Annotated in this window: 51 protein-coding genes (1 of these 51 cut by a window edge); 26 read left to right on the plus strand and 25 right to left on the minus strand. The window is 69.3% G+C overall.

Annotated elements, in window-relative coordinates; all coding sequences use genetic code 11:
- Positions 1–385 precede the first annotated feature (385 nt).
- Together AC4D2C_RS15440 and AC4D2C_RS15445 are read left to right on the plus strand one after the other, a co-directional pair.
- Entirely contained in the window at positions 386–940 is a 555-nt protein-coding gene (locus AC4D2C_RS15440) for a GNAT family N-acetyltransferase (RefSeq protein WP_490915720.1), read from the plus strand.
- Positions 941–1063: 123 nt separating this feature from the next.
- Positions 1064–1417, plus strand: coding sequence for a hypothetical protein (locus AC4D2C_RS15445; RefSeq protein WP_490907795.1), 354 nt, complete (start codon positions 1064–1066; stop codon positions 1415–1417).
- Positions 1418–1493: 76 nt separating this feature from the next.
- Here AC4D2C_RS15445 and AC4D2C_RS15450 read toward each other — a convergent pair whose 3' ends face one another.
- The 3 genes from AC4D2C_RS15450 to AC4D2C_RS15460 form a co-directional block, all read right to left on the minus strand.
- Positions 1494–3323, minus strand: a complete 1830-nt coding sequence (locus tag AC4D2C_RS15450; protein ID WP_490915721.1) for an ABC transporter ATP-binding protein — start codon at positions 3321–3323, stop codon at positions 1494–1496.
- A gap of 57 nt (positions 3324–3380) precedes the next feature.
- Entirely contained in the window at positions 3381–4907 is a 1527-nt protein-coding gene (gene guaB / locus AC4D2C_RS15455; RefSeq protein ID WP_490915722.1) for an IMP dehydrogenase, read from the minus strand.
- 119 nt (positions 4908–5026) lie between these two features.
- Positions 5027–7078: an acyltransferase family protein gene (locus AC4D2C_RS15460; protein WP_490915723.1), complete on the minus strand. Its 2052-nt coding sequence runs from the start codon at positions 7076–7078 to the stop codon at positions 5027–5029.
- Between the two features lie 314 nt (positions 7079–7392).
- On the opposite strand from AC4D2C_RS15460, the gene AC4D2C_RS15465 reads away from it, so the two are divergent.
- Positions 7393–9027: a ribonuclease J gene (locus AC4D2C_RS15465; RefSeq protein WP_490915786.1), complete on the plus strand. Its 1635-nt coding sequence runs from the start codon at positions 7393–7395 to the stop codon at positions 9025–9027.
- A 205-nt stretch (positions 9028–9232) separates the two neighbouring features.
- On the opposite strand, the gene AC4D2C_RS15470 is transcribed toward AC4D2C_RS15465, so the two are convergent.
- The 3 genes from AC4D2C_RS15470 to groES all read right to left on the minus strand — a co-directional run bounded on the left by AC4D2C_RS15470 (position 9233) and on the right by groES (position 12233).
- Positions 9233–10087, minus strand: a complete 855-nt coding sequence (locus AC4D2C_RS15470; protein ID WP_490915724.1) for a VanW family protein — start codon at positions 10085–10087, stop codon at positions 9233–9235.
- A gap of 164 nt (positions 10088–10251) precedes the next feature.
- The gene (gene groL, locus AC4D2C_RS15475; protein ID WP_490915725.1) at positions 10252–11865 is read right to left on the minus strand and encodes a chaperonin GroEL; all 1614 of its coding nucleotides are present in this window, start codon (positions 11863–11865) and stop codon (positions 10252–10254) included.
- A gap of 71 nt (positions 11866–11936) precedes the next feature.
- Entirely contained in the window at positions 11937–12233 is a 297-nt protein-coding gene (gene groES / locus AC4D2C_RS15480; RefSeq protein ID WP_334210604.1) for a co-chaperone GroES, read from the minus strand.
- A 339-nt stretch (positions 12234–12572) separates the two neighbouring features.
- On the opposite strand from groES, the gene AC4D2C_RS15485 reads away from it, so the two are divergent.
- The 6 genes from AC4D2C_RS15485 to AC4D2C_RS15510 all read left to right on the plus strand — a co-directional run bounded on the left by AC4D2C_RS15485 (position 12573) and on the right by AC4D2C_RS15510 (position 18409).
- Positions 12573–13517 (plus strand): siderophore ABC transporter substrate-binding protein, encoded by a 945-nt coding sequence (locus AC4D2C_RS15485; protein ID WP_490915726.1) that lies wholly within the window; start codon positions 12573–12575, stop codon positions 13515–13517.
- Between the two features lie 31 nt (positions 13518–13548).
- Positions 13549–14562: an ABC transporter permease gene (locus tag AC4D2C_RS15490; protein WP_490915727.1), complete on the plus strand. Its 1014-nt coding sequence runs from the start codon at positions 13549–13551 to the stop codon at positions 14560–14562.
- The gene (locus AC4D2C_RS15495; protein ID WP_490915728.1) at positions 14552–15565 is read left to right on the plus strand and encodes an iron chelate uptake ABC transporter family permease subunit; all 1014 of its coding nucleotides are present in this window, start codon (positions 14552–14554) and stop codon (positions 15563–15565) included. Before AC4D2C_RS15490 ends, AC4D2C_RS15495 begins: the two co-directional genes overlap by 11 nt.
- The gene (locus AC4D2C_RS15500) at positions 15562–16317 is read left to right on the plus strand and encodes an iron ABC transporter ATP-binding protein (protein WP_490907804.1); all 756 of its coding nucleotides are present in this window, start codon (positions 15562–15564) and stop codon (positions 16315–16317) included. The genes AC4D2C_RS15495 and AC4D2C_RS15500 overlap by 4 nt, the downstream gene beginning before the upstream one ends.
- A gap of 9 nt (positions 16318–16326) precedes the next feature.
- Complete coding sequence (locus tag AC4D2C_RS15505; protein WP_490915729.1) at positions 16327–17541, plus strand: class I SAM-dependent methyltransferase; 1215 nt, start codon at positions 16327–16329, stop codon at positions 17539–17541.
- A gap of 145 nt (positions 17542–17686) precedes the next feature.
- Entirely contained in the window at positions 17687–18409 is a 723-nt protein-coding gene (locus tag AC4D2C_RS15510) for an HAD family hydrolase (protein WP_490915730.1), read from the plus strand.
- Between the two features lie 11 nt (positions 18410–18420).
- On the opposite strand, the gene AC4D2C_RS15515 is transcribed toward AC4D2C_RS15510, so the two are convergent.
- Together AC4D2C_RS15515 and AC4D2C_RS15520 are read right to left on the minus strand one after the other, a co-directional pair.
- On the minus strand, positions 18421–18720 hold the full coding sequence (locus AC4D2C_RS15515; protein ID WP_490915731.1) for a DUF503 domain-containing protein: 300 nt from the start codon (positions 18718–18720) through the stop codon (positions 18421–18423).
- Positions 18721–18831: 111 nt separating this feature from the next.
- The gene (locus AC4D2C_RS15520) at positions 18832–19848 is read right to left on the minus strand and encodes a LacI family DNA-binding transcriptional regulator (RefSeq protein WP_490915732.1); all 1017 of its coding nucleotides are present in this window, start codon (positions 19846–19848) and stop codon (positions 18832–18834) included.
- 424 nt (positions 19849–20272) lie between these two features.
- Between AC4D2C_RS15520 and AC4D2C_RS15525 the strand changes: the two genes are divergently transcribed.
- The 3 genes from AC4D2C_RS15525 to AC4D2C_RS15535 are packed head-to-tail and all read left to right on the plus strand — an operon-like array spanning position 20273 to position 21626.
- The gene (locus AC4D2C_RS15525) at positions 20273–20647 is read left to right on the plus strand and encodes a hypothetical protein (protein WP_490915733.1); all 375 of its coding nucleotides are present in this window, start codon (positions 20273–20275) and stop codon (positions 20645–20647) included.
- Positions 20648–20682: 35 nt separating this feature from the next.
- On the plus strand, positions 20683–21177 hold the full coding sequence (gene ybaK, locus AC4D2C_RS15530; protein WP_490915734.1) for a Cys-tRNA(Pro) deacylase: 495 nt from the start codon (positions 20683–20685) through the stop codon (positions 21175–21177).
- Positions 21178–21197: 20 nt separating this feature from the next.
- Positions 21198–21626, plus strand: coding sequence for a GNAT family N-acetyltransferase (locus tag AC4D2C_RS15535; protein ID WP_490915735.1), 429 nt, complete (start codon positions 21198–21200; stop codon positions 21624–21626).
- Positions 21627–21680: 54 nt separating this feature from the next.
- Here AC4D2C_RS15535 and AC4D2C_RS15540 read toward each other — a convergent pair whose 3' ends face one another.
- On the minus strand, positions 21681–22517 hold the full coding sequence (locus tag AC4D2C_RS15540) for a PhzF family phenazine biosynthesis protein (RefSeq protein WP_490915736.1): 837 nt from the start codon (positions 22515–22517) through the stop codon (positions 21681–21683).
- 33 nt (positions 22518–22550) lie between these two features.
- Positions 22551–24005, minus strand: a complete 1455-nt coding sequence (locus AC4D2C_RS15545) for an APC family permease (RefSeq protein ID WP_490915737.1) — start codon at positions 24003–24005, stop codon at positions 22551–22553.
- A 171-nt stretch (positions 24006–24176) separates the two neighbouring features.
- Between AC4D2C_RS15545 and AC4D2C_RS15550 the strand changes: the two genes are divergently transcribed.
- Together AC4D2C_RS15550 and AC4D2C_RS15555 are read left to right on the plus strand one after the other, a co-directional pair.
- The gene (locus AC4D2C_RS15550) at positions 24177–24623 is read left to right on the plus strand and encodes a VOC family protein (RefSeq protein ID WP_490915738.1); all 447 of its coding nucleotides are present in this window, start codon (positions 24177–24179) and stop codon (positions 24621–24623) included.
- 51 nt (positions 24624–24674) lie between these two features.
- Positions 24675–25319 (plus strand): maleylpyruvate isomerase family mycothiol-dependent enzyme, encoded by a 645-nt coding sequence (locus AC4D2C_RS15555; protein WP_490915739.1) that lies wholly within the window; start codon positions 24675–24677, stop codon positions 25317–25319.
- A gap of 138 nt (positions 25320–25457) precedes the next feature.
- Here AC4D2C_RS15555 and AC4D2C_RS15560 read toward each other — a convergent pair whose 3' ends face one another.
- Positions 25458–26192, minus strand: a complete 735-nt coding sequence (locus AC4D2C_RS15560) for an alpha/beta fold hydrolase (RefSeq protein WP_490915740.1) — start codon at positions 26190–26192, stop codon at positions 25458–25460.
- Between the two features lie 73 nt (positions 26193–26265).
- Between AC4D2C_RS15560 and AC4D2C_RS15565 the strand changes: the two genes are divergently transcribed.
- From AC4D2C_RS15565 to AC4D2C_RS15590, 6 genes are all read left to right on the plus strand, one after another.
- The gene (locus tag AC4D2C_RS15565) at positions 26266–26964 is read left to right on the plus strand and encodes a helix-turn-helix transcriptional regulator (RefSeq protein ID WP_490915741.1); all 699 of its coding nucleotides are present in this window, start codon (positions 26266–26268) and stop codon (positions 26962–26964) included.
- Between the two features lie 224 nt (positions 26965–27188).
- On the plus strand, positions 27189–29255 hold the full coding sequence (locus AC4D2C_RS15570) for a beta-galactosidase (protein WP_490915742.1): 2067 nt from the start codon (positions 27189–27191) through the stop codon (positions 29253–29255).
- Positions 29242–30171, plus strand: coding sequence for a carbohydrate ABC transporter permease (locus tag AC4D2C_RS15575; protein WP_490915743.1), 930 nt, complete (start codon positions 29242–29244; stop codon positions 30169–30171). Before AC4D2C_RS15570 ends, AC4D2C_RS15575 begins: the two co-directional genes overlap by 14 nt.
- 95 nt (positions 30172–30266) lie before the next feature.
- On the plus strand, positions 30267–31100 hold the full coding sequence (locus tag AC4D2C_RS15580) for a carbohydrate ABC transporter permease (RefSeq protein WP_490915787.1): 834 nt from the start codon (positions 30267–30269) through the stop codon (positions 31098–31100).
- 76 nt (positions 31101–31176) lie between these two features.
- Complete coding sequence (locus tag AC4D2C_RS15585) at positions 31177–32511, plus strand: ABC transporter substrate-binding protein (protein WP_490915744.1); 1335 nt, start codon at positions 31177–31179, stop codon at positions 32509–32511.
- A gap of 106 nt (positions 32512–32617) precedes the next feature.
- The gene (locus AC4D2C_RS15590) at positions 32618–34516 is read left to right on the plus strand and encodes an alpha-amylase family protein (RefSeq protein ID WP_490915745.1); all 1899 of its coding nucleotides are present in this window, start codon (positions 32618–32620) and stop codon (positions 34514–34516) included.
- Between the two features lie 87 nt (positions 34517–34603).
- Here AC4D2C_RS15590 and AC4D2C_RS15595 read toward each other — a convergent pair whose 3' ends face one another.
- Positions 34604–35422, minus strand: a complete 819-nt coding sequence (locus AC4D2C_RS15595; RefSeq protein ID WP_490915746.1) for a shikimate 5-dehydrogenase — start codon at positions 35420–35422, stop codon at positions 34604–34606.
- Between the two features lie 142 nt (positions 35423–35564).
- On the opposite strand from AC4D2C_RS15595, the gene AC4D2C_RS15600 reads away from it, so the two are divergent.
- Positions 35565–36704 (plus strand): glutamate--cysteine ligase, encoded by a 1140-nt coding sequence (locus AC4D2C_RS15600; protein WP_490915747.1) that lies wholly within the window; start codon positions 35565–35567, stop codon positions 36702–36704.
- Between the two features lie 82 nt (positions 36705–36786).
- Here AC4D2C_RS15600 and AC4D2C_RS15605 read toward each other — a convergent pair whose 3' ends face one another.
- The 6 genes from AC4D2C_RS15605 to AC4D2C_RS15630 all read right to left on the minus strand — a co-directional run bounded on the left by AC4D2C_RS15605 (position 36787) and on the right by AC4D2C_RS15630 (position 43007).
- A complete protein-coding gene (locus tag AC4D2C_RS15605) occupies positions 36787–37029 on the minus strand; it encodes a hypothetical protein (RefSeq protein ID WP_490915748.1) in 243 nt (80 codons plus the stop codon).
- 116 nt (positions 37030–37145) lie between these two features.
- Entirely contained in the window at positions 37146–39122 is a 1977-nt protein-coding gene (locus AC4D2C_RS15610; protein ID WP_490915749.1) for a beta-galactosidase, read from the minus strand.
- A 39-nt stretch (positions 39123–39161) separates the two neighbouring features.
- Positions 39162–39800 (minus strand): hypothetical protein, encoded by a 639-nt coding sequence (locus tag AC4D2C_RS15615; RefSeq protein WP_490915750.1) that lies wholly within the window; start codon positions 39798–39800, stop codon positions 39162–39164.
- Complete coding sequence (locus AC4D2C_RS15620; protein ID WP_490915788.1) at positions 39797–40705, minus strand: carbohydrate ABC transporter permease; 909 nt, start codon at positions 40703–40705, stop codon at positions 39797–39799. Before AC4D2C_RS15620 ends, AC4D2C_RS15615 begins: the two co-directional genes overlap by 4 nt.
- A 5-nt stretch (positions 40706–40710) precedes the next feature.
- The gene (locus tag AC4D2C_RS15625; RefSeq protein WP_422108738.1) at positions 40711–41694 is read right to left on the minus strand and encodes a carbohydrate ABC transporter permease; all 984 of its coding nucleotides are present in this window, start codon (positions 41692–41694) and stop codon (positions 40711–40713) included.
- A gap of 20 nt (positions 41695–41714) precedes the next feature.
- Entirely contained in the window at positions 41715–43007 is a 1293-nt protein-coding gene (locus AC4D2C_RS15630) for an ABC transporter substrate-binding protein (RefSeq protein ID WP_490915751.1), read from the minus strand.
- A gap of 162 nt (positions 43008–43169) precedes the next feature.
- On the opposite strand from AC4D2C_RS15630, the gene AC4D2C_RS15635 reads away from it, so the two are divergent.
- Positions 43170–44153: an acetylxylan esterase gene (locus AC4D2C_RS15635; protein ID WP_490915752.1), complete on the plus strand. Its 984-nt coding sequence runs from the start codon at positions 43170–43172 to the stop codon at positions 44151–44153.
- Between the two features lie 319 nt (positions 44154–44472).
- Here the strand turns inward: AC4D2C_RS15635 and AC4D2C_RS15640 are convergent, their stop codons facing one another.
- The 4 genes from AC4D2C_RS15640 to AC4D2C_RS15655 form a co-directional block, all read right to left on the minus strand.
- Positions 44473–47073 (minus strand): rhamnogalacturonan lyase, encoded by a 2601-nt coding sequence (locus AC4D2C_RS15640; RefSeq protein ID WP_490915753.1) that lies wholly within the window; start codon positions 47071–47073, stop codon positions 44473–44475.
- A gap of 124 nt (positions 47074–47197) precedes the next feature.
- Positions 47198–48352 carry a mannitol-1-phosphate 5-dehydrogenase gene (locus AC4D2C_RS15645; protein ID WP_490915754.1) on the minus strand — a complete coding sequence of 385 codons (1155 nt, stop codon included), beginning with the start codon at positions 48350–48352 and terminating at the stop codon, positions 47198–47200.
- Positions 48352–50295: a PTS mannitol transporter subunit IICBA gene (locus AC4D2C_RS15650; RefSeq protein ID WP_490915755.1), complete on the minus strand. Its 1944-nt coding sequence runs from the start codon at positions 50293–50295 to the stop codon at positions 48352–48354. Before AC4D2C_RS15650 ends, AC4D2C_RS15645 begins: the two co-directional genes overlap by 1 nt.
- A gap of 59 nt (positions 50296–50354) precedes the next feature.
- Complete coding sequence (locus tag AC4D2C_RS15655; RefSeq protein ID WP_490907832.1) at positions 50355–51083, minus strand: TetR/AcrR family transcriptional regulator; 729 nt, start codon at positions 51081–51083, stop codon at positions 50355–50357.
- Positions 51084–51202: 119 nt separating this feature from the next.
- Here AC4D2C_RS15655 and ptsP point away from each other — a divergent pair, with 119 nt between their 5' ends.
- Positions 51203–52888 carry a phosphoenolpyruvate--protein phosphotransferase gene (gene ptsP, locus AC4D2C_RS15660; RefSeq protein ID WP_490915756.1) on the plus strand — a complete coding sequence of 562 codons (1686 nt, stop codon included), beginning with the start codon at positions 51203–51205 and terminating at the stop codon, positions 52886–52888.
- Between the two features lie 112 nt (positions 52889–53000).
- On the opposite strand, the gene AC4D2C_RS15665 is transcribed toward ptsP, so the two are convergent.
- Together AC4D2C_RS15665 and AC4D2C_RS15670 are read right to left on the minus strand one after the other, a co-directional pair.
- On the minus strand, positions 53001–53903 hold the full coding sequence (locus AC4D2C_RS15665; RefSeq protein ID WP_490915757.1) for a DUF6807 family protein: 903 nt from the start codon (positions 53901–53903) through the stop codon (positions 53001–53003).
- The gene (locus AC4D2C_RS15670; RefSeq protein ID WP_490915758.1) at positions 53900–55048 is read right to left on the minus strand and encodes a Gfo/Idh/MocA family protein; all 1149 of its coding nucleotides are present in this window, start codon (positions 55046–55048) and stop codon (positions 53900–53902) included. Before AC4D2C_RS15670 ends, AC4D2C_RS15665 begins: the two co-directional genes overlap by 4 nt.
- A gap of 178 nt (positions 55049–55226) precedes the next feature.
- Here AC4D2C_RS15670 and AC4D2C_RS15675 point away from each other — a divergent pair, with 178 nt between their 5' ends.
- Positions 55227–56267 (plus strand): LacI family DNA-binding transcriptional regulator, encoded by a 1041-nt coding sequence (locus AC4D2C_RS15675; RefSeq protein WP_490915759.1) that lies wholly within the window; start codon positions 55227–55229, stop codon positions 56265–56267.
- A 7-nt stretch (positions 56268–56274) separates the two neighbouring features.
- Here the strand turns inward: AC4D2C_RS15675 and AC4D2C_RS15680 are convergent, their stop codons facing one another.
- The gene (locus AC4D2C_RS15680; protein WP_490915760.1) at positions 56275–56499 is read right to left on the minus strand and encodes a hypothetical protein; all 225 of its coding nucleotides are present in this window, start codon (positions 56497–56499) and stop codon (positions 56275–56277) included.
- Positions 56500–56817: 318 nt separating this feature from the next.
- On the opposite strand from AC4D2C_RS15680, the gene AC4D2C_RS15685 reads away from it, so the two are divergent.
- Both AC4D2C_RS15685 and AC4D2C_RS15690 read left to right on the plus strand, forming a co-directional pair.
- On the plus strand, positions 56818–57546 hold the full coding sequence (locus AC4D2C_RS15685) for a GAF domain-containing protein (RefSeq protein WP_490915761.1): 729 nt from the start codon (positions 56818–56820) through the stop codon (positions 57544–57546).
- On the plus strand, positions 57543–57671 hold the beginning of the coding sequence (locus AC4D2C_RS15690) for a hypothetical protein (RefSeq protein ID WP_490915762.1). Its footprint extends 168 nt past the window's final position; the window shows 129 of its 297 coding nt (coding positions 1–129); the start codon lies at positions 57543–57545; the stop codon falls past the right edge of the window. Before AC4D2C_RS15685 ends, AC4D2C_RS15690 begins: the two co-directional genes overlap by 4 nt.

Raw genomic sequence — 57671 nt, forward strand, 5'->3', positions numbered from 1 at the left:
GAAGCGCCTTAGCAGCTGGAGGGTCGAGGGGAATCGGGCTCTGCCGGCCGGGCCATGGGGACGCGGCGCCTCGCGGGTACGACGGACTGGCACGCCGAACGGGGTTCGGCGGTGCGTCAGGCCGGGAGGCTGCCTGCCATGGTCGGGGGTGCCGGCGAGGGCGCGGGCGCGCAGCAGGCCATGACGGCCACCCCGCTCTCCGCGGCAGACCGGGCCCTGAGGCTCCTCTGCATGCTCATCCGTCCCTGATTCCTGATCCTCGTGCTTCGTGCGGGGCTATCCTCGCAGGAAGAGCCGCCCCCTGCAAAGCGTCGTGCTCTGTGCCGCACTGTCCGCCACGCCACGGGATCCCGTTCGTGCGGACCGACCCCGGAAGGAGCGCATCGTGTCCGAACGCCCTCGTCCCGCGTCGGGCTCCGTCGCCGTCCGGCCGATGATCGCCTCGGACGTGCCCTTCCTCCCGGCCGTGGAGCGTGCCGCGGGTCTCGCCTTCCGCGAACTGGGGATGGCGGCGATCGCGGAGGATGAGCCGCCGCCGCAGTCCGTGCTGGCAGCTTCCTGCGCAGCGGGTCAGGGCTGGGTCGCCTCCGACGGCGTCGGACCCGTCGCCTACCTGCTGCTCGCCGTCGTCGACGGCGCCGCGCACATCGAGCAGGTGTCCGTGCACCCCGGGCACGCGCGGCAGGGTCTCGGGCGCAGGCTGATCGACGAGGCAGAGGCCTGGGCCCGCCTCCGTTCGATGCCGTCCCTGACCCTGACGACGTTCAGGGACGTGCCCTGGAACGCGCCGTACTACCGGCGCCTCGGCTTCGTGGACCTCGCGGAGGCCGATCTGGGGCCCGGGCTGGCCGCGGTGCGGCGCCACGAGGCGGAGGCAGGACTCGAGGCATGGCCGAGGGTGGTGATGCGGCGGGCCGTCCGCACGTGCCCCGTGCGATGACGGGGTGCGATGACCCGTGCCTCCCGTGCCTCCCGTGCCTCCCGTGCCCCGGCGGTCGGGCGGCGTCGGTGGGACACCTTAGGGTGAACTCCGGATAGAGGGACATCGAGGAAGGACGACGGAATGCCGTTCCGTAGCAAGAAGACGTTGGAGGCCTGGGTCGACGAGTTCCGGACCACCAGGGAAGGGGGCGCGCTCATCACCGTCCTCGTCCAGGACGGCGAGGGCGGAGCGGATACCGGTCTGGTGACCGTCCCGCTCAGGATCGGCAGCACCGGGATCTACATGCAACCGGTCTCCATCGGCGATGCGCGGTGGTCCGTCTCGTTCGGTGCCCGCGCGGACGAGTTCGAACTGACACCGGCAGAGCTGCACGGCCTCGCCGCGGAGCTCCTGGCCGCCGCATCCCTCTGCCAGTTCCTCCAGGAGAAGTCGGTGGGCTACGAGGAGGACCCGGACGGGGACTGGGACGACTGAACCCCCGCCGGACACCCGCCGGAACACGCGGACCCCCGGCGTCGGCACCCGCCGCGGCGGCCCGCCTCTGCAGGGGTCAGGCGTCCGGCAGCTGGCTCTCGAACATCCTGAAGTAGCGGCCCCGGAGCGCCACCAGCTCCCGGTGCGTCCCCGATTCGACCACGCGCCCGTCCTCGAGCATGTACACGACGTCGGCCTTCTCGATGGTGGCGAGCCGGTGGCTGATCGCGACGATGGTCCGCGAGCGGTCGGCGAAGAGACGCGTGAAGATGCGGTGCTCGGCGAGCGCGTCGATGGCCGACGTCGGCTCGTCCATCACGATGAAGGGCGCATCCCGATAGAAGTTGCGGGCCATCGCGAGCCGTTGCCACTGCCCGCCCGACAGTCCGCTGCCCTTCCGGCCGCGCGGGTCCTCCATCCAGTTGCTCACGTAGTTCTCGTAGCCGTTCGGCATCCTGGCGATGAAGTCCGCCGCGTCGGCGTCCTCGGCGGCCCGCCGCACCCGCTCGTCGTCGCGTGCGCGGTGGACATCGCCGAAGTAGATGTTGTTGGCGGCCGTCGCGAACTCGTAGCGCAGGAAGTCCTGGCTCATCACGGCGAGGTGCTGGTGCCAGTCGTCGATCCCGATCCCGCGCAGGTCGCGGCCGTCGAGCAGCACCGCTCCCCTGCTCGGCTGGTACAGACCGGCGAGGACCCGCACCAGCGTCGACTTCCCGGCACCGTTCTCGCCGACCACGGCCACGTGCGTGCCGCGTTCGAAGGACATCGAGATGCCCTTCAGCACCTCCTCCTCGCTGCCGGCGTACGTGAAGTGGATGTCGCGGAGCTCGACGACGGCGGGGGCCTCAGCCAGGCGCCCGGGGGCACCGGTGGACAGCGGGAAGTCCATGAACTGCTCGTAGTCCTTGAGGTTCGCCAGGTCTTCGTCGATGGAGCTCAGCGAGGACACGAGGCTGTTGGCGGTACTGAGCGCCCGGCTGACGATCTGCTGCACGTAGAGGAACTGGCCCACGGGCTGGGCCCGGGCGATGATCTGCCCCACGATCCACACCAGTGCCAGCAGCTCGGCGCCGTACTGCAGGGCGTCCGCGAGGAGCTGCTTGGGGATGTAGCGCTTCTGGAAGTCGAGGCGCCGCTTCTCGTCGGCGTCGCGCAGGGTGGAGCGCAGGTCCATGAGGTACCGGACGATCCCGTACAGGCGCATCTCGGCGATGTTCTGCGGCTTCATCAGGTTCGTCTCGATCATGCGCCGCTGCCGCCGCGAGTCCACCTGCGTGTTCCAGTGCGCCATCTGCTCCCGGGACAACCGGAACTGCAGGTAGACGCTGGGGATGATCGCGAGGAGGACGATCAGGGCGATCCACCAGCTGACCAGCAGCAGCGCGCCGATGGCGAGGACCACGGAGACCAGCTGCGTGAAGATCGCCGCGATCCGGTCGAGGACCCGCGCGTAGGAGTCGGAGAAACGGCGGGCCCTGTCGTAGAGGTCCACCGTCTCCTTGTCGTCGTACCGCCAGAACTCCAGCGCCAGGAACCGCTCGTACATGCGGTCCCCCACGATCGCGCCCACGCGGAAGCTCAGGACCTGCTGGATGTAGCGGTCCACGCTGGTGAAGGCGCCCCACAGCAACCCGAGGACGGCCGTGACGAGCACGTAGACGATCGCGGACCGCCCCGCGTCCGGGTCGCCCGCGTAGGCCGCGGCGAGCGCCGTCGTCGTCAGCGACGCGAAGTAGGTGGTGACGAGCGGCAGGGTCGCGGAGATCAGCGAGCCGGTGATCTTCATGGCGACGGCGCCGGGCGACGCCTTCGCGCTCACCACGAGCACCTGGCCGACGGCGCGGGCGTAGGGGCGGAGGCGGAGCGTGCGGCGTGCTGCAGCTTCGGGCTGCGGGAGTCCGCTCATACGGCAGCAGCCCCCGCCCACTGGGTCAGGGGCGGGGGCCGATACGCCGCGCGGGTGCTACTTGGAGCCGTAGTTGGGTGCCTCGACCGTCATCTGGATGTCGTGCGGGTGGGATTCCTTCAGGCCGGCGGCCGTGATGCGGACGAACTTGCCCTTGGCCTTGAGCTCGGGGATGGTGCGTGCCCCGGTGTAGAACATGGTCTGCCGCAGCCCGCCGACGAGCTGGTACGCCACGGAGGCGAGGGGGCCGCGGTAGGCCACACGGCCCTCGATGCCCTCGGGGATCAGCTTGTCGTCACCCGAGACGTCCGCCTGGAAGTAGCGGTCCTTGGAGTAGGAGGTGTTCTTGCCGCGGGTCTGCATGGCGCCCAGGGACCCCATGCCCCGGTAGGTCTTGAACTGCTTGCCGTTGACGAAGATGAGCTCTCCCGGCGCCTCCGCGGAACCGGCGAGGAGCGAACCGAGCATGACGGTGTCGGCGCCGGCGACGAGGGCCTTGCCGATGTCGCCGGAGTACTGCAGGCCGCCGTCGGCGATCACGGGGACGCCCGCGGGGATCGCGGCCTTCGCGGATTCGTAGATGGCTGTGACCTGGGGGACGCCCACGCCGGCGACGACGCGCGTGGTGCAGATGGAGCCGGGGCCCACCCCCACCTTGATGCCGTCCGCGCCGGCGTCGATCAGGGCCTGTGCGCCCTCGCGCGTGGCCGCCTGGCCGCCGATGATGTCGACGTGCGCCGCGGACTTCTCCGCCTTCAGGCGCGCGATCATCTCGAGGACGCCGGCGCTGTGCCCGTTGGCGGTGTCCACGAAGAGGGCGTCGACGCCGGCCTCGACGAGGGTCATGGCGCGCTCCCAGCCGTCCCCGAAGAAGCCGATGGCCGCGCCGACCCGCAGGCGGCCGTCGTCGTCCTTGGTGGAGAGCGGGTACTGCTCGGCCTTGATGAAGTCCTTGACGGTGATGAGGCCGCGGAGCACGTCCTCGTCGTCGACGAGCGGGAGCTTCTCGATCTTGTTGGCCGCGAGGAGGTTGATGGCGTCGTCGCCGCTGATGCCCACCTGCCCGGTGACGAGCGGCATCTTCGTCATGACGTCGCGGACCAGGGTGCGCGGGAACTCGCGCTCGAGCACGAAGCGCGTGTCGCGGTTCGTGACGATGCCGAGGAGACGTCCTGCCCCGTCGACGACGGGCAGGCCGGAGACGCGGTAGTGGCCGCAGAGCTCGTCGAGTTCCTGCAGCGTGGCATCGGGACCGATGGTCAGGGGGTTCGTGATCATGCCGGACTCGCTGCGCTTCACGCGGTCCACCTGGTCCGCCTGGTCCTGGATGGACAGGTTGCGGTGGATGACGCCGAGTCCGCCCTGGCGGGCCATGGCCACGGCCATGCGGGCCTCCGTCACGGTGTCCATGGCGGAGGAGAGCAGCGGGGTCCTGACGGTGATGCGCTTCGAGATGCGCGACGACGTGTCCGCCTCGGAGGGGATGACGTCGGTGTGGCCGGGGAGCAGGAGGACGTCGTCGTACGTCAGGCCGATGAATCCGAAGGGGTCGTGGGTCTCGTTCTGGCCGGACTGCTGGCTCACTGCTGCGCCTCTTTCGGGATGACCGGGTGGGGGTAGGGGCCTCGGCGCGGGCGGTACCCGCGGGCCCTGTCAGTCTAGAACGATTCGTGGGGGACCCCTATTCCGTGACCGTCCTCACCTCACCAGCCGAGCGCGGCCCTCAGTCGCTCGGAGAAGACAGGGACGGTGGTCTCGACGTAGGACTTGGTCAGGTGGTCCCGGTCCATGAAGACGCGGACGTTCCCCACGATCCCGTGGCAGGTGGCCTCCGCGCACACGAGATCGGTGAGGTCCAGGTACTCCAGCCCGGGTACGCGCGCGGCGACGGCGGCGAGGGGCGACGATGGCGGCAGCACCTGCGCCACGGGGACGTCGCATGCCGATGGTTCCGCAGCGTTGCGGGCCGTGCACTCGGCCATGTCCTCCTCGAACCGCGGGGTGTCTCGGAGGGCCACGACGGGGATGCCCGCGTCGAGCAGGGGCGCGATCGCGGCCTCGAAGCCCGCGGGCACCTCCTCCTCGGGCGAGCTCCAGGCCGTCCGCGAGCCGACCGTGAGTACGGCGTCGGGAGAGAGCCGCAGGGCGTAGTCCGCGACGGCCTCGTTGAAGGCCTGGCACTCCGGGGCAACCGTGCCGGGCGCGTCGACGAACCGGCAGTCGGGCCTGTGTACCGACACCGCGAGCCAGTCGTTCTCGGTCGCCATGGCTCCGAGGGCGGTCATCCACATCTGGGAGTGGGAGTCACCGAGCACCAGGACGGTCCGCTCCGCGGTCGCCTCGTCCCCCGTGCGGACGCACGAGGCCAGCTGCGGGTCGGCCGGCATCAGCGTCGCCGGGCAGGGGCCGTCGACCGCCGCCCATTCGTCACCGAGGCTGCTGGCGAGCGGCTTGACCAGGGCGTCGTCGGCGCCGTGGAACCGGAAGCCGGGGTCCATGGCGGCGGCGCCGGGATTGTCCTCGCGCGTCTGCCGCTCCACCGCCGCCTCCTGCGCCTGCACCCGGTACTCCCAGCCCGAGAGGGGCACCACGACGAGGGAGAGGGCTGCCGCCGCCACCAGCCCCGTGCGGCGCCGCCTCACCGACGGCCACCTCCACGAGCGCAGCGGGTCCTCGACGAGGCGCGTGGTGAGCACGGCGAGCAGGAGGGACACGGCGATGACGACGGCGCCGTCGGGCAGGCCGGCCGAGGGCTTGTCCGCGACGATGAGCCAGAGGACGAGGACGGGCCAGTGCCACAGGTACAGCGCGTAGGACGCCTCGCCGAGGCGCAGCAGGGGTGCGGCCGACAGCCACCGGTCGACGCCGGCCCGGCTGTCGGTGCGACCGGCGACGATCACGGCGGCCGCGGCGAGCGTCGGCCACAGGGCGACGTAGCCGGGGAACTGCTGCTGCACCTGCAGGAGGACGCCGCACGCGAGCATCATCGCCACGCCGACCCAGCCGAGGACTATGCGCACACGGGACGGCAGCACGAGGTACGGCAGCGCGAGCGCCACGAGCGAGCCGAGCGCGAACTCCCACAGCCGGGCGCGCGTGTCGAAGTAGGCGGCCGCCTGGTCCGTGCCGGTCTGCCAGATCGAGAACGCGAGCGAGACGGCGAGGACGGCGCCGAACAGGACGAGGAGCACGGGCCGCACCCGCAGGCGGGTGACGGCGACGACCACGCCGGCCAGCGCGAACAGCAGCGGCCAGAGCAGGAACACCTGCCCCTGGATGGACAGCGACCAGAAGTGCTGGAGAGGACTCGCGGCGCTGGAGTCCAGGGCGTAGTAGTCCACGGCGTTGCCGGCCAGCACCCAGTTCTGCCGGTACGTCAGCGACGCCCACGTCTGGTCCAGGACGGACCGCCAGCGTGAGCTCGGCACCAGGACGGCGGTCGCCGCGAGGACCGCCAGCAGCACGACGACGGCGGCCGGCAGCAGCCGCCGGAGCAGTCCCAGCCAGTAGGCGGTGAGCGCGAGCGGCTGCCCGGTCTCGAGGCGCCGGGTGAAGGTGACGGTGAGCAGGAACGCGGACACCAGCAGGAACACGTCCACGCCGCCCGAGACCCGCCCGAGCCACACGTGGTAGAGCACCACCATGCCCACGGCCAGTGCACGCAGGCCCTGCACCTCGGGCCGGAACCGGCGCTCGCCGGGGCCCGGCGCCGCTGCTGCGCCGGTGACCGGTGGGGCAGGGTGCAGGACGGGCATCAGGCTGATCCTCCTCGGGAGGCGGGTCGTCGCGGGCCAAAACCTCCAGTCTAGTGTCCTGTCGGCTCCGCCCGGGCATCGGGACGGGAACCGGGGAGAGCCACCGATCCGCCGGGGAACCCGCGGACCACGTACTCTTGGAGAAGCATGTTCCCGGGGATACCGGGGACCACGGACCGGAATCGCCGGATCCACCGGCCTCGACGACGACTGTCGGACGGGCACGACCCGCCCCCGCATGAACGAGAGATAACTGATCTGTGAATAAGAGACCTGCCGCACTGAAAGCACCCCGCGAACTGGCGAACGGAGCCATGCGCATCGTCGCGCTCGGAGGCATCGGTGAGATCGGCAGAAACATGACCGTCTTCGAGTTCGACGGCAAACTGCTGATCGTGGACTGCGGTGTCCTGTTCCCCGAGGAACACCAGCCCGGCGTCAACGTCATCCTCCCCGACTTCTCCTACATCCGCGACCGCCTCGACGACGTCGTCGCCGTCGTCCTCACGCACGGCCACGAGGACCACATCGGCGGCGTCCCGTACCTCCTCAAGGAGCGCGCGGACATCCCCCTGGTCGGCTCGCGGCTCACGCTCGCCTTCATCGAGGCCAAGCTCAAGGAACACCGCATCACCCCGAAGACCATTCAGGTCAAGGAGGGCGACCGCCGGACCATGGGTGGCTTCGACCTCGAGTTCGTCGCCGTGAACCACTCCATCCCCGACAGCCTCGCCGTCGCCATCCGCACCGCGGCCGGCATGGTGCTGCACACGGGCGACTTCAAGATGGACCAGTTCCCCCTGGACCGCCGCATCACGGACCTCGCCGCCTTCGCCCGCCTCGGCGCGGAGGGCGTGGACCTGTTCCTCACCGACTCCACGAACGCTGACGTCCCAGGCTTCACCACCTCGGAGAAGGACCTCGCGCCGGCCATCGACGCCGTGTTCCGCACCGCGCCGCGCCGCATCATCGTGTCCAGCTTCGCGAGCCACATCCACCGCATCCAGCAGATCATCGACACCGCGCACCAGCACCGCCGCAAGGTGGCGTTCGTGGGCCGCTCGATGGTGCGCAACATGACCATCGCCGCGGATCTCGGCTACCTCAACATCCCGCAGGGCCTGCTCGTGGACTTCAAGAAGCTCGAGCGCAGCGACGACCACAAGGTGGTCCTCATCTGCACGGGTTCACAGGGCGAGCCCATGGCGGCGCTCTCGCGCATGGCCAACAAGGATCACGCCATCCGCATCAGCGAGGGCGACACGGTCCTGCTGGCCAGCTCGCTCATCCCGGGCAACGAGAACGCCATCTACGGCATCATCAACGCCCTGACCGAGATCGGTGCCAACGTGGTCCACAAGGGCAACGCCAAGGTGCACGTCTCCGGCCACGCGAGCGCCGGTGAGCTCGCCTACTGCTACAACATCGTCAAGCCCCGCAACGTCATGCCGGTGCACGGTGAATGGCGCCACCTGCGCGCCAACTCGGAGATCGCCGTCGCCACCGGTGTCGATCCCCGCAACGTCGTCATCGCGCAGGACGGCGTGACCGTGGACCTCGCCCGAGGACGGGCCACCCTCTCCGGCAAGGTCGAGGCCGGCCTGGTGTTCGTCGACGGCGACAGCGTCGGCGGGATCACCGAGGAGGACCTCGTGGAGCGCCGCCGCCTCGCGGAAGAGGGCGTGGTCACGGTCCTCGCCATCATCGACCCGGACAACGGGGACATCGTCGAGGCGCCGGAGTTCTTCACCAAGGGCTTCTCCTGCTCCGACGAGGACCTCGACAAGGCGGGTGCCGCCGTCGAGAAGGCACTCCGCGATGCCGCGTCCAACCGCCAGGGCGGTCGCCGCCAGGACCCGGAGGACATCATCGAGCGGGCCACGGCGAACTGGATGCGCCGGTTCTACAACCGCCAGCCGGTCGTCACGGCGATCGTCGTCGACGCCTGATCCCATCCTGACGGGCTCCACGCCCGGCAGCACGACGAAGCCCCGGCACTCGAAGGAGTGGTCGGGGCTTCGTCGTCGCGCCTGGGAGACAGTCGCTCCCACACGCGTGCTCGCCAGGTGGGCGGGTACGGCGCTCCTGTCGAGGGCCTGCTCCCGGGATCGGCGCCGGGCCGCGCCGGGCCGCGCCGCGCCGGCGTGTTCGGGTTCAGTCCGAGGCGTCCCTCCGGACGGGACGTGCGGGAAGGATCTCCGCCCGCACGAGCGAACGGTCGTAGGCGATCCTGCCCTCGTTCTCGAGGATCAGATCCTCCGAGAGCTCGAGGCCCGTGCGCTTGTCGCGCTCGGCCCGGTACACCCTGTTGTGCCGGTACACCTCGCCGTCCTGCTCGTAGAAGTAGGCGTCCCGCTCCCGGATGTGGAACTTGGTGGGGAGTTCGCGGTCCGCACGCAGTTCGCCCCGCAGATGGTCCTCCGTGGTCCAGGTGCGGAACTGGAACGTGTACGGCGTGCGGTTCTCGACGCGGTAGTCGAGGTAGTTGAAGGCGATCGATGTACCCGTGCCCCACGGGATCTGCCGGTTGAAGTCCGGGAACAGATCCAGCCCGTTGTGGTGGTGGTGCTCGACGACGGTCAGGGGACTGTGCAGCACCATCCAGTGAAGCAGGTTGGTGAACTGGCACATCCCGCCCCCCATGCCCCGCGTCGGCTTCCCGTTGCTGATGGTGAGCCCTTCACGGTAGCCCTCGTTCGCTGAGCAGCGGCCCGCGAGGCTCCAGAAGGAGAAGCATTCGCCGGGCGCGATCACGATGCCGTCGATCTTCGGCGCCGTCAGTCCGAGGCTGACCGCCTTGTTGTCCTGCAGTTCCGTCTCGACGTTCCCGAGCCGACGCCGGATCAGGGAGTTGTGCCGGTACACGGTCACCGGCAGGTTCTCCTGCGTCCTGGTCCTGGCGATCCGGTCCCTCCGCCGCAAGTTCCGAAGATGGCGCAGGAGGATCATCCGCTCCATCGCGATGCGGTAGGTGAGCGGCGAGATCTCGCCGAAGAGTCGTCGCGCCATGTCCTTCCCCAGGTCCTAGCCGTACCAGGAAATGGTACGCGGTCGGGGGCGGCCTCGGGGGCTCCGGGGAGGAACGCAGAAGCACCCCGGCTCCTCGAGGAACCGGGGTGCTGCTGTGTCAGTGCTCAGTAGCCCTGGGCCGAGGGACCCTCGGCCGGGGGGTCCTAGTGCGAGTGTCCGTGGCCCTCGTCCTCGGACTCCTCGGGCTTCTCGACCACGAGGGTCTCGGTGGTCAGCACCAGCGCCGCGATCGAGGCAGCGTTCCGCAGGGCTGAGCGCGTCACCTTCACGGGGTCGATGATGCCGGCGTCCACGAGGTTCTCGTACTCGCCGGTCGCGGCGTTGAAGCCGTGGCCGTCCTCGAGGTCGGAGACCTTCGCGACGACGACATAACCCTCGTGCCCGGCGTTCTCGGCGATCCAGCGCAGCGGCTGGGCGAGCGCGCGGCGTACGAGACCGACGGCGGTGGCCGCGTCGCCCTCGAGTGCCAGGACGTCGGGGTCGGTGTCGAGCGCCTTGCCGGCGTGGACCAGCGCGGAACCGCCGCCGGCCACGATGCCCTCTTCGAGAGCGGCACGCGTGGAGGAGACTGCATCCTCGATGCGGTGCTTCTTCTCCTTGAGCTCCACCTCGGTGGCGGCGCCGACCTTGATGACGCCGATACCGCCGGCGAGCTTCGCGAGCCGCTCCTGGAGCTTCTCACGATCCCAGTCGGAGTCGGTGCGCTCCACCTCGGCGCGGATCTGCGCCACGCGGTCGGCGACGTCGGACTCGCTGCCGGTGCCGTCGACGATCGTGGTGGCGTCCTTGGTGACGGTGATGCGGCGCGCGGAACCGAGCACCTCGAGGCCCACCTGGTCCAGCTTGAGGCCGAGGTCCGGCGAGACGACCTGCGCACCCGTGAGGGTGGCGATGTCCTGCATCATGGCCTTGCGGCGGTCACCGAAGCCCGGGGCCTTGACGGCAACGACGTTCAGGGTGCCGCGGATCTTGTTGACCACCAGGGTGGAGAGCGCTTCGCCCTCGATGTCCTCGGCGATGATGAACAGCGGCTTGCCGGCCTGGAGGGCCTTCTCGAGCAGCGGCAGGAATTCCTGCAGCGAGGAGATCTTGCCGGAGTTGATGAGGATGAGCGCGTCCTCGAGGACGGCTTCCTGGCGCTCGGCGTCGGTCACGAAGTACGGCGAGAGGTAGCCCTTGTCGAACTGCATGCCCTCGGTGAGGACGAGCTCGGTCTGCGTGGTGGAGGACTCCTCGATGGTGATCACACCATCCTTGCCGACCTTGTCGAACGCCTCGGCGAGGAGGTCCCCGACCTCGGTGCTCTGCGCGGAGATCGAGGCCACGTTGGCGGTCTGCTGGCCGACGACCTCGCGGGCGTTCTCGAGCAGGCGCTTGGCGACGGCCTCGACCGCCACCTCGATGCCGTGCTTGAGCTGTCCCGGGGCTGCACCGGCGGCCACGTTGCGGAGGCCTTCCTTGACGAGTGCCTGGGCCAGGACCGTGGCGGTGGTGGTTCCGTCACCGGCGACGTCGTTGGTCTTGGTGGCGACCTCCTTGGCCAGCTGGGCGCCGAGGTTCTCGTACGGGTCGTCGAGCTCGATCTCGCGGGCGATCGTGACGCCGTCGTTCGTGATGGTGGGGGCGCCCCACTTCTTGTCGAGCACCACATTGCGTCCGCGGGGGCCGAGCGTCACCTTGACGGTGTTCGCGAGCTTGTCCACGCCGGCTTCGAGGGCACGGCGGGCGGCGTCGTTGAATTCCAACTGCTTTGCCACTGGTGGTTCCTTTCAGGCTTGGCGAGGAAAAGCCCCGGCCGCTACGGGCCGGGGCTTCTCCTCAAGGGGTACTACTTGACGACGACAGCGAGGACGTCGCGGGCGGAGAGCACCAGGTACTCGGTGCCGCCGTGCTTCACTTCGGTTCCGCCGTACTTCGAGTAGATGACGATGTCGCCCTCGGCGACATCGACGGGCACGCGGTTGCCGTTGTCGTCGACGCGACCCGGTCCGACTGCCACGACTTCGCCCTCCTGGGGCTTCTCCTTGGCCGTGTCCGGGATGACGAGGCCGGAAGCAGTGGTCTGCTCGGCTTCGAGGGGGCGGACAACGATGCGATCCTCAAGGGGCTTAATAGAGACCGACACTCGGGCTCTCCTTTGCGTTCGATACCAATGGATTGGGGGCCGTCGGGTTGGGCGTGAACCGTCGTCGCGGTGCCGGCGAACGCTTCCCTCGGGATTAGCACCCGCGGTGAGCGAGTGCCAAGTCCGACTGTATGCAAGGGCTGGCACTCGGTCAAGGTGAGTGCCAGCGTTGACGAGAACGGGACGGTCGGGCGGGCGCACCACGACGCATTAGGACATACTCCGGTTGCGTAATTCCCCTGCGGACCTCTACATTCAGAAGGAGTAAGGCACCCCTTACTTCGACGACATCTTCACGACGTCCGGTTCGTCCGGCCCTTCCCCCTACGGAGTCCACCCATGGCACACGCGCGCCTCGCCGTCCTTTCCGCAGCCGCTGCGGCCACCCTCGCCCTCACGGCGTGCGGTGGTTCCTCCGAGGCTGCCGGCGAGCCCTCGGCCGCCTCGACCGTCTCCGTCGAGCACGCGCAGGGCACCACCGAGGTGCCGGTGGACCCTGAGACGGTGTTCACCTTCGACCTGGGCGCCCTCGACACCCTGGACGCCCTCGGGGTCGACGTCGCCGGCGTTCCGCAGGGGACCCTGCCCGCCCAGCTCTCGGCCTACGAGGGGGGCGACACCAAGAACATCGGGTCCATGAAGGAGCCGGACTTCGAAGCGATCGCCGCCGCCGCCCCGGACCTCATCATCATCTCGGGCCGCGTCGCCGACTCCTACGACGAGCTCGCGGAGATCGCGCCGACCATCGACCTCAGCGTCGACGCGTCGGACCCGATCGCGAGCTTCACCGAGCACACCGAATCGCTCGGCCGCATCTTCGGCGCGGAGGACGAGGTCGCCGACCGGCTGGCGGCACTCGACGCCAGGATCTCCGAGACGAGGGACGCCGCGGCGTCCGCGGGGAACGGCCTGGTCCTGATGACCAGCGCGGGCGAGGTCACCGCCTACGGCGCCGGATCGCGGTTCGGCCTGATCCACGACGTGCTGGGCGTGAAGCCTGCCGCCGAGGTGAAGAGCGAGGGCACGCACGGCGAGGCCGTCTCCTTCGAGTACATCGCCGAGGTCGACCCGGCCCACCTCTTCGTGATCGACCGTGACGCCGCCGTCGGCGAGGCCGGGGCCGCGGGCTCCGCGGTCCTCGACAACGAGCTCGTGAACGGCACGGAGGCGGCGAAGAACGACGACGTCACCTACCTCGACTCCGCGAGCTGGTACCTCATCGGGTACGGGCTGAACAACCTCGACGCCATGGTCTCCGCCGTCAACGAGGCCGTCGCGGCCTGACCCGCTCCGCCGCTCCCGCGGCGGGCGCCCCATGGCAGCACTCTCCCTCCGGCCGCAGCGGCCGGCACAGCAGCGCGGTTCCGCCCGCCCCCTGTCCCTCGTGGCAGCCGGCGGAGCCGTGCTGCTGCTTGCCGTCGTCAGCCTGTTCGTGGGCGTCTCGGCCGTCTCCCCCGGCGATCTGCTCGCGGGTGACGCCGGCGTGTGGCAGACGTTCCTCGTGAGCCGGGTGCCGCGCACCCTGGCGGTCCTCCTGGCGGGCGTGGCGCTCGGCGTCGCCGGCTTCATCCTGCAGCTCATGGCCCGCAACAGGTTCGTGGAGCCCTCCACGGTCGGCACCGTGGAGTCGGCCACCGCCGGCATCCTCGTGGCGACGCTGCTGCTGCCCGCCGCGCCGGTCGTGGCGAAGATGGGGATCGCCGCGCTCTTCGCCGTGGCCGGGACGGCGCTCTTCCTCTCGGTCCTGCGCCGGATCCCCCTGCGCAACACGCTGATCGTCCCGCTCGTGGGCATCATGCTCGGCGGCGTCATCGCGGCCGTGACGACATTCTTCGCCTACCGCTTCGACCTGCTGCAGACGCTCAACACGTGGATGATCGGCGACTTCTCCGGGCTCGTCCGCGGGCGCTACGAACTGCTGTGGCTCGTGGCCGTCCTCGCCGTCGTGGGCTATGTGTGCGCCGACCGGTTCACCGTGGCCGGCATGGGCGAGGAGTTCACCACCAACCTCGGCCTGGGCTACCGGCGCACCATGAACCTCGGCCTCGTCCTGGTGAGCCTCATCAGCGCCGTCGTCGTCGTGGTCGTGGGCGCCGTCCCCTTCCTCGGGCTGATCGTGCCCAACCTCGTGTCCCTGTTCATCGGCGACAACGTGCGCCGCGCCGTGCCGTGGATCGCCCTGTTCGGCGCCGGGTTCCTCCTGGCGTGCGACATCCTGGGCAGGGTCATCCGCTTCCCCTACGAGGTGCCCGTCGGTGTGATCGTCTCCGTGGTCGGCAGCGCCCTGTTCATCACCCTGCTCGTACGGAGGACCGCCGGTGCGCGCTAGGACCAGCCCCCTGCCCACCGCCGTCGTGCAGTCCGGCCGGAAGCCGCTCACCGCACTGCCGGCCGGCGTATGGCTCGCGGTGCTCGGCGCCGCCGCCGTCGTGCTCGTCGCGGCGTTCCTGCTCGTCGACGTCCAGGGCAACCTCGACTACGTGCTGCCGCGGCGGCTGAACCGCGTCGGGGCGATGGTGCTGGTCGCCGTCGCCGTCGGGGTGTCCACCGTGCTGTTCCAGACCGTCACCGGCAACCGGATCCTGACGCCGTCCATCATGGGGCTGGACGCGCTCTACGTGCTCATCCAGACCGTCCTGGCGTTCGCCCTCGGCGCCTCGACCCTCCTCACCCTCGGGGCGCCGATCCGCTTCGGGGTCGAGGTCACCCTCATGGTCGGCTTCTCCTGGCTGCTGTACCGGTGGCTCTTCACCGGCGGCGGTCGGAGCCTGCACCTGCTGCTGCTGGTCGGCATCGTGTTCGGCGTCTTCTTCCGCGGCGTCTCCTCGCTGCTCCAGCGCCTCATGGACCCGAGCGAGTACATCATCCTGCAGGACCTGTTCTTCGCGAGCTTCAACCGGGTGGATCCGACGCTGCTGCTGATCTCCGCCGTCACCGTCGCCGGACTGTGCCTGCCGGCCTGGCGGCTGCGCCACCGCCTCGACGTCCTGGCCCTCGGACGCGACACAGCGATCGGGCTCGGCGTGGACCACCGGCGCACCGTGACGCTGGTCCTCGTGATCTGCTCGGTGCTCGTCGCCGTCTCCACGGCCCTCGTGGGACCCGCGACCTTCTTCGGCCTGCTCGTCTCGGCTCTCGCCTACCAGCTGTGCGCCTCCTTCCGGCATGCCGTCGTGCTGCCCGTCGCCGTCCTGCTCGGCGTGATCGCCCTCGTGGGCGGTCAACTCGTCCTCGAGCAGGTCTTCGCGTTCGACACCGCCCTCAGCATCGTCATCGAGTTCACCGGCGGCCTCGTCTTCCTCGCCCTCCTCCTGAAAGGCCGTATCCGGTGATCACCGTCAGCCACGCCACCAAGCGCTACGGGACCGCCACCGTGGTGGACGACGTCAGCTGCACCATCCCGGGTGGCGTCACCTCGATCATCGGCCCCAACGGCGCAGGTAAGTCGACCCTGCTGTCCATGATGAGCAGGCTCCTCCCGCTCGATGCCGGCCGCGTGGAGGTGGACGGGCTGGACGTCGGCACGACCCCGGGACGGGACCTCGCCCGCACCCTGTCGATCCTCCGGCAGGAGAACCAGCTGACGGTCCGGCTCTCCGTGCGCGACCTCGTCGGGTTCGGCCGGTTCCCCCACTCCAACGGCCGTCCCACGGCAGCGGACCGGGAGCACATCGAGCGCGCCCTCGACTACCTCGACCTGACCGACCTGGCGGACCGGTTCGTCGACGAGCTCTCCGGCGGGCAACGCCAGCGCGCGTTCATCGCCATGGTCCTCGCGCAGGACACCGACCACATCCTGCTCGACGAGCCGCTCAACAACCTGGACATGAAGCACTCCGTGGACATGATGCGCCTGCTCCGCCGCCTCGCCGACGACCTCGGGAAGACAGTGGTGCTCGTGATCCACGACATCAACTTCGCGTCCTGCTACTCGGACACGATCCTCGCGATGCGCGACGGCGCCCTGATCCACCAGGGCACCCCGGAGCAGATCATGACCCCGGAGGTGCTCCACCGCGTGTACGACGTCGAGATCCAGGTGGAGCAGATCCGCGGCAACAGGATCGGCGTGTACTTCGCCTAGGCTGGCAGCATGGCTTCGGAGAACATCGCGGATATCCTGACCCCCGAGGGCTGGGAGCTGCTGAACTCGCTCGGACCCTACACCGAAGCCGACAGCCTGCGGCTCACCGGGCAGTTGCGGAAGGCCGGGCACTCCCCCGAAGCGGTCGCGGCAGCCCTCACGCAGTCACGGCTCCGGGCGAAGGCGTCCGCGAAGTTCGGGCCGTTCGCCGAGCACATGGTCTTCACGACGGCCGGCCTCGAGCAGGCCACGCGCCTGACCGTCGCGGCGCGCCACGCGCAGCGCTTCGTCGACGCCGGGCTCGTGAGGATCGCCGACCTCGGCTGCGGGCTCGGTGCGGACAGCATGGCCCTGGCCACCCTCGACCGCGACGTCACCGCCTTCGAGCTCGACGAGACCACCGCCGCGGCCGCCACCATGAACCTGCTGCCCTTCCCGAACGCGCGCGTCGTCAACGCCGACGCCTCCACCGTGGACACCGCGGCGTACGACGGCGTGTGGCTCGATCCGGCGCGCAGGACCACGACGACGTCGGGCACGTCCCGCCTGTTCGACCCCGAGGCGTTCTCGCCGCCGCTGTCCTTCGTCCAGGACCTCGCCGACGGCGGGAAGCCCGTGGGCGTGAAGATGGGCCCGGGCATGCCCCACGCGTCCATCCCGGCCACGTGCGAGGCGCAGTGGGTCTCCGTGGACGGCGACGTCACGGAGGTGGCGCTCTGGTTCAACGCCCTGCGGCGCGAGGGCGTCCGCCGCGCCGCGCTCGTCATCGGCCCGCAGGGCGCCGCGGAGATGGTGTCGGCGGCGGAGTTCGGAGAGGGACCCACGGCGGCCGTCGGCGCCCCGGGCGGCTACCTCTACGAACCCGACGGCGCCGTCATCCGGGCCGAGCTGGTGGCGGATCTCGCCGCGCAGCTCGGCGGGCATCTGCTGGACCCGATGATCGCCTACATCTGCGCGCCGTCGCTCACGGACACCCCGTTCGCCCGCGCCTACAAGGTGCTCGAGGTGCGCCCCTACAACGTGAAGGCGCTGAAGACCTGGGTGCGCAGGGAGGGCATCGGCGTCTTCGACATCAAGAAGCGCGGCCTGTCGGTGACCCCCGAGGAGGTGCGCCGGCAGCTGCTGACCGGATCGGGCAAGGGCCGGAAGAAGGCCACGCTCGTGCTGACGCGCATCGGCGACGAGCGGGTGGCGGTCGTCGTCGAGCCCGTGCCCGCCTCCTAGCCCTCCTGCCTCCGGCGGGCCATATTTCGCCGGCGGCTGCAACCGCACGAACACCGCCCCGTGCGGCCCCGTCCGTTCCTAGACTCGACGGAGGAATCAGGACCCAGCAGGCCACGGCGATCAGCACCCACGGAAGGCGGACAGGATGACGGACGACACCACGGAGGCGGCAGGCGGACGGCGCGGAGTGCTGTTCGACGTCGACGGCACGCTCGTCGACTCGAACTACCAGCACACCCTCGCCTGGTGGCAGGCGTTCCGGCGGTTCGGCCACGACGTCCCGGCGGCGGAGATCCACCGGGCCATCGGCATGGGCGGGGACAAGCTCGTGGCGCACCTCCTCGGCGACGATCGCGACCCCGACCAGGACACCGAGCTCGACGCGACGCACGGCGCGGTCTTCTCGACCTTCTGGCCGGGCCTGCGCGCCTTCGAGGGCGCCGGCGACCTCGTACGCCGCTGCGCCGACAGCGGCCTGACCGTGGTGCTCGCCTCCTCCGCCTCGCAGCAGGAACTCGGCGTCATGCGCGGCATCATCGACGCCGACGCGTCCATCAGCGCGGCCACGAGCTCGTCCGACGCCGAGAACAGCAAGCCCTCGCCGGACATCCTCCAGGCCGCGCTGGACGCCGGCGGACTGGACGCGGCAGATGTCGTGTTCGTCGGAGACTCGGTGTGGGACGTCATCGCGGCCAAGGAGCTGAGGATCCCGACGGTCGGCCTCGCCTCGGGCGGCACGAGCGAGGCCGAGCTGTGGGACGCCGGCGCCGTGCAGGTGTACAAGGACATCCGGGCACTGCTGGACGCGTTCGACGACGGCCCCCTGCACGCTCTCGCGCAGCCGTCCTCCTCGGCCGCCAACCCCTGAGGGTCCCCCGCCTAGTCCTGGTCCTCGCTGTTGAGGAGCCGCCGTCGGGCGCTGATGAGTTCCATCTCCGGCCGCGCGGCGACGTAGCGCTCCACGCGGTCCAGTACGTCCACGACGTGCTGGATGTCACCGCCCACCACACCGGCCCCGACGACCGCCCGGCGGTGCAGATCCTGGTGCCCCACCTCGGCCACCGACAGCTCGAACTTCCGCCGGAGATCCGACACGAGGGGGCGCACCACCGACCGCTTGCCCTTCAGCGAGTGCACGTCGCCGAGCAGGACGTCGAACTCGATGAACCCGATCCACATGGCCGTCCTGCCTGTCCTGTCGTGCCTGTCGTGCTGGTGGTGCCGGTCGAGCCCGCACGAAGAGCCTACGTCGAGCGGCACCCGTCAGGGGGGTGCGTCAAGGGAGGCAGATCAGGCCGAGTCGCGCCAGACGACCGTGGTTTCGAGTACCTGGACCGGGCTCGGCAGGCCCCGGATCTGCGCCAGGACCAGCTCGGCCGCGGTGCTGCCCAGCAGATCCGCGGGCTGCCTGACGGTGGAGAGTTGCGGCCGGGTCCTCAGGGCCCAACTGCTGTCGTCGAACCCAACGATCCCGACGTCGTCGGGCACCTTCCGCCCCGACTCCTGGAGGGCGGTCATCGCACCTGCGGCGACCGCGTCGGACGCGGCGAAGACCCCGTCGATCTCCGGGCAGCGCCGCAGCAGCTCCTGCATGCCCTCCAGCCCGGCGGCGTAGGTGTAGAGCGGGTACTCGACCACCAGCGAGGCGTCGAACCGCCCGCCCATGGCGTCCCGGAACCCCGTGAACCGGTCGTGGCCGGAGTCGCGGTCCAGGGCGCTCGCGATCATGCCGATCCGCCGTCGGCCGGTGGCGACGAGCCGCTGAGTGATGGCGAACGCCGCCGCCGCGTTGTCAATGGCCACGTAGGGGAGGTCGGGGGTGCCGGGCGGATGGCCGACGAAGGCCGCTGGTACGCCGATGTCGCGGACCGCGGAGGCGATGGGGTCGGACGCGCGGGCGGAGACGATCACCGCGCCGTCGACCAGCCCGCCGCGGAGGTAGTCCGCCACCCGGCGGCTGTCCCGGTCCGAGTCGATGATGAGGGAGACCAGCTGGTAGTCGGCCTTGGACAGGACGGCGTTGGCTCCCAGAAGGATCGAGCCGATGTTCGGGTCCTCGAACAGGAGCGAATGGGGTTCGTGGATGATCAGGGCGATCGCGCGTGATTCCTGCGTGACCAGGTTCCTCGCCGCCGAGTTGCGCACGTACCCGACGCGGGCGATGGCGTCCTCCACGGCGATGCGCGCCTCGTCCGAGACGTAGCGCTCACCGTTGACGACCCGCGACACCGTTCCCCGCGAGAGCCCGGCCGCGGTCGCGACGTCGTTGATGGTCGCCCGGCGGTTCCGGGTGCGCGTCGGGGGCATATCTGTACTGTAGCCGAGCCCCCGCGGGGCCTCCGCGCGGGGAATGCCGGGAGGGCGTACTGTGGGGGGTAGTTGTCTAGAAGAAGGCGGCTGTCTTCGGTTCTTCTCTTCGCCGCCTCGCCTCTCGCCGGGTGCGCAACAGCAGAGCACCATCCCCGAAAGGGGCGTGCATCATGAACAACCAGGAAGCTTCTTCCCCCCAGCCGCCCGCAGGCGGTCCTCCGACCCCTGCTCCCGTCACGTGTCCGCGCACCGGCCCGCATCCGCCGTCCTGACCATCCCCGCAGTCCCTGTGGCGCCTCCGCGCCCCGACGCAGCAATGCCCACCAGCGCATCCGCTCCGCACCGACCGCCTCGAGCGAATCGTCCCCGGCCGGCCCCACCCCTCCCCGGCCCCGCGTCCCAGACACCGCAAAGGACCACCATGCCGCAGCACATCGAAGATTTCATCCGGCAATGCATCACCGTCACCGCCGACGGCTCACTCGTATCCGCTGACGAGGTCGAGGGCCTGTACCTGCACTGGCTCTCCCTGCACACCACTCCCCCTTCCATCACCTCCGAGGATCTTCAGGAGCCCGGTGATCCCGAGGCCGACGACGGCAGCCCGCTCCTCGACGCCCTCCGCAGCGACGGGGTCGGGATGGTGCAGAACGACGGCGTCGAGTACCTCGAGGGCCTCGTCCTGACGGGACCGGTCGTGGCAGACTTCATCCTGTCCTGCGACTTCGCGGGGGCCTGGGGCCAGCCGGATCCCCGGGAACTCGCCCTGATCCGGGACGTCGCGACCGTCTCGTAGGGCCCGGCCGGTCGGCGGAACGGAAGGGAGGTGCCGTGGGCAGGAAGCCTGCGGGCCCCCGCAGCACCCCCGCGCTCCTCGCGCTCTCGGCGGCCGGCATCGCCTTCACCGCCCGCCCCTACGAGCACGAGCAGGGTACGTCCTCGTACGGGCTGGATGCCGCCACCGCCCTCGGTGTACCCCCCGCGCAGGTGTTCAAGACCCTGATGGCCAGCGTCGACGGCTCCCTCGTGGCCGCCGTCGTGCCCGTCACCGGGTCACTGGACCTGAAGGCGCTGGCCTCCGCCCTCGGCGGGCGGAAGGCCGCGATGGCGGACCCCGCGGTCGCGCAGCGGCGCACCGGGTACGTCCTCGGCGGGATCTCCCCGCTGGGGCAGCGCCACCCCTCCCCCGTGATCGTCGACCGGTCCGCCCTGCAGCACCCAACGGTCTTCGTGTCGGGCGGCCACCGCGGCCTGGACATCGAACTGGCGCCGGAGGACCTGGTCCGCGCGACGCAGGCACTCACCGCTCCCATCGCGGGCGCGTGACGGGCCGCTAGGCTGCCGGGGTGCACACCGTGAGAATCACCACCGCAGACGTCCCCCTCGCCGAGGCACTCGCCCTCTACGAAGCCGTCGGATGGACTGCGTACACGCGTGAACCCGACCGGCTCGGGCGCAGCCTCGCCGGCTCGCACCTGGTCCTCGCGGCCCGTGACGACGACGGCGGGCTGCTCGGACTGGCGCGCACGGTCTCGGACGGCGAGTCGATCTGCTACATCCAGGACATCCTGGTGCGCCCGGACGCCCAGCGCCGCGGCGTGGGCCGTTCACTCATGCGGGAGCTCCAGCAGCGCTACAGCCACTGCATGTTCGTGGCGCTGAGCACCGACGCCGAGGACACCCCTGACGCGGAGCAGTCGCACCCGTTCTACCGCTCCCTGGGCTTCCGCCCGCACGGCGCCCTCGGGCTCGCCGCCTTCGGCTACCGGCCCTGAGCCGGGCGCCTCGGGCACACCGGCACCGGCCGCCGACCCGCTGCTACCCCGCTGCTACCCGTCGATCCGCACGGCTCCGCCGGAGACCGTCAGACCGCCGGACGGCGGGACGTCCACGGTGATGACCGACGGTCGGCCCACCTGGGCGCCCTGGTGCACCGTGACCGTGGCCGGCGGCACGAGCTCGCCCCGCGCACGGAGGTACGCCCCGAGCGACGCCGCGGCGGATCCGGTGGCGGGATCCTCACGGACACCGCCGGGCGGGAAGGGGTTGCGGGCCTCGAAGACACGCCGGGACAGCCGGTGCACCACGGCGACCGTCGCACCCCAGCCCTGCGCCGCCATGAGTGCCCGGAGGCCGTCGTAGTCGTAGTCGAGGCCCGTGAGGGCCACGGCGTCGCGGACGGGCACGATCGGGTGGATGTTGCCGGCGAAGGACAGCATCACGGGCAGATCCTCGTCGAGGTCCTCCTCGGGGACACGGAGGTGCTGCAGGAGCTGTGCCCGGACCGCGGGGTCGATCGCATCGACCCATGGCTCGACGGTCACGAGGGACGCGACGAGACGGTCGGCCGCCCTGCGCGTACTGAGCTCGAGCGGGCCCACCGGTGTGGCCAGCACCAGCGTCGCCGGCCCCTCCCGCTCCGCGAGCGCGACGCCGGTGGCGATCGTCGCGTGTCCGCAGAACGGGATCTCCGCCTCGGGCGCGAAGTACCGGATCGTCGCGCCGCCCGGGCTCCTGGCCGACACGAAGGCGCTCTCCGCGTAGCCGAGGTCGGCGGCGATGGCCTGCATCTGCGCGGCCGTCAGGTCGTCGGCGTCGAGCACCACGCCGGCGGGGTTGCCGCCGTCCGGCCGGTCCGTGAACGCCGCGTAGCGGAGGATCTCCATGACGCGATGCTAGCGTCCCGGTGCGGGGACGGATCAGCCGTCGATCGCCGTCAGGTCCCCTGCCCGGGTGTTGGTCCTGCGGTTGATGAGCCACGTGATGAGCCACAGGACCACGCCGATCGCCATGAGGCCGCCGGCGATCTGGTACTGGACGACGTCGCGCCCCACCCAGGGACCGGCCAGGAACGCACACAGCAGGGCGGCCACGATGGGCAGCGGACCGGGGGATGTGAAGAACACCTTCCGGTTGACGTCCCGCTTGCGGCGCAGCACCACGCAGGCGACATTCACCACGGTGAAGACGCACAGGAGCAGGAAGGCCGTGGTCCCCGAGAGGTTGGCCACGATGTTGCTGTCCGGATCGCTGGTCACATAGAGGATCAGGCCGAGGGCGAGGATCGTGGAGAAGGCGATGCCGGCCCAGGGGGTGCAGCGGACCGGGAGGACCTTACCGAGCGGACGGGGCAGGACGCCCTGCCGCGCCATGCCGTAGATCAGGCGGCTCGCCATGAGCATGTTAATCAGCGCGGTGTTCGCGACGGCGAAGACGGCGAGGAACGGGAAGACCCTGTCGATCGGGAAGTCCGGTGATCCCTTGTGCACCACTTCGAGCAGGGCTGCACCCTCGGCCTCCCGGATACCCTCCAGTTCCGTGGGGCTCAGCACCGTGACCACCGAGATCGCGACCAGCATGTAGAAGATGACGGCGATCCCGAGGCCGGTGAGCATGGTGCGGGGGAAGATGCGCTCGGGGTTCTGGGTCTCCTCGACCATGTTCACGGAGTCCTCGAAGCCCACCATGGCGAAGAACGCGATCGAGGTCGCGGCCGTCACGGCGAGGAACATGCCCTTGTCCTGGTAGTCCGTGAACACGAAGACCTGGCCGATGTTGCCGCTGCCCTGCGCCATCACGAGGAAGCCGACGCCGATCACGATGCACAGCGCCGCGACCTCGACGAGCGTCAGCACCACGTTGAACTTCACGCTCTCACCGACACCGCGCAGATTGATGACGGCCAGCAGCAGCATGAACCCGAGCGCGACAGCGGTGATCACACCCTGGCCGGGCATGTCCAGCCAGCCGTTGACCTCGAGTCCGCCGAAGAAGTTCTGAGCGAGCACGTTGGCCGATGTGGCCGCGCTCGTGATGCCTGAGCAGACGACCGCGAACGCCACCAGGAAGGTGACGAAGTGGATGCCGAAGGCCTTGTGGGCGTAGAGGGCGGCCCCCGCAGCCTGGGGATATTGTGTGACGAGTTCGAGGTAGGAGAACGCGGTCATCGTCGCGACGATGAACGCCAGCAGGAACGGCAGCCACACCAGCCCGCCGACCGTCCCGGCCATGGTCCCCGTGACGGCGTACACGCCGGCCCCCAGGATGTCGCCGACGATGAACAGGAGGAGCAGTTTCGGCCCGAGGACCCGTTTGAGCTCCGGTTCTCCGGTCGAGGTCGATGCATCGGACGCATGCTCTGCAGAAGTACTCATGGTCGGCCTCCCCTGGGGTTTTCCACCTTACTGTTGACCTGTTCAGCCGGCTTCGCAAGGGGTGGACAGGAATACGTCGGCCGCCGATGATTTACCGGGCGACCCTGCGTCCAACGGGTACAAGGCTCGCAAGGGCCGGATCACACACCGCTCAGGAACAGGAGAACGGCCATGGCCACGAACGTCTTCATCAACCTCCCCGTCAGCGACCTCGCGAGGTCCAAGGAGTTCTACACCAGCTTCGGCTGGACGCTCGATCCCAACTTCTCCAACGACGACGCCGGCGCGGTGTCCATCAGCGACACCATCTTCCTCATGATCCTCACTCATCAGCACTGGGCGCAGTTCACGGACAAGCCGGTGGCGGACACCCACACCACCTCTGCCGTCATCAACGCGATCAGCGTCGACGCGCCGGAGGACATCGACTCCCTCATGGACCGGGCCGTCACGGCCGGCGCGGTGGAGGGCAGGTCCCAGGACCTCGGCTTCATGCGCTCGCGCTCCTTCTCCGACCCCGACGGGCACGCCTGGGAAGTGATGTGGATGGACCCCATCGCCCAGACCGGTGACTGGGAGGCCGTCCAGGCCAAGTACGGCGACCAGCAGCCGGTCTGACCCCGGACCCCTCGTGATCATCACGCTCCGGGCTCCGTGGGAAGGACACGCATGACCACTCCGACCGATGCCCTGTGGCAGGTGGTGCACGCCGAACGCGCGGCCCTCGCACGGGATCTCGCGACCCTGACCCCCGAGCAGTGGCGCAGCGCCACCCTGTGCGGCGAGTGGGACGTCGAGCAGGTGACGGCGCACCTCTCGGCCGCCGCGTCGGTGGGCCGGTGGCGGTGGATCAGGAGCATGCTGTCCGCCGGGTTCCGGCCCCACGTGCACAACCGGCGCCGGCTGGCGGAGCACCTCGGTGCGTCGACCGCCGGGACCCTCGCCCGCTTCCGCGACGTCGTCGGCCTGTCCGTCGCGCCGTCGTCCGACCTCCCCGCCTATCTCGGGGAGGTCGTGGTGCATGCGCAGGACATCCGGCGACCCCTCGGCATCACCACCAGCCCGGGCCCCGACGCGCTGCTGCCCGTCGCCGCGTTCTTCGTCGCCCGGGACTTCACCGTCCCCAGCCGCCGCAACGGCGCGGGTCTCCGGCTCGTCGCGACCGACGCCCCCTTCGAGGCGGGCGACGGGCCGGAGGTGCGTGGACCGCTGCTCGCCCTCGTCATGTGCCTCGCCGGTCGGGCAGCGTACCTCGTCGACCTCGACGGACCGGGCGTACCGGTGCTGTCGGGACGGATCCTGCCCGCCGGCTGAGGGGTCCGGCGAGCCCTGTCCGCCGTCGTCCACGTGTGGTGCGCAGGCGACGGTGTGACGGGCAGGACCACGCCGACGAGCACCGTCGTGGCAGTCGGGGCCGCCCGGATTCGGCTGACCCCGGGGCGTACGTGCAGTTCAGTCGGTTCGGAAGGCCGCTGACCGGATGGCCTCGGCGAGATCGCGGGGACGGCTCCACATGGGCCAATGGCCCGTCGGGATGTCGATGACGTCGAGGTGCTCGATGTTCGCGACCTCGGCGAACATGACGTGGCCTCCGCGGGCCAGCTCCAGCACCTGCGCGCTCGGGATCGAGCAGCACACCAGGGTGGTCCGGACCCTGCGGCGGGCATCGTTCGTCAGCTCGACGGGCTGGCGGAGCACGGGGCCGGGCTCAGGGACGGCACGGGCCCGGAAACGATCGAGGACCTCTGCGCTCAGGCCTTCGAGACTCGCCTGCTGTGCGAGGACGTCGAGGCCCGGCAGCGGAAGCTCCTCCAACTCCTCCGGGAGGTCCGGGGCGAAAGCGCTTCCCGTCGCCACAGGGCCGGAGTCGACCCACACCACCCGACGGACAAGCTCAGGGTGCCGGTCGAGGACGAGGCTGACGGGGCCGTTCGCCCCGCTGTGGGCGACGAGAGTTACGGGCTGGTCCACCCCGAGTCGCGTGATGACGTCCAGGACCGCCGCGGCCTGATCGTCGAGAGTCCTCGCCGTCCGCCCGGGATCGTCCCCGTCGAGACCGGGAAGTGTCATTGCGACTGCACGGGAGTCATCGCTCCTCAGATGCTCCAGCACTTCGTCCCACGCCCAGGCGCCGAGCCAGTGGCCGGCGATGAGGATGATGGTCGGACTGTCTGTAGTAGTTGTCATGGCACCACCTTTGCGCGCGCCACGGCCAGCTGCATGGCACTATCTATGTCATGAATTCGATACGGGCTGGACGGTGAAGCGAACAGAACGCCTCCATGCGCTCTCCGAGATGCTGCGCCGCAGCGGATCCCGGGGTTGCTCCGCCGAGCGGCTGGCCAGGGAGTTCGGCGTGTCGGTGCGCACGGTCAAGAGGGACCTCGCTGCGCTCGGGAACAGCGGAGCGCCCGTATGGTCGCGCCCGGGTCCGGGCGGTGGTTACGGATTGGCCGCAGGCGGGTCCCTGCCGCCCGTCAGCCTGTCCCCGGCGCAGGCCGTGGCGCTCCTGGCGGCCGTGTCCGCTGCACCGGATGCCCCCTTCGCCGATCTGGCGCAGGCCGGGGTGCAGAAGATCCTGGACGTCCTCGATCCCGGGACCCGGGTACGAGCCGACGAGCTGGCCGACCGCGTCTGGGTCGATGCGCCTCCCTCCTCGTCGCGCGCCATCATGTCAGCACTGGAGGAGGCGATGGCCGACCAGCGGGTGATCCGCATCCGGTACACGTCGGGGGACGGGACCACGACCACCCGGGACGTCGAGCCGGTGCTGTTCGCCTCCACGAGCGGCCGGTGGCACCTCGTCGGGTGGTGTCGGCTGCGCAATGCCATGCGATGGTTCACCGTGTCGCGCATCGAACGGGCCGGCGTGACCAGGACGGCGTGCGGCAGCCATACCATCCACGAGGTCGGAGAACCCCCACCGAACGCCAGACCGGTCCACGGTCGGAGCGAGTGAGTCACCCGATCGACCTCTCCTGAGGCCCTCGACGCCGGGGTGGCGGCCGTGCTCGCCACCCGCGATCGGCGTTGACACCCTTTGTGGCCCCCGTTACTCTGGGAGCGTTCACACAATCTCGACGGAGAGCTCAGCCGCCCGCTTCTGGGAGCGTTCACAGAGACGAGGCCGCGGCCGTTCTCCGGCATCTTCCGAGAATCGGTACCGCACCATGAGGAGCAGGCTTGGCACGAACGACCACCGTCGCAGGACTATCCGGCAACGGGCAGCTCGTCTACGGGTGTGACTACAACCCCGAGCAGTGGGATGCATCCGTCTGGCGGGAGGACGTCCGCCTCATGAGCGAGGCCGGCGTCAACCTCGTGGCCGTCAACATCTTCGGGTGGGCCGAGCTCGAGCCCGAACAGGGCGTGTTCCGGTTCGAGGACCTCGACGCCGTGATGGACCTGCTGGGCGAGCACGGCATCGGCGTCAACCTCGGCACCGGCACCTCGTCGACCCCCGCCTGGCTCACCACCGCGCACCCCGGGATGCTCCCCCGCACCGCCGACGGCACCACCCGCTGGCCGGGCGGCCGCCAGGCGTTCTGCCCCAGCTCCCCCGTGTACCGCGAGCACGCGATCGCCCTCGTGGAGCAGGTGTCCGCCCGCTACGGCAGCCACCCGGCCCTGCGTCTGTGGCACGTGTCCAACGAACTCGGCTGCCACAACTCCCTGTGCTACTGCGACGTCTCCGCCGAGGCCTTCCGCGGCTGGCTCCGCGCCCGCTACGGGACGCTCGACGCCCTCAATTCGGCCTGGGGCACAGCCTTCTGGAGCCAGCGCTACTCCGCCTGGGACCAGGTGCTGCCCCCGCGGCTCACGCTCTCGGCCACCAATCCGACGCAGACGCTCGATTTCCACCGCTTCAGCTCCGACGAACTGCTGGCGCACTACTCCGCCGAGGAGGCGGTCCTCCGCCGCAACAGCGACGTCCCGGTGACCACCAACTTCATGGTCGCGGCCCACATCAGGAACCAGGACTACTGGGCCTGGGCGCCGGAGATGGATGTCATCGCGAACGACCACTACCTCGACCACCGACTCGACACACCGCACGCCGAACTGGCCTTCGCCGCCGACACCACCCGCGGGCTCGCCCAGGGCCGGCCCTGGCTGCTGATGGAGCACTCCACGGGCGCGGTGAACTGGCAGCCGCGCAATATCGCCAAGGGCCCCGGCGAGATGCTCCGCAACTCCCTCACCCACCTCGCGCGGGGTGCCGACGGCCTGTGCTTCTTCCAGTGGCGGGCCTCGCTGCAGGGCAGCGAGAAGTTCCACTCGGCGATGCTGCCCCATGCCGGCACCGACTCGCAGATCTGGCGCGACGTCGTCGCCCTCGGGTCCGCGCTGGGCAGGCTCCGCGAAGTCGCGGGCACCACGGTGCACGCCGACGTCGCGCTCGTCTTCAGCTGGGAGGCGTGGTGGGCGCACGACCAGGAGTCGCACCCGTCCGGAGACGTCCGCTACATCGAGCAGGTCCACGCCGCCTACAAGGCACTGTGGGATGCCGGCGTCACGGTCGACATCGTGGCCCCGGGCGCGGATCTCTCCGCCTACAAGCTCGCGGTGGTGCCGAACCTCTACCTGGTCCGCGACGAGCACGCCGCCGTGATCAGCGACTTCGTGACCAACGGCGGCTCCGCGTTCATCACGTTCTTCAGCGGGATCGTCGACGAGAACGAGAGGGTACGGCCCGGCGGCTACCCCGGAGCCTTCCGGGACCTCCTGGGCATCCGCTCGGAGGAGTTCTTCCCCCTCGACCCCGCGCACCCGCTGGCGCTCGACAACGGCTCCCCCGCCTCGCTCTGGTCCGAGGCGGTGCACCTCACCACGGCGGAGCCCGTCCTCAACTACGCGACCGGCCATCACACCGGGATGCCCGCCGTGACCCGCAACCGCGTGGGAGCGGGCGAGGCGTGGTACGCCGGGACGGTCCTCGACGGCGAGGTCCTCACGGACCTGCTGCTGCGGGCCGCCGTCACCGCAGGCGTGCAGATCCCCGAGGCGCAGTCCGGCCTCGAGGTCGTCGCACGCCGCGGCAACGGGCACGAGTACGTCTTCCTGATCAACCACTCCGCCGAGGACCGCAAGCACCGGGTCAGCGGCCTGGAACTGCTGACCGACGAGGCCCTCGCCGACGTCGTCACCGTTCCCGCGGGCGCGGTCCGCGTCGTCCGCACCATCCCAGGAACCCCCGACACCGACGGCTCGGACCAGGGCCGAAAGGATGCAGGCAATGTCAGTTCTTAGCACCCCGGCCGAGGTCCCCCAGGGGGCCCCGGTCACGAGGAGGAACAGGTCGTCGGGAGCGCAGCGTCGCGCCGTGGCACTGTTCATCGCCCCGTTCGGGATCCTCTTCCTCGCGTTCTACGCCATCCCGATCATCTACGCCGTGATGCAGTCGCTGCTCACCGTGGAGCGTGAGGGCACGTTCGGCAGGCCCCGCCAGGTCTTCGGCGGCCTCGTCCAGTACGAGCAGGTCTTCCAGAACACGGCGTTCTGGGAGTCCGTGGGGCGCGTACTGCTCTTCGGCGTGGTGCAGGTGCCGATCATGCTGGGCCTCGCCCTCCTGTTCGCGCTGCTGCTGGACTCGCCGCTGCTGAAGGGCAAGAAGTTCTTCCGGCTCGCGTTCTTCGCCCCCTACGCCGTCCCCGGCGTGATCGCAGCGATCATGTGGGGCTTCCTGTACTCGCCGTCGCTCTCACCGTTCGGTGCCGTCACCTCGAACGTCGACCTCCTGGGCGGCAACCTCGTGCTCTGGGCGATCGCCAACATCGTGACCTGGGTGTACGTCGGCTACAACATGCTCATCATCTACTCGTCGCTGCTCGCGATCCCCACGGAGATCTACGAGGCGGCACGGCTCGACGGCGCCAGCAACCTCCAGATCGCGTGGCGCATCAAGATCCCCCTGGTGGTCCCGGCCATCATCCTGACGGCGGTGTTCTCCATCATCGGCACCCTCCAGCTCCTGGCCGAACCACAGACCCTGCGCAGCTTCAGCTCGGCGATCAACAGCACGTTCACGCCGAACCTCGCGGTCTACACGACGGCGTCGGTGCCGAACTACAACCTCGCCGCAGCGTTCTCTGTGGTCCTGGCGCTCGCCACGTTCATCCTCTCCTTCGTCTTCCTGAAGTCCACCCAGCGGAAGGTAACCCAGTGACGGCCGCCCCAGCCACCGCTCCCAAGCGCCGGCGCGACGGGAGTTCGACGGCGCACAGCGCCGGCAACCGTGCCCGCGGCCCACGCCAGAGCATCATGTCCCGCAGCGCGGCGATGCTCATCATGGGTGTCTTCACCCTGTACTTCCTGACCCCCATCTGGTGGCTGCTCACCACGTCCACGAAGACGGGCGGCGAGATCACGTCCACCGCTCCGCTGTGGTTCACGGCGGACTCGGCAGGCACGTTCTTCACGAACCTCGGGCGTCTGTTCAGCTACGGCGACGGCCTGTTCGGCCGGTGGCTGCTGAACTCCGCCCTGTACGCGGGGGTCGGCGCCCTGATCGGCACGGTCATCGCAGCGATGTGCGGGTACGCCCTCGCCAAATACGAGTTCAGGGGGCGGGAGGCGATCTTCAACATCGTGCTCAGCGGCGTCCTGGTGCCCGCGACGGCGCTGGCGCTCCCGCTGTTCCTGATCTTCAGCCGCGTGGACCTGACCAACACCATGTGGGCCGTGTTCCTGCCGAGCCTCGTCAGTCCGTTCGGGGTGTACCTGGCCCGCATCTATGCGGCGGCCAGTGTTCCCGGCGAGCTGCTCGAAGCCGCCCGCCTGGACGGCTCCGGTGAGATCCGTACGTTCTTCACGGTGTCCACGCGCCTCATGGCGCCGGCCCTCGTGACGATCTTCCTGTTCCAGTTCGTCGCGATCTGGAACAACTTCTTCCTGCCCCTGATCATGCTCCGCGACCAGGCGCTCTTCCCCGTGACGCTGGGCCTCTACGCCTGGAACAGCCAGATCAGCCAGATCCCCGAGCTGCGTTCGCTCGTGATCGTCGGTGCACTCGTGTCGATCCTCCCGCTGATCATCGCCTTCCTCGCACTCCAGCGGTTCTGGAGCAGCGGCCTCGGCGCAGGCAGCGTCAAGTAGCCCCCCGTCCTCCGACCAGCACACCAGGTGCACAGGCGTCCGCCCCTGCACCGCACTACCACCGATAGGAAAGACAATGCGCGCGCATTACGGAAAAGTCACCGCGGCCTTTGCCATGATCTCTGCGCTGGCTCTCTCCGGCTGTTCAGCCGGCGGAGACAGCACGGAAGCCGGGGCCGAAGCGGCCCCCTGCGAGGCTTCCGAGGGCCCCGTCACCCTGAACTTCACCACCTGGGTCCCCGGCATGGACAAGGTCGTCGAGCTGTGGAACGCCGAGAACCCCGACATCCAGGTCCAGGTGCAGACCGGGCCCAACGGCAACTCGGGCACCTACCAGAACTTCTTCAACCAGATCCAGGCGGGCAACGCACCCGACCTCGGCCAGGTCGAGTACGACGCGCTGCCGAACTTCCGCGTGCAGGACGGCCTCGAGAACATCGCCGCCTGCGAGGGTGTCGCCGACGCGCAGGACCAGTTCGTGGACTGGACCTGGGGCCAGGTGACCTTCGGCGAGGAGGGCTCCGTCTACGCCGTCCCGCAGGACAGCGGCCCCATGGCCATGTACTACCGCGCCGACCTCTTCGAGGCGGCCGGCATCGAGGTCCCCACCACGTGGGAGGAATACGCCGCGGCGGCCGAGCAGATCAAGGCCCAGGGCTCCTACATCACCAACTTCCCGAAGCAGGACGTCAACTGGTTCGCCGGCATGGTGTGGCAGAACGGCGGCCAGTGGTTCGCGAACGACGGCGAGAACTGGGACGTCAACCTGACGAGCCCGGAGTCCGAGGAGGTCGCCACCTACTGGCAGGACCTCCTGTCCAAGGACCTCGTCTCCACCCTGCCGTCCTTCTCGGACGAGTGGAACGCATCCTTCAACGAGGGCCAGCAGTGGACCTGGGTCTCCGCTGTGTGGGGCGCGACCACCCTCTCGGACGGAGCTCCCGACACCGCCGGCAAGTGGGCCGTGGCCCCCATGCCGCAGTGGGAGGACGGCGGGGAGACCGCCGGCAACTGGGGCGGTTCGTCCACCGCCGTGCTAAAGGGTTCCGACCACCCGGCCGAGGCCGCGAAGTTCGCGCTCTGGCTCAACACCGACCCGGAAGCACTCGCGCTCGCCAACGAGCTCGGCGGCATCTACCCGGCCGCGAAGTCCGCGACCGAACTCGAGGCCTTCGCCGGCGGCGTCGACTACTACGGCGGCCAGAAGATCTACGAGGTCTTCGCCGACGCGTCCGCGAACGTGGACCCGAACTTCACCTGGGGACCTACGATGACGCAGACCTACACGGACGTCTCGGACGGATTCGGTGCTGCCATCGGCGGCTCCGGCACCCTCATGGATGCCCTCCAGAACGGTCAGCAGAAGACGATCGACTCCCTGAAGTCGCAGTCCATCCCGGTCGCCGAGTAATACCCCGGCGGATCCCGCCACAGCCGAACCGAAGCGCCGCGTCCCGGAAGGGGCGCGGCGCTTCGTGCCTCCGGGCGGCCGCGACCGGCTGCAATAGGCTTGCGGGATGAGCTTCTCGCACCCCTTGCCCGCGGACCGTATCCGGGCGGAGCTCCGGTCCGCGCGCCGGGAGAGCACCACCGACACCGACTGGGAATCCTTCGAAGCCCGCTTCGACAGCGAGTTCCCCCGCCTGCAGTCACTCTTCCACCACATCTACGGGCCCGGCTCCGACGGCGAACTGCTGCAGGTGGTCCTCGACGCGGCGGCCTCGTGGCAGGACCGCCCTGCGGACCTCAAGGCCATCGACGCCTCCCGGGCCATGGCTCCCGACTGGTTCTCCTCCCACAGGATGCTGGGGGGCGTCTGCTACACCGACCTCTACGCCGGCGACCTCGCGGGTCTCCGCGAGCGCATCCCCTACTTCCGCGAGCTCGGGCTGACCTACCTGCACCTGATGCCGCTGTTCCTGGCACCCGAGGACAACTCGGACGGCGGCTACGCGGTCTCCAGCTACCGGGAGGTGGACCCGTCGCTCGGCACCATGGACGAGCTCGCCGACCTGGCCCGCGAGCTGCGCGGGAGCGGCATAGCCCTGGTGGTCGACTTCATCTTCAACCACACGTCGAACGAGCACGCGTGGGCCCGCAGGGCCGTTGCGGGCGATCCCGACTACCAGGACTTCTACTGGATCTACCCCGACCGCGGGATGCCCGACGCCTACGAGCGGACCGTCCGGGAGATCTTCCCCGACGACCACCCCGGCTCGTTCGTGCAGCTCGACGACGGACGGTGGATCTGGGCCACGTTCCACTCGTTCCAGTGGGACCTCAACTACCGGAACCCCCGCGTGTTCCGGGCGATGGCCGGGGAGATGCTGTACCTCGCGAACCAGGGCGTGGACATCGTCCGCATGGACGCCGTCGCCTTCATCTGGAAGCAGCTGGGCACCTCGTGCGAGAGCCTGCCCGAGGCCCATCTCCTGCTGCAGGCGTTCAACGCCGTGTGCCGGCTCGCGGCGCCCTCGCTGCTCTTCAAGTCCGAGGCCATCGTGCACCCGGACGAGGTGGTGCAGTACATCGACCGCGGCGAGTGCCAGCTGAGCTACAACCCGTTGCAGATGGCGCTCATCTGGAACTCGCTCGCGACGCGGGACGTCTCGCTGCTCGCGCAGGCCCTCGAACGGCGGCACGACGTCCCCGAGGGTACGGCGTGGGTCAACTACGTGCGGAGCCACGACGACATCGGCTGGACGTTCTCCGACGAGGACGCCGCCGAGTTCGGCATCGACGGGTACGAGCACCGCCGGTTCCTCAATGCGTTCTTCGTCGATCGCTTCCCCGGCAGCTTCGCGCGCGGCGTCCCCTTCCAGGACAACCCGCGCACCGGCGACTGCAGGATCTCCGGCACGACGGCGTCGCTCGCCGGTCTGGAGGCGGCCGACGAGGGCGGGGTGGCGCGGATCCTCCTCGCGCACGCGATCGTCCTCAGCACGGGCGGCATCCCGCTGCTGTACCTCGGTGACGAGGTGGGGCAGCTCAACGACTACGGCTACCTGGACGACCCCGCGAAGGCCGGCGACAGCCGCTGGGTGGGCCGCCCCGCCTACCCGGCCGAGCGCTATGCGGCCAGGCAGGACCCGACGACGGACGCCGGAGCGGTCCACGCGGGTCTCACGCGTCTGATCCAGGTCCGCAAGCAGACCCCGGAGTTCGCCGGCGGGCGCCTGGTGCCCTTCGGTACCAACAACCCGCACGTGCTCGGCTACCAGCGCCCGGGCCTGCTCGACGGCGAGGAGTCGACCGTCGTCGTGCTCGCGAATTTCGCCGATACCCCGCAGGACATCACCGCCCTCACCCTGTCCGGGCTGCCCGAGACCGCCCTCGAACTCATCGGCGGTGATCAGGCCCTCCTGCGTGCGGGCGTCACGATCGAACCGCACGGGGTGCGCTGGTACCGGCTGTAGCCTCGAACGCCGGTGCGGACCGGTGCCGGACGGTGCCGGACGGTGTCGGCCGGTGACTGCCGACCGCCGTGACCGCCCGCTCAGCCGTCAGATCTGCTGCCGCGAGAACTCCCCCGCCGCGCGTACCTGCTCGGGGGTGGGCCGCACCCCGGTGTAGAGCACGAACTGTTCCTCCGCCTGCAGTGCGACCACCTCGGCACCGGTGATGACGGGCGTGCCGGCCCGCCGGGCCGCGAGGATCAGCGGCGTCTCCGACGGGGATGCCACGACGTCGAACACCACCTGCGCGGCGTCGATCGCGGTCTGCGGGAAGGCCACCGCATCGGCGTCCGCACCGGTCATGCCGAGCGGCGTGACGTTGAGGATGAGGTCCGCCGTCGACTCCCCCACCTCCTGCTGCCAGGCGAAGCCGTACAGGTCGGCGAGTGCCCGGCCCGTGCGCTCGTTGCGGGCCACGACGGTCACGCGCGTGAAGCCCGAGTCGCGCAGGGCGGCGACGACGGCCTTGGCCATCCCGCCGGAACCCTGGACGAGCACCGAGTGCGTGGCCGGGACGGAATGCTCCCGCAGCAGCCGCTCCACCGCGAGGTAGTCGGTGTTGTACGCGGTCAAGACGCCGTCGTCGTTCACGATGGTGTTGACGGAGTCGATGGCCTGCGCGGAGGGGTCGAGATGGTCCACGAGCGCGATGACCTCCTCCTTGAACGGCATCGAGACGGCGCAGCCCCTGATGCCGAGTCCGCGCAGTCCGGCGATGGCCGAGGGCAGGTCCGTGGTGGTGAACGCCTTGTAGATGTAGTTGAGCCCCAGCTCGTCATACAGGTAGTTGTGGAAGCGCGTGCCGATGTTGCTGGGCCGCGCGGCCAGGGAGATGCAGAGGGTCATGTCTTTGTTCAGGATGGGCACCGGACCATCATCCCAGCAGAGCCGCCGACAGGGGACTACCCATGCGGCGTGCGCGTGCCACGTACTAGCATTGGGACGAGTCTCTCCCGCGACGGCGCGTTGCCGAGGCACCACCATCCCGCACCGCTCCAGGAGCCAGCCCTTGAAGATCGACTTTGCGCAATCGGCCCAGTCCACGCTCGGCGTCGAGTGGGAACTCGCGATCGTGGACCGCTACAACGGCGAGCTCGTCTCCGTCGCCGACCAGGTGCTGCGAGGCGTCAGTGCGAACCACCCCGAGCTGCAGGACGACGACGAGCACCCGCACATCAAGCAGGAGCTCCTGCTCAACACCGTGGAACTCGTCACCGGCGTCTGCACCACCGTGGAGGAGGCGAAGGCGGACCTGTCCCGCTCCCTCGCGGCCGTCCGCGAGGTCACGGATCCCATGGGCGTGGAGCTGTTCTGCGCCGGTTCGCACCCCTTCAGCGCGCCGCGCGCCCAGCAGGTCACGGACAAGGACCGCTACGCGAAACTGATCGACCGCACGCAGTGGTGGGGCCGGCAGATGGTCATCTACGGCGTGCACGTGCACGTGGGACTCGACCACCGGGACAAGGCCCTGCCCGTGGTGGACGGCCTGACCAACTACTTCCCGCACTTCCAGGCGCTCTCGGCGTCGTCACCGTTCTGGGGTGGTGAGGACACCGGCTACGCCTCGCAGCGGGCCCTCATGTTCCAGCAGCTGCCCACGGCCGGCCTGCCGTTCCACTTCGACGACTGGACCGCGTACGAGTCCTACGTCCAGGACATGTTCACCACCGGGGTGATCGACGCCGTGAACGAGATCCGCTGGGACATCCGCCCGGTCGGCAACCTCGGCACGGTGGAGATGCGCGTGTGCGACGGGCTCTCCACGCTGCAGGACGTCGGTGCCGTCGCGGCCCTGACGCAGTGCCTCGTCCACGAGTTCTCGTCCACGCTCGACGCGGGCGGCAGCATCCCCACCATGCAGCCGTGGCACATCCAGGAGAACAAGTGGAGGGCGGCCCGCTACGGCCTCGATGCGATCATCATCCTCGACGCGGACGGCAACGAGCAGCTCGTCACGGAGCACCTCGTCGAGGTGCTGAACCGGCTCGAGCCGATCGCCGCGAAGCTCGGCTGCAGCAGCGAGCTCTCGGACGTGGAGGGGATCCTGCAGCGCGGCGCCGGGTACCAGCGCCAGAGGCGGATCGCACAGGAGCACGACGGCGATCTTCGCGCCGTCGTGCTCGACATGGTGCAGCAGCTCCGCGCCTAGACGCTCAGGTGTCGGGGACGGCGCATCGCGCCGTGGACGGTGCCTGCGGCCCGGGCGGGGCCGGTGCCGAGGCGTTCTGGGCTCAGTGCGAGCCGCCGGTGAAGCGGTCGTCCCTCGTCGGGTTGTCCGCGGAGCCCTCGAGGCCGAGGTTGCCGGCGAGGGTCTCGGGCGACGGCTCGGCTTCGGGCACGACCTGGTTGGAGATGAGGTCCACCTCGTCCGCGGCGGTCAGCGGGCCGTCCTGGATCTGACCCACGTCGGTCGGGTCGATCCCCTCCGTGCTGCCGAGATCCTTCAGGTGGTGTTCTTCGCTTGGCTGGTCCATGCACCCGAGCGTAGGCCCGCCCATCGCTCCCCCGCAGTGCGCGAGTACCTGCGGAGCCGTCTTGCGCCTGCCGCGGGTGCGGTGTACCGGGCGGGCGGCAGGTTCCCGTGACGGGATCAGCCGTCGGTCAGCACCAGGGCATAGGCGTAGGGCTCCAGCGTCACGTCGTGGAGGGGACCACCACCGAGCGCCTCCCGGCCCTGCACCTCGACCGTGATCGTGTCCCGGCCGTGGTTGATGACCGTGATCAGGCGGCCCCGGCGGATCGCCTCGACCATCGGCGGGAGTCCCGGGAGCACCGGGTCCACCCTCGCCGCTGTGAAGAGGTGTGAGAGCACCTGCCGCGCGCCGTCGTCGTCGGGCACGGTGGCGAGGTAGTAGGCCTTCCCCGACCCCTCACTGCGGACGGTCAGCGCCGGCGAGCCGTCCCGGCGTCCCCCGTCGAACACCGCGAGCACGTCTGCGTCGACGGAGTGGGCCTCTTCGGCGAGGAGGGACCCCGCGAAGCCGAACCCGCCACCGCTCACCCTGGCCTCCTGCTGGCCGGGACCGGGCGAACCGGGTGCCACCAGCGCGCCGAAGTCCTCGATGACGACCCCCAGCAGGTCCCGCAGCTGCGTTCCGAAGCCGCCCGGACGGAAGCGGTCGTTCTCGTCGACCACGTCGCTGAAGGCCGTGACGAGCAGATGACCTCCCTGCGCGACGAACGCGGTGAGGTTCTCGGCCGCCCGTTCCGCCAGGAGGTAGAGATGCGGCGCTACGACGACGTCGTACCGTGCGAGGTCGGCCGTCGGCGGGAGGATGTCCACCTGGGTGTGGAGGCGGTGTGCGGCGTCGTACCAGCCCTGCACGAGGGAGAGGTAGTCCAGCGACGTGGGGTGGTCGGGGTTCTCGATGGCCCACCAGTTCTCCCAGTCGAGCAGGATCGCCACCCTGGCGGAGCCGTCATCGGCCGGGAGGTCCGGGAGTCGCCCGAGTTCGCCGCCGAGCGCCACCACCTCACGCCAGGTACGGGTCTGCGTCCCGGCGTGCGGCAGCATCCCCGAGTGGAACTTCTCCGACCCCGCCCGCGACTGCCGCCACTGGAAGAAGAGGACGCCGTCCGCACCACGTGCCACGGCCTGCATGCTCTGCGCGGCGAGCTGCCCCGGCGCCTTCGGCGCGTTGGAGTGCCGCCAATTGACCGCACTGGACGCCTGCTCCATCAGCAGCCACGGCGTTCCGGGCTTGAGCGAGCGCATGAGGTCGCCGTGGAACGCACCCTCGCGGAAGCCCTCCGGATCGTTGGGGTCCGGGTAGAGGTCGTCGCAGATGACGTCGAGCTCCGCCGCCCACTGCGCGTAGTTCGCCGGTTTGAAGGCACCCATGAAGTTCGTGGTCACGGGCTGGGTTGCCCCCGCTGCCCGGATGATGTCCCTCTCCATGCGGTAGCACTCCAGGAGCATGTCCGAGGTGAACCTGCGGTAGTCGAGCAGCTGCCCGGGGTTATGGCTGTACGGCGCATGGCGGGGCGGGAAGACCTCGGCGAACGTGCCGTAGTGCTGCGACCAGAACATGGTCCCCCACGCCTCGTTCAGCGCATCCACGCTGCCGTAACGCCGCTCCAGCCAGAGCCGGAAGGCGTCCCGTGCGGCGTCCGAGTAGTCCACGTTGAGGTGGCAGCCGTACTCGTTGTTCACATGCCAGAGGACGACGGCGGGGTGCCGGGCGTAGCGTTCGGCGATCCTCGTGACGAGCTCCGCGGCCAGCCTGCGGTAGGCGGGCGACGACGGCGCGTAGTGCTGGCGGCTCCCGTGCCAGTAGGCGGAGCCGTGCTCGTCCGCGGCCAGCATCTCCGGGTAGGCGACCGTGGCCCACGGAGGCGGTGACGCCGTCGCTGTCGCCAGGTCCACCGCGATCCCGCCGTCGTGCAGGAGACCGATGATCCGGTCCAGCCACTCGAAGTCGAACTCGTGTTCGGAGGGCTGGATGCGCGCCCAGGAGAAGATCCCGAGGCTCACCATGGTGACCCCGGCCTCCCGCATGCGTGCTACGTCCTCCGGCCAGATCTCCTCGGGCCACTGTTCCGGGTTGTAGTCGCCGCCGTAGTGCAAGGGAACTCCAGGGGTAGTCGGGTCGTGCAGGACATAACGTCAGGAACGCGGACGGCGCTCGCGGACCGAGGTCGCGAGCGCGGCGAAGACGAGGCACCCGACGCCCGGGATCACGAGCGGCGGCAGCTGCCAGGCGACCACCCCGGTGAGGACGACCGCCGCCACGAGCCACAGCAGGCCCGCCGGGTCGTCACGGACGTCCCGGAGCCACACGAGCGCCGCGGTACGCCACGAGCCCGACGACCGCCAGCGCACCGTGGTGCCGGCGAGGCCCGCCAGCAGGACGACCAGCAGGACGACGCCGGCGGCGAGGACCACCTGCCAGCCGGGCAGCACCCGCGAGCCGGCGACGACGATGTCCAGCAGCAGCAACCCCACGGCCACGGCGACGCCCAGTCCCACGAGCCATCCGGTCCGGAGTGCTGCCGCGAAGTCCGCGGCGAACAACCGGAGTGTCGAATCCTCGGCCTTCAGGAAGCGGTGGAGGTGCGCCGATCCCGCGGCGAAGGCTGCGGGGACCGTGATGATCGCGAGGCCCGCGACGCAGCACAGCGCTCCGACCCACAGGACTTCGCCGAACAGGGCGAATTTCGCGGTTGCTCCGGGCCAGCGCACGCCGCTTCCATCGCGGACGGCGGCATCGCGCCCGCGGACGGCGTCGCGCTGGCGCCGGCTCATCCCTTGAGGCCCTGGGTGGCGACGCCGTCCACGAGGAACCGCTGGAAGATGATGAAGAACAGCATCACCGGCAGCAGGGCGAGGACGGAGATGGCGATCGTGGCGCCGTAGTCGGAGGTGCTCGTCTGGTCGTTGAAGATGTTCAGTGCCAGCGGCAGAGGGTACTTGTCCGGGGAGTTCAGGTACAGGAGTGGGCCGAGGAAGTCGTTCCAGCTCCAGATGAACGCGAAGATCGACGACGTGATCAGGGCGGGCTTGATGAGCGGCAGCGTGATGGACAGGAAGATCCGCCCGTGGCCGCAGCCGTCGATGCGCGCGGCCTCGTCGAGCTCGCGGGGCAGGTTGCGGATGAACTGCACCATCAGGAAGACGAAGAACGCCTCGGTGGCCAGGAACTTGCCGGCGAGCAGCGGCCAGAAGGTGTCGATCAGGCCGAGGTTCCGGAAGATGATGTACTGCGGGATGATCAGCACGTGGAACGGCAGGAGCAGTGTTCCGATCATGGCGGCGAACAGGATCTTGCTGCCCCGGAAGGTGATGCGCGAGAACGCATAGGCGGCCATCGACGAGGAGATCACGGTACCGATCACGGCGCCGACGGCCAGGATCAGCGAGTTCAGGAAGAACTTCCACGTGGGGATGCCGGCGATGCCCTGCATGACCTTCACGAAGTTGTCGAAGGTGGGGTTCTCCGGGAGGAGACCCTGGTTGCTGCCGAACTCCGCGTTGGGCTTGAACGACGCCGAGAACATCCACAGGAGCGGGTAGAGGACGACCGCCGTCAGTGCCAGGATCCCCACGATCCAGAGGGCGGTCGGGAGGTGCCGGCGCATGGGCCGTCGGCGCGGGCTGGACTGCCTGCGGTCCGAGCCCACCGGCACCGGGACGGCAGGATTCGATTCGATCGTGGTCACTTGGAGTCTCCTGCGTAGTGGACCCAGCTCTTGGAGGTGCGGAAGAGGATGAAGGCCAGGACCCCGACGGCGAGCAGGAGGACCCAGGCCATGGCCGAGGCGTAGCCCATCTGGTTGTTCGCGAAGGCCCTGGTGTAGAGGTACACCGTGTAGAAGTTCGTGGCTCCCCCGGGTCCGCCGGTCCCGGAGCCGATGATGTAGGCCGAGGCGAAGATCTGGAAGGCGTTGATCATCTCCAGCAGCAGGTTGAAGAAGATCACCGGCGAGAGCATCGGCACCGTGACGCTGATGAACTTGCGCCAGGACTTCGCCCCGTCGACCGACGCCGCCTCGTACAGTTCCGCGGGAACGCCCTTCAGTCCGGCGAGGAAGATGACCATGGGGGCGCCGAACTGCCAGACCGCCAGCAGGATCATCATCGGCATGATCAGGGACGGGTTACCGATCCAGCCGCCCATGTTGATGCCGAACAGGTTCAGCGTGCTGTCCACCGGTCCCTCGGTGGAGAACATGGCACGCCACACGAGGGCGATGCTCACGCTCGCGCCGATGAGGCTCGGCGCGTAGAAGGCCGACCTGAAGAACCCGGTGCCCCGGGCCTTGTAGTTCAGCAGCATGGCCACGGCGAGCGCCGCCGCGAGCTTGATCGGCGTCCCGACGAGCACGTAGATCAGCGTGATCCTCACCGAATCCCAGAAGCGCTCGTCACCGGCCATCCGGGTCAGGTTCTCGAGGCCCGTCCACTCCGGGGCGGTGAAGAGGTTGTAGTCCGTGAAGGCCAGGTACAGCGAGGCCAGCATGGGACCGAGGGTGAGCCCGACGAACCCGAGCAGCCAGGGCGAGAGGAACACGTAGCCGGCGACGGTGTCCCGGTTCCTGCGGCGGGGCCGGGGCGTGCCCGTCCGGCGATGATCCGCCGGACGGGCACCGGATGCGGCGGTGCGGGGTGTTGCCGGCGCGTGCGCCGAATCCGTGGTCACGGGCTGACTCCTTTGTCTGACTAGCTGCCGAGCGTGACGGCGGCTTCGTCGAAGAACTGCTTCGCGGCGTCCTCCGGCGTGACGGCGCCCAGGCCGATCGACTTGCCGAGGTCCCAGAAGGTCGCCTCGACGGCACCGAAGCCGTTGACGGGTGCTGCCGGAGCGTCACCGATGCGGTCCTCGATCGAGTCGAGGTAGTCCTTCACGGCCTTGTCGGGGCCTTCGAGGTTCGCTCCCTCGAGCTGTGTCTCCGAGGCAGGGATGCCGAGCGTCGCACCGAAGATCTCGCCGACCTCGGGGCTGTTGATGAGGAAGTCCACGAAGGCCGCGGCTGCCTCGGGATGCTCGGTGGAGGAGGACGCGGCCTGCATGAGGCCGACCTTGCGGTACAGGTCCTTCTCGTCGGGGTTGCTCGTGGGAGGTGCCACGATGGTGATCTCCTCGGCACCCGAGTCACCGAGGTAGCCGCCGAGGAAGTTGCTCCAGCTCATCTCGCTGGTGGTGAGGTTGCCACCGAAGCCGGACACCGGGTTGATCTCCTCGAGCTTGCTCTGCGGGACCGTCACCTTGTCCCGGTTCGCCTGGCCTTCCTTCCAATGGTCGGCGAGCTCCTCCTGCGTGAAGTTCAGCTCACCTTCCTCGGTGAACAGTTCACGGCCCTGCTGGCGCAGCTTCAGCTCGAGGTCCTGGATGCGCTGCGTGGTGTCGGTTCCTCCGTACACCGTTCCGCCCGTGGCGTCGGTGACCGAGGCCATGTACGTGTTGTAGTCCTCCCAGCTCGTGCCGCCCTCGTAGGGCTCGACGCCGGCCTGGGCCAGCAGGCCCGGGTTCTGGAACACCGACCACGCGCTGTAGCCGGTGGGGATGGCAAAAGTCCCGTCCTCCAGCGTGCCGGTGGCCAGGAGTGTCTCGTCGATCGCATCGGTGGTGATGCCGTTGCCGAAGTAGTCCTCGAGGTTCAGGAGCAGACCGTTGTCGCCGTACTGGCGGAGGTAGGTGTAGTCGAACTGCATGACGTCCGGCAACCCGCCACCAGCGGCCTCGGTCTGGCGCTTCTCCCAGTAGGAGGGGTAGTCGGTGAAGGTGTCGTTGATCGTGATGTTCGGGAACTCCTCCTCGAACGCCGTGATGGCCTTGTCGTAGCGGGCGGCACGGTCGTCGTTGCCCCAGAACGTGTAGTTGAGCGTGATCTGCTCCTCGGTGTCGAGGGCTGCGGGTTCACTCCCGCCTCCTCCGCACCCGGTCAGGACCAGCCCGGTGGCGGCCAGAGCTGCTACGCCTGAGAGCGTGCGCCGTGAGAGTGTTCGGAACATCGTTGTCCTCCTGGAAAACTTCTTCGTCAGCCATCGTGGGACGCCCTTGGGAAAGCGTTATCCCACAGCGTAGATTGAATCGTATCAATGGTCAACAGCCCGGCTCCACGAGGTTGTCCGCGCTCTATCTTCGCCCATCCGCGCCCTGAAAGGATGCAGCACATGCCCCACTTCGACCTTCCCCTGTCCGAGCTGCGGACCTACCTGCCGGAGCGCGAGGAGCCTGCCGACTACGACGCCTTCTGGGACCGGACGCTCGCGGAACAGCGCTCGTACCTCAGCGCTCCTTCCTTCGAGGAGGTGGATGCGGGCTACTCCCAGCTCGTCACCGAGGACGCCACCTTCGCCGGCTACGACGGCCAGCCGATCAGGGCCTGGCTACTGAGGCCGAGGCATCTCAGCGGCCCCCTTCCGACGGTCGTCACCTTCATCGGCTACGGAGGCGGGCGCGGACTGCTCGGCGAATGGACGGCGCTGCCCAGTGCCGGCTTCGCCCATTTCGTCATGGACCTCCGCGGGCAGGGCTCGGGGCACCGGCCCGGCGACACCGCCGACGGGCCCCTCGCGGGACCGCACCTCGGTGGTTTCATGACCCTCGGCATCGGGGATCCCGAGACCTATTACTACCGGCGGCTCTTCGTCGATGCCGTGCACGCCGTCGAGGCCGCGCAGTCGCATCCCGCCGTCGATCCCGCCCGCGTGGTGATCTCGGGCGGAAGCCAGGGTGGCGGCATCACCCTCGCCGCTGCGGCGCTCACGCAGCGGGTCACCCCGAGCCCGCCCATCGGCGCCATCGTCGATGTTCCCTTCCTGGCCCATATGCGCCATGCGACGGAGATCGTCGGCACCGCCCCGTACTCGGAGATCGTGAAGTACCTCGGTACTCGCCGGAACGACGTCGATGGCGTCTTCCGGACCCTCAGCTACTTCGACGGGCTCAACTTCGCGACCCGCAGCACCATGCCCGCGATGTTCTCGGTGGGGCTGCTCGACGACGTCTGCCCGCCGTCCTGCGTGTTCGCAGCGCACAACCACTACGCCGGGCCGAAGCGCATGAAGGTGTACCCGTACAACGGGCATGAGCAGGGCGGGGCGTTCCAGGACGTCGAGCACCTGGCCTTCGTCCGGGAGATCACCGGAACCTGAACCGAGCACGTCGGGTACGACGACGGGCGGATCGCGCTACTCCTCCTCCGCGATCCGGCGGAAGGAGAGTACCGGCTCACCCCGGCTGAAAAGCGCGGTCCTGGAACCAGCGGATCAGTTCGCGCAGGGCCGCGATGGAACGACCAGCCGGTCCACGCCACTCGGAGTCCTCCGGGTGGCGTGCCGTCGCGACGCGGAGCGCCGGGCGGCCGCTGACACCCTTGGCGCCGCCCAGCACCGTGAGCAGCCCCGCAGGCGACTCCGGCAGGACCGCGTGCCCGTCCGCACGAGATCCTGCCGGAGGTTCTGGCTCCGGCCGCTACCGCAGCATCGGGAGGATCTCCGATCCGGAGTACCCGAGCCGTGCACGCGCGTCATCGGACACCATACCGGGCCCCTTCTGCTCCAGCCGGTCGAGGAACTTCTCGAGAGCCCGGGCCGCGTTCCCGGCCTGGTCCCGCTCCACGGCCCGCTGGGCCTGGTCCAGGAAGGCGCGCAGCTGCTGCGCGGCCGGCCCGGACACCTCACCGGAGGCGACCAGGTCCTCGAACTGCCGCTGGAGGGCCGGCAGCGCCCCCGGGAGGAAGGCATCGGGTACGGGCACGTCGGTGAAGTCGGTATCGGAGGCCAGGTAGAAGCCTGTGTAGGCCGGCTGGTTGTAGGCCGTGTTCTGGCGGGCGGTCTCCGCGCGGTACTGCGGATCGTGCATCAGCGTGTACAGCTTGCGGTCGGTCACCTCTGTACTCGTGAAGATCCGGATGGCCGAGCTGTCCGCGGTGCGGACCAGCAGTTCCTCCCGCCAGTCGCCGTGGACGTCGGCGACGAGTGACGGATTGCCCTTGGTGCCGTTGTTCGTCCGGGTACCGGTCGCCGTCAGCAGCCGTCCGCGGCGCGCGTCGTCGATGGTCGGGGTCTGGTTGCCGGAGCCGTTAACGAGCTGCGTGGTCCCGTCCGCCGCCCATCGGATGCTCATGTTCGTTCCGTAGCCGGTTCCCGGCAGCAGGGTGCCGGATGCCGAGCGGAGCCCCACGGCCCAGTTCTCGATACCCCGGACGCTCGGATCGACGTCGCCGATCATGCCGCGGCCCGTGTCCTTGCCCGTGTAGCCGCCGAACAGCACCTTCCCGTCGGCGGCATCCCTCATGGCCCAGCCGTACGGCGCCCCCGTAGCACCTTCGTGGACGGAGAAGATCTCCTGGCCGGGGCGGTCGGGGTCGATGTCCGTCACGTGGATGGCGTCACCATGGCCGAGCTTCGCCTCCGTTCCGGGCGCGGAGCTGCCGGCGGGGAGCGTGTCGAAGGAGCTGTAGAGGAGGGAGCCGTCGTCGTCGATCGTGGCGCTGCCGTACACGATCTCCTGGCGGCCGTCGGCGTCCACATCCGCGGCGCTCAGCGAGTGGAAGCCCTGCCCGGACAGCGTGCCGAACTCCTCGCTGCTGCCCGTACCGCCGTGGGGGCCGTCATTGAAGGGGTTCGTCATCGGCACGTGCCCCGAATCGACCGCCCAGTCCTGCGTCAGCCGTTCGCCGTCCCAGCTGTACGCGACGATGTTGGCGCGCGTGTAGTAGCCGCGGGCGAAGACCGCGGAGGGGTGCTCGCCGTCCAGGTAGGCGACGCCCGCCAGGAACCGGTCCACCCTGTTGCCCGGCTCGATACGTGCCATCGCGTAGTCGCCCCAGAGCAATCCGTCGTCACCGCGGCCGGGTTCGTACGGGACCGTCTCCAGCTCGGCTCCCGTGCCTCCCTCGAACACAGTCAGGTACTCGGGCCCGTCCAGGATGAAGCCCTCGAAGGCGCGGAGGGTGTTGCGGGCGCTGCGCGACGGCGCGTAGACGTCCACGAAGTAGTCGGTCAGGGCGCGCGCGTCGGCGTCGGAGAGCGGGTACTCGTAGCGCTTCTCGATGCCGAAGGCCTCCTCGAGGGTCGCCGGCCACGTGCCGGCCGCGACCTCGGGGTGCTCCTGCCAACTCTTGAACATCCCCACGACGTGCTCGTAGTAGTCGGCGGCACTCAGCCGGTAGTCGTCGGTGTTCTCGACGCCGGCGGCGATGTCGGCCTCCGGGAGGGTCACGTACTCCTCCGAGACCACCTCGCCCGTCGGGCCGTACGTGGTGGTCTTCGTCCCCGGCGCCGTCTTGAGCATCATCTCCGAGCGGCCGTCGCCGTCGAAATCGGACACCATGAACTGCGTGTAATGGGCGCCGGAGCGGATGTTCACCCCGAGGTCGACCCGGCTGAGCAGCCGGCCGCCGGCCGTGTAGGTGTCGATGAAGGTGGCGCCCGTGTAGCCGACCTGCGAGACGTCCTTCGAGTTCGAGGGCTCCCACTTCACGAAGTACTCGTACGATCCGTCGCCGTCCACGTCGCCGACGCTCATGTCGCTGGCTGCGTAGGTGTAGGCCTCGCCCTTAGGGGTCACACCGTCGGCGGGCTTCACGAGCGGCAGGTCCGTGGACGCCTGCGCCCAGGGTGCGACCTCGCCGCTCAGCTCCACCTCCACCCCGTCGACGACGGCGCCTACGCTGTACCGCGCATCAGCGGCTGCGTCACCCGTCACGCCCTTATCGAGGAAGTTGGTGCTGTCGGTGACGGTGGCGATGGCCTCGCCGTTCCTGTAGACGGTGAAATCCGTCCCCGTCAGGCCACCGGGCGTGGCTCCCGTCGCCTCGGGAGCCTTCAGCCGCCAGCTGAGGAACACGCCCTCCGAGGTCACCGCGCCGACGAGGCCGCGGTCGAGGTACTCGAGTTGAACTCCCCCGATGGGCGCCACGTTCCCCCGACCCTGGCCTTGGCTCTGGCCAGGTCCTCCACCCTGATCCTCACCCGCGACGGCCGGCACCGCCAGGCCGCTGAACGTGAGAAGAGTGCCGGTGGCAAGTGCCACACATGCTGAGACCGCTGTTCTCTGGACCGAACTCATCATTGAATCCTCAAGTTGGAAAACGCTTTCCATCTTACGCTAGGTTCAAGGGCCGCTTTCGTCAAGGTCCCGCAACGAAGAAGGGAGCAGCGCGCGGCTGCTCCCTTCTCCTCGTATCGCGTGATCAGTCGTGATGTCCCGGCGCATGCTGGGCGATCAGGTCCCGCACCGATCCGTACAACGCGTGGTTCGGTTCGAGGCCCGTGATCGACATCGTCGCCTCGCCCGGTTCCTGGGTGGCCAGGATCTCGGCGAGCGCCGCGACCTCCGGATCGTCCGGAGCCGAGAAGGACAGTGCCGCCTGCATCGCTTCGAGCAGCGCTGCGGGATGTGTGCCGGATTCGGCCAACTCCGAGGCCGGCCCCACGAAACGCTCCTTCCTGCTCAGCTTCCGTAGCGGCGCCCTGCCGACGCGCACCACGGTGTCGGGGAGGTGCCGGTTGGTGAAGCGACGCAGGATCTTCTGCACATAGGCTTCCTGCTCCGCCTCGTCGAACCCGTGCTTGGTGACGAGCAGCTGCTTGGTCTCCTCGAGCACGGCGCGGACCTTCGCGGCGATGCCGTCATCGGTCATGGCATCTGCGATCTTCTCCACGCCGGCGGCGTAACCGAAGTAGGCCGCCGACGCGTGACCCGTGTTCACCGTGAAGAGCTTCCGCTCGATGTACGGCGCGAGGTCGTCCACGTAGGTGGCCCCCGGGATCTTCGGCGCGTCACCCTTGAAGGGGGTGCGGTCGATGACCCACTCGAAGAAGGTCTCCACAGTGACGTCCAGCCCCTGGCCGGCCGCCTGGTCGGGCACGATGCGGTCGACGGCGGTGTTGGCGAACACCGCGCGGGACGCGAGGTCCAGGGCAGCCCCGTCGTAGGTCTGCTCGACCTCCCGGCGCAGGATGTCGGTCGCGTTGATGGCGTTCTCGCAGGCCATGACCTGCAGCGGAAGCAGGTCACCGTCGCGCCGGGCGACGGCCCGGGCGATCACGGGTGCGAGGAACTTCAGGACGTTCGGTCCGACGGCCGTGGTGACGATGTCCGCGGTGGCGATCTCCGCGACGACGTCGTCCTCCTGTGACCTCGAGTTCAGGGCACGGTAGTTGTCCACGGTCTTGACCGCGGGCTCCTCGCCGACCTCGTGGACGTCGTAGCTGGGTGTCGAGACCAGCTGGTCGATCAGGGCGTCCGCGACGTCGGCGAAGACCACCTCGTACCCGGCTTCGTGGAGCAGGAGCCCCACGAAGCCGCGCCCGATGTTGCCTGCACCGAAATGTACTGCCTTCACTAGGCGTTGACCTTTCCGAAGAGGGCGAGGACCTCGTCCACGGTGGTCGCCTCGTCGAGCCGTGCGACCTGCGCCTTGTCGGAGAAGACGCGGGCGATCGCGGAGAGGATGGACAGGTGCTCGTTGTTCACGCCTGCGACGCCGACCACGAACTTCACCTGCTTGCCGTTCCAGTCGATGCCTTCCGGGTAGCGGACGATCGACACCGCCGAGCGCCTGATCAGATCCTTCGCCGCGTTGGTGCCGTGCGGGATGGCGAGGAAATTGCCCATGTAGGTGGGCACGGACTTCTCCCGCTCGTGCATCGCCGCCACGTAGCTCGCGTCCACGGCTCCGCGGTCGACCAGCAGTCGGCCGGCCTCGTCGATGGCGTCCTTCTGCGTGGTGGCCCTGCCGTCGAGCACGACGCTCTGCTCTGCGAGGACGTCATTGGCACCGGTACCGGTGCCTGCGCCGTCGGCTTCGGCTGCGACGCCGGCGGGCGTCGGGTTCTTCGGGTCGACTCCACCCTCGGCTGCAGCACTGGCGCGCACCAGCTCGACGATCTCGTCATAGCGTGGACTGCCCATGAAATTGTCGACGGAGACGTGCGTGGCGCTCTGCGTCAGGGGCTCGGCGCGGGCGGCGAGGTCCTGGTGCGTCACGACGACGTCGTAGTCGTCCTTCAGGTTGGCGATGGCGAGGTTGGTGACCTTGACGTCCGGGAAGCCGGCCGCCTTGATCTTGTTGCGGAGTACCGAGGCGCCCATGGCGGAGGAGCCCATACCGGCGTCGCAGGCGAACGCGATGTTCCGGATGGGGCCGTCGGTCGCGGACGTGGAGCGGAAGGCGCCGGAGACGGAGCTCTTCTTGCCCTTGAGACCTTCCATCTTGCTGGCGGCACCGGCGATGTCATCGTCCGTGGACTTGGTCGTCTTCAGGATGACCGAGCCGATGAGGAAGGAGACCGCCGCGGCCATGAGGACGGACAGTGTCACACCGACGAAGCTGTCCGAGGCCGTGGCCGCGTAGACCGCGATGATGCTGCCGGGAGCCGCGGGCGAACGCAGGCCGGCTCCCGTGAGCACGAGGGTGAAGATGCCCGCCATGCCGCCACCGATGACGGCGAGGAGCATGAGGGGCTTCATCAGGACGTACGGGAAGTAGATCTCGTGGATACCGCCGAGGAACTGGATGATGATCGCACCGGGAGCCGAGGCCTTGGCCATGCCGCGGCCGAAGATGGCGTAGGCGAGGAGGAGTCCGAGGCCCGGGCCGGGGTTCGCCTCGAGCAGGAACAGCATCGACTTGCCGGTCTCGGTGGCCTCCTGCGTGGCGAGCGGGGTGAGGACGCCGTAGTTGATCGCGTTGTTCAGGAACAGGATCTTGGCGGGCTCGATCAGGATGCTGGTGAACGGCAGCAGACCGTTGGTGACGAGGAAGTCGACTCCCCTGCCCGCGGCGTCACTGAAGACCGTGACCAGCGGACCGACGGCGAGCAGGCCGAAAATGGCCATGATCCCGGCGAAGATGCCCGCGGAGAAGTTGTTCACGAGCATCTCGAAGCCGGGGCGGATCTTGCCGTCCCAGATCGAGTCGATCTTCTTCATCAGGTAGGCGGTGAGCGGGCCCATGATCATGGCGCCGATGAACATCGGGATGTCCGTTCCCACGATCACACCCATCGTGGCCGTCGCCCCGACGACGCCGCCGCGGACGTCGTACACCATCTTGCCGCCCGTGTAACCGATCAGGAGGGGCAGGAGGAACGTGATCATCGGGGCGACAAGGGCGCCGATCGTCTCGTTCGGGAAGTATCCAGCCGGGATGAACAGCGCCGTGATCAGACCCCAGGCGATGAACGCACCGATGTTGGGCATGATCATCGCCGAGAGGAACGACCCGAACTTCTGGACGCGGACCCGGGCACTGGTCCCGGACCTCGCTTCTAGTTGTGTTGCCACATTCTTTCCTTACCGTTGTCCCCGCAACTCTGCGGAGAGGGATGGATGGGCAGGAAGCGTCAGCTTCCCGACCTGGTGGAGATGCGCTGGAGCCATTCGAGGAAGAGCTTCAGTTCGGAGCTGGAGAGCTGGTCGGGGTGGGAGGACTGCAGCGCGGCGTTCAGCGCGATCGCCGCCACGACCACCGAGGGTGTCCCCTCCGTGTCCGTGGTCGGGTCCCCCTCGGAATCCGTGGCGACGGCGGAGATGACCGCTTCCCTCGTCATCGCGGAGAGTTCGAGGTTGCGCTTCGCCGCGGGCTCCGCGATCAGCATGAGCGTGACGCCGATGTTGGCGGCGAGCATGCTGCGCGCGGCTTCGTGCGGGGACACCACGAGGCGGGCTGCCGCGGCCGCCCTGGCGAGGACCTCCTCGAGGAAGGCCTCCGCACTGGCCACCATGGACGGCCTGTGCTCGGGCCGGATGTTGCCGAACATCACGAGGTAGAGGTGCGGGTGATCGAGGCCGAACTGCACATGGTTGTCCCAGTGCATCCGGAGGTCCTCGACCGGTTGTCCCGACGTCGGGAGGCTTCTCTCGGCGTCGAGGTACTCCGAGAAGCCTTCCGCCACGACGGCGTCGAAGAGGCCCTCCTTGTCACCGAAATGGTGGTAGAGGGTGGGTGCGGTGACGTGCGCAGCCTGGGTGATCTGCCGCGTCGAGACGGGCTCGCCGTTGGACTCCGCGAGCAGTGCCGCGGCGGCCCTGAGAAGCCTGGTCTTAGGCGTGGGTTCGCCTACTTTCTTCATGGCTGCTACCGTAGCACCTATAGCGCTGTTATATGAACTGGGTCACACGCCCTTTCTTCCGGAGGCGTCACAATGGAGGAAGACGGAGACGACCACCGGCAAGGAAGCGAGGATGTTCAATGGTGAATTTCGCAGGAGTCGGAGTCAGCCCCGGCCGCGTGATCGGTCCGGTGCACCACATGCCCGCAGCGGTCGGCGAACCGCCTGCCGGCGAGCGCCATGAGACCCCCGACGCGCCGGAGCAGGCCGTCGCGGCGCTCAAGGCGGCCTCGAAGGCCGTCCAGGAGGAGCTCAAGCGGAGGGCCGGGATCGCCAGGGGTGATGCACAGGCCGTCCTGCAGGCGACCTCCCTCATGGCCGCCGACCCCATGCTGTTGAAGTCCGCGACGAAGCTCATCAACAACGGCACCTCCCCCGCGCGTGCGGTCTGGGAGGCCGGCGCCTCCGTGGCCGAGATGCTGCACAACCTCGGCGGCTACATGGCGGAGCGGACGGCGGACGTGCTCGATGTCCGCTCGCGCATCGTGGCGGAACTGCGCGGACTCCCCGCGCCCGGCATCCCGTCGTCGGACACACCCTTCATCCTGGTGGCCGAGGACCTCGCGCCCGCCGATACCGCCACCCTGGACCCGGCGATGGTGCTCGCCCTCGTCACCTCCGGCGGCGGCCCGCAGTCCCACACCGCGATCATCGCCCGCTCGCTGGGCCTGCCCGCCGTCGTGGCCGCCACGGGCGTGGAGGCCATCGACAGCGGTGCGCTCGTCTTCGTCGACGGCGCCGCCGGCACCGTCACCCTCGACCCGGGGGACGACGAGGCGGCAGCGGCCGAGGCGTACCGCGCGGCTGCAGCGGCGCTCACGGTGTTCGACGGCGCCGGTGTGACCGCGGACGGGCACGAGGTCCCCCTGCTGGCCAACGTGGGCGGAGCGAAGGACGCCGTCAAGGCCGCCGCGGCCGGCGCACAGGGTGTGGGCCTGCTCCGGACGGAGTTCTGCTTCCTGGGCCGTGACACCGAACCCACGGCGGAGGAGCAGGTCGAGGCCTACAAGGGCGTCTTCGACGCCTTCCCCGGCAAGAAGGTGGTGGTGCGTACGCTCGATGCCGGCGCCGACAAGCCGCTGCCCTTCCTCACCGACACGACCGAGCCCAACCCTGCCCTCGGAGTGCGCGGCTACCGCACCGATCTCTCCTCCCCCGGTGTCCTCGAACGCCAGCTCGAGGCCATCGCGGACGCCGCCTCGCAGGCCACGGCGGACGTGTGGGTCATGGCGCCGATGATCTCGACCGCCGAGGAGGCCGCGGACTTCGCGAAACTCTGCAGCAACGCGGGTCTGCAGACCCCTGGCGTCATGGTGGAGGTGCCGTCGGCGGCACTGATGGCCGAAGCGATCCTCGGTGCCGTGTCCTTCGCGAGCCTCGGCACGAACGACCTCACGCAGTACACGATGGCGGCCGACCGCCAGCTCGGTTCCCTCGCAGCCCTGAACAACTCGTGGCAGCCGGCGGTCCTCCGGATGGTCAGGCTGACCGTCGAGGGATCGGCGGCCGAGGGTCATGCCAAGCCCGTGGGCGTGTGCGGTGAGGCGGCAGCCGATCCTGCCCTCGCCGTCGTACTGGTGGGACTCGGCGTCTCGACGCTGTCGATGACCCCCCGCGCCCTCGCGGGCGTCGGCGCCGTCCTCAACAGTGTGACCCTCGCGGAAGCGCAGCGCATCGCCGGGATCGCTGTTGCTGCTCCGACGGCAGCCGAGGCCAAGGCCCGTGCGCGGGCCGAACTGCCCGTCCTTGAGTCGCTCGGGCTCTAGGACGCCGGCCCACCTGGCCGTGAAGGGCTTCGGGGGAGCACGACAGGGCCGGGGTCTCCGGCTCGCGGTCGTTCCGGCACGTCCCGGTCCGGCCTGCGAGCGTCTACCTCCGCTACCGCGTCACCCGGTTCGCCGCGGCGATGAATTCGGCCTCCTGCACGGGCCCGTCCGCCGCGAGCAGGGACCACGTCCAGTCGAGGACGCCGTCGATATCGAGGTGCAGCTTGCGGTGGAAGAAGGGTGCGGCGCACAGCATCGGTGTGCCGGTGCTCCGGACGAACCAGGGCGAGTTCCCGCCCGGGTTGTCCGCCGCCGGCACCATGAGCACCGAGGCGCCCGGTGATCTCAATCCCAGCCAGGACCGCGTGCTGCCCATGGCGTCGGCCTCGCTCACGCACGTGCCCGGCTCACCGGACGAAGCAGGTCCTGTCGACGCCGGGATGATGTCGGCTCCGTCGAAGGATGGTGCGAGGCGGAGGAAGAACCCACCGTAACCGGCATCGGGACGCCCCGACGTCGTCGGGCTCCCGAATGCCAGCGGACCACCGCTGGCATTGGCCCACCTGCTCCGCACGGTGGTGGCGAGCCATTCCACGCCGGCTGCCCGCACGGACTCCGCGTGCCAGCTCCGCGTCTCGAGGAGGAAGGTGCTGCCGTCGGCAGTACGCCAGTCGAGCTGCTGGATCCTCGCGCCGTCCCGGCCCTCCTCGGCGCGCACCTCCTGCGAACCGTTGTTCGGCAGCTGCACGTAGCCCGCCCCCTCGCGGTAGGTGGGCCCGCCCCACAGGTTCGCCGGATAGGACTGGCCGGCGATGTCGATGGTGGAGACCGCGATGCCGAGCCCCCAGTGCCAGGGGTGGTCCTCGGGCCGGTGATCGCTGACGGTCCGTCCACCCGGCGTGGAGACCGGGTGCAGGAAGGGCCGCGGCGAATGCTCGGAGGGTTCACCGCCTCCGTCGTGAAGGAGACCCGCCACCCGGTCGTCGATGGTCACGAGGGCCGCCGGTACGCTCACGCCGTGGATCCGGCGGATCGGGCACGCGGCCGTGCGTCGATGATCGGCGCTGTGAGCGGCCTGCGCAGCGCGGGGTCCTCGAGGTCCGCCCTGGAGATCCAGCGACCCTCACGCGCCGAGACGTACATCCCCGTCGCGATCTCCAGTGCCCGGGCCGGGTGCCCCACCAGGTCCGGCATGCCGCGATCGGCGAGAAGCGAGGCATAGACCTCGGCGAAGAGTGCATCATGGCCGCTCGGGATCTCCTGGTCCGGCAGCACCCAGGACTCCGATGTCCCCGCATCGATGTGCGGTGCCGGCGTGATGGTCCAGTGCTCATGACCATGCCCGTACAGGTGCTCCAGCTCGATCGTGGCGTTCTCCGTGTCGATGCGCAGGAGGCTCGACTGCCGCGGCGCGAGGACGGTCGACACCACCGAGGCGACGGCGCCCGAGGCGAAGACGAGGGATGCGTGGGCGAGGTCCTCCGTCTCGACGTCGTGCTCGAGCCGCCACATGGTGGCGTGGACCGAAGACCACTCGCCGAGCAGGTAGGACAGCAGGTCGATCTGGTGACTGCCATGGCTGAGCGTGGTGCCGCCACCCTCGCTTGCCCAGGTGCCGCGCCACGGGACGGCGAAGTACTCGGCCGTCCGGTACCAGTGTGTCTGGCACAGCGCCGCGAGGGGCCGTCCCAGGACTCCCGAATCGAGCAGTGCTTTGACGCGCGCGGCGGCAGAGCCGGAACGCTGCTGGAACACGACGGCGAGGCCGCGGTCCGCTGCGTGGCCGGCGTCGATCATGGTGTCGAGCTGGGCGAGGCTGAGGGCCGCGGGCTTCTCGACGACGACGTGCGCACCCGCGGCGAAGGCGGCCGCCGTCTGCTCGGCGTGGCCGCCCGGGGGCGTACAGATGTGCAGGACGTCGATGGGCTCCGCTGCGAGCATCTCCGTGAGCGAGGAATAGCCGGAAGGGACTCGATAGGTCCCGGCGAAGGCGGTGAGGCGCTGCTCCGAGGGATCCGCGGCCGCGACGAGCTCGACGCCAGGAAGGTCCGTCAACGCGGCGGCATGGAGGTGCGCGACGCCACCCGTCCCCAGGATGGCCGCCCGCAGCGGCACGCGCAGTTCTGCAGGATGTCCGGCAGCCGGATTGGACAGGGGCACGGTTCCTCCAACGCTGGACAGGAATGCGGTCCCGGAAACAGTAACAGAGAAAGCGTTTACCGGCCCGTGGCTGCGGGCTGGAGGCCATGCAACAATGGCCCTTTCAAGGATCGTCAGGACGCGTAACCGCAGCGGTTGGCCGCCCGTATCTTCAGGAGTTGAAGCGATGTCGGCACCGGTGAGTAGAAGTCCCGCGACACTGCACGACGTGGCACGGGAGGCGGGTGTCTCGCTCGCCACGGCGTCGAGGTCCCTGAACGGCAGTGCGCGCAAGGTCAACGAGGCGTACCGGCAGCGCGTCGTCGAGGCGGCGCAGCGGCTGGGCTACACGACGAACCTCTTCGCCCAGGCGGTGGCCAAGGGCACCACCACCACGGCCGCTCTCCTGGTGTCGGACATCGCCGACCCCTACTTCTCCAGTATCGCCGCCGGCGTGATCGATGCGGCCAGCGAGGAGGGCCTCGTGGTCACGATCGCCGTGACCGGTCGTGACGCGCAGCGGGAGCTGGCCATCGTGCGGGCACTGCGCGGACAGCGGCCTCGCGTGATGATCCTCGCCGGCTCGAGGTCCTCGGGCTCCGCGTTCGAGGAGCAGCTCCGCGAAGAGCTCTCCTCCTTCGAGGACATGGGCGGCAAGGTCGCGTTCATCAGCCAGGACGCGGCGCCGTTCGCCACCGTGCTCCTTGACAACTTCGGCGGAGCCCGGAACCTGGCCGTCACTCTCGTGGAGCTCGGCTACCGGGACATCGGAGTGGTGGCCGGGCCGCCGGAGATCCGGACGGCGGAGGATCGGCTTGCCGGTTTCATGGCAGGACTCGCCGACCACGGTATCTCCGTGCCGCCCGAGCGCATCATCCACTCGGACTTCACGCGCGACGGCGGTTACCGTGGCACCGAGCAGCTGCTTGCCTCGGGGGCGTCGGTGGACCTGGTGTTCGCCGTCAATGACGTCATGGCCGTGGGCGTCGTCTCCGCCCTGCGCGACGCCGGGATCGAACCCGGCACGGGGATCGCTGTCGCCGGCTACGACGACATCCCGACCGTCCGTGACATCACGCCGGCGCTGACCACGGTGCGCATCCCCCTCGAGGACGTCGGACGGCGCGCCCTCCAGTTGGCGACCGGAACCGCCTACGACGCGCGAGGCGAGGACACCGGTGATGGCCCTGCGCCGATTCCCACCGAGACGATCATCCGGGGAAGTACGCCGCAGCGATAACGGGGCCTCAGAAGGGCAGGACCGGGTTCGGGTCGGATTCCTGGGCAGCGAGCTTCACGACATCGTCCAGGGGCAGTTCGGCGACCTCCGCCACCACCTTGATGTCCTCGCCGTGGCTGATCGCCTCTGCAACGGCTTCCTTGAGGACGAGCTCCGCGCGGTCGAGTTCGAACTCGACGTCCTCCTTGTCCGCGGCCGCGACCCGGATCTTCTGCAAATCGTCATTCGTCATGGTGCTGGGATACCTCACGCATCGTGGATCAACGGCGGGACGCTGGCCGATCCACCCCACGGACGGGACCGAGGCGGCGACGGTGACATCGTCGAGATCATCTTAACCAGACGCGCCCGGTCATGGGTCAAGTGCACGTGCCGGGAGGTCGCCTGTACCCGTACGGCATGCCTCCACAACAGGTGTGTGCACTTCCGCGCCCGATTCACTCCCACGCGGCTAGGATGAGAGAAGCGGATCGCCGGCAACGCGCGATCGTGGTCTAGCAGAGGGCCCGCGGCGCCAGAATCAAGCCTGGCATGACGTTCGAGGCAACCGATGGACCTTCATCCCCCCTCACGTGAGTTGGGTGCGACGCTCGGTCGTATCCGAGGACTCGTCCTCACGCAGGAGACCGCGCAGCACGCTGTGGACCTCCTTGCCCGCGTTTCCGAGGAGACGATACCGAATGCCTCCGGGGCCGGCGTCTCACTCATCCATCACTCCGAACGGATCAGTGTGGGCTCGACGGACGACCTCGTCCGGACCGCGGACGACCTCCAGTACAGCCTCGGCGAGGGACCGTGCCTGACGGCGTGGTCCTCGCGGACACCCGTGGTGATCGAGGACACCGCTGCGGACGAGCGGTTCCCGCGGTGGAGTGCCGCGGCGGCGGAGGCGGGAGTCCGCTCGTGTTACAGCGTCCCACTCCTCCGGGGCCGTGATTCGATCGGTGCCATGAAGGTCTACTCGACGGTGCCGGCAGCCTTCGACGACGCCGACCGCGCCCGCCTCACGAGCCTCTCGGTCGCCGCCTCGGCGCTGCTTGGCCATGCGCAGACGTCGGAGACATCGACCCGGATCAGCAGTGAGCTCCGGGAGTCGCTGCGCTCGCGCGACGTCGTTGGCATCGCCAAGGGCATCCTCATGCAGCGCGAAGGGTTCAGCGAGGCCGAAGCCCTCGCGGCACTGACGGCGCGGGCACGCAGCACGGGTATCCCCTTCCGGCAGCTCACCGCGAACATCGTGAACGGTCATGGTGCCCCCGGGAGAAGGGAGGCACCATGAGCACCTTCCCGTATGCGGAGGAACAGCGAGCGCTGATCAACGCCGCCATCTCGGAGTCGGGTTTCTCCGTGGGAGAGGTATGGATGCACTACTTCTCCCTGAGCGGCGAGGTCGACGAGTACGAG

The sequence above is a fragment of the Arthrobacter sp. TJ-240 genome (assembly GCF_058269195.1).

Excerpts from the sequence above, each read along its gene's own strand:
- AC4D2C_RS15445 (WP_490907795.1), top strand. The coding sequence starts at position 1,064 with ATGCCGTTCCGTAGCAAGAAGACGTTGGAGGCCTGGGTCGACGAGTTC.
- AC4D2C_RS15630 (WP_490915751.1), bottom strand. The coding sequence starts at position 43,007 with ATGTTCCGAACACTCTCACGGCGCACGCTCTCAGGCGTAGCAGCTCTG.
- AC4D2C_RS15540 (WP_490915736.1), bottom strand. The coding sequence starts at position 22,517 with ATGGAGATCCTCCGCTACGCGGCGTTCACGGACCGGCCGGACGGCGGC.
- AC4D2C_RS15515 (WP_490915731.1), bottom strand. The coding sequence starts at position 18,720 with ATGTGGATCGGGTTCATCGAGTTCGACGTCCTGCTCGGCGACGTGCAC.
- AC4D2C_RS15505 (WP_490915729.1), top strand. The coding sequence starts at position 16,327 with ATGGCTTCGGAGAACATCGCGGATATCCTGACCCCCGAGGGCTGGGAG.
- AC4D2C_RS15640 (WP_490915753.1), bottom strand. The coding sequence starts at position 47,073 with ATGAGTTCGGTCCAGAGAACAGCGGTCTCAGCATGTGTGGCACTTGCC.
- AC4D2C_RS15510 (WP_490915730.1), top strand. The coding sequence starts at position 17,687 with ATGACGGACGACACCACGGAGGCGGCAGGCGGACGGCGCGGAGTGCTG.
- AC4D2C_RS15545 (WP_490915737.1), bottom strand. The coding sequence starts at position 24,005 with ATGAGTACTTCTGCAGAGCATGCGTCCGATGCATCGACCTCGACCGGA.
- AC4D2C_RS15550 (WP_490915738.1), top strand. The coding sequence starts at position 24,177 with ATGGCCACGAACGTCTTCATCAACCTCCCCGTCAGCGACCTCGCGAGG.
- AC4D2C_RS15460 (WP_490915723.1), bottom strand. The coding sequence starts at position 7,078 with ATGCCCGTCCTGCACCCTGCCCCACCGGTCACCGGCGCAGCAGCGGCG.
- AC4D2C_RS15580 (WP_490915787.1), top strand. The coding sequence starts at position 30,267 with ATGTCCCGCAGCGCGGCGATGCTCATCATGGGTGTCTTCACCCTGTAC.
- AC4D2C_RS15525 (WP_490915733.1), top strand. The coding sequence starts at position 20,273 with ATGCCGCAGCACATCGAAGATTTCATCCGGCAATGCATCACCGTCACC.
- AC4D2C_RS15635 (WP_490915752.1), top strand. The coding sequence starts at position 43,170 with ATGCCCCACTTCGACCTTCCCCTGTCCGAGCTGCGGACCTACCTGCCG.
- AC4D2C_RS15615 (WP_490915750.1), bottom strand. The coding sequence starts at position 39,800 with ATGAGCCGGCGCCAGCGCGACGCCGTCCGCGGGCGCGATGCCGCCGTC.
- AC4D2C_RS15465 (WP_490915786.1), top strand. The coding sequence starts at position 7,393 with ATGCGCATCGTCGCGCTCGGAGGCATCGGTGAGATCGGCAGAAACATG.
- AC4D2C_RS15485 (WP_490915726.1), top strand. The coding sequence starts at position 12,573 with ATGGCACACGCGCGCCTCGCCGTCCTTTCCGCAGCCGCTGCGGCCACC.
- ptsP (WP_490915756.1), top strand. The coding sequence starts at position 51,203 with ATGGTGAATTTCGCAGGAGTCGGAGTCAGCCCCGGCCGCGTGATCGGT.
- AC4D2C_RS15470 (WP_490915724.1), bottom strand. The coding sequence starts at position 10,087 with ATGGCGCGACGACTCTTCGGCGAGATCTCGCCGCTCACCTACCGCATC.
- AC4D2C_RS15555 (WP_490915739.1), top strand. The coding sequence starts at position 24,675 with ATGACCACTCCGACCGATGCCCTGTGGCAGGTGGTGCACGCCGAACGC.
- AC4D2C_RS15450 (WP_490915721.1), bottom strand. The coding sequence starts at position 3,323 with ATGAGCGGACTCCCGCAGCCCGAAGCTGCAGCACGCCGCACGCTCCGC.
- AC4D2C_RS15575 (WP_490915743.1), top strand. The coding sequence starts at position 29,242 with ATGTCAGTTCTTAGCACCCCGGCCGAGGTCCCCCAGGGGGCCCCGGTC.
- AC4D2C_RS15655 (WP_490907832.1), bottom strand. The coding sequence starts at position 51,083 with ATGAAGAAAGTAGGCGAACCCACGCCTAAGACCAGGCTTCTCAGGGCC.
- AC4D2C_RS15605 (WP_490915748.1), bottom strand. The coding sequence starts at position 37,029 with ATGGACCAGCCAAGCGAAGAACACCACCTGAAGGATCTCGGCAGCACG.
- AC4D2C_RS15590 (WP_490915745.1), top strand. The coding sequence starts at position 32,618 with ATGAGCTTCTCGCACCCCTTGCCCGCGGACCGTATCCGGGCGGAGCTC.
- AC4D2C_RS15585 (WP_490915744.1), top strand. The coding sequence starts at position 31,177 with ATGCGCGCGCATTACGGAAAAGTCACCGCGGCCTTTGCCATGATCTCT.
- AC4D2C_RS15520 (WP_490915732.1), bottom strand. The coding sequence starts at position 19,848 with ATGCCCCCGACGCGCACCCGGAACCGCCGGGCGACCATCAACGACGTC.
- AC4D2C_RS15560 (WP_490915740.1), bottom strand. The coding sequence starts at position 26,192 with ATGACAACTACTACAGACAGTCCGACCATCATCCTCATCGCCGGCCAC.
- AC4D2C_RS15490 (WP_490915727.1), top strand. The coding sequence starts at position 13,549 with ATGGCAGCACTCTCCCTCCGGCCGCAGCGGCCGGCACAGCAGCGCGGT.
- AC4D2C_RS15685 (WP_490915761.1), top strand. The coding sequence starts at position 56,818 with ATGGACCTTCATCCCCCCTCACGTGAGTTGGGTGCGACGCTCGGTCGT.
- AC4D2C_RS15680 (WP_490915760.1), bottom strand. The coding sequence starts at position 56,499 with ATGACGAATGACGATTTGCAGAAGATCCGGGTCGCGGCCGCGGACAAG.